Source organism: Nocardia implantans, from assembly GCF_035544775.1.
Taxonomy (GTDB): Bacteria; Actinomycetota; Actinomycetes; order Mycobacteriales; family Mycobacteriaceae; genus Nocardia; species Nocardia implantans.
Genome location: NZ_JAYKYQ010000014.1, coordinates 57,672 through 114,366 on the forward strand (window position 1 = coordinate 57,672; position 56,695 = coordinate 114,366).

51 protein-coding genes (1 of these 51 running past the window's edge) are annotated in these 56,695 nt (G+C 69.9%); 21 read left to right on the plus strand and 30 right to left on the minus strand.

The features are described from left to right. A protein-coding gene (locus U3653_RS27985; RefSeq protein ID WP_195082902.1) for a molybdopterin oxidoreductase family protein crosses the window boundary here: on the plus strand, positions 1-1,519 show its 3' portion. The gene continues 695 nt to the left of window position 1, outside the view; 1,519 of the gene's 2,214 nt are visible here — the last part of the coding sequence; its start codon lies off the left edge, out of view; the stop codon is at positions 1,517-1,519. A 162-nt stretch (positions 1,520-1,681) separates the two neighbouring features. Here U3653_RS27985 and U3653_RS27990 read toward each other — a convergent pair whose 3' ends face one another. Continuing rightward, positions 1,682-2,293 (minus strand): TetR/AcrR family transcriptional regulator, encoded by a 612-nt coding sequence (locus tag U3653_RS27990; protein WP_323124554.1) that lies wholly within the window; start codon positions 2,291-2,293, stop codon positions 1,682-1,684. A 137-nt stretch (positions 2,294-2,430) separates the two neighbouring features. Between U3653_RS27990 and U3653_RS27995 the strand changes: the two genes are divergently transcribed. After that, positions 2,431-3,567, plus strand: a complete 1,137-nt coding sequence (locus U3653_RS27995) for an FAD-dependent oxidoreductase (RefSeq protein ID WP_195082904.1) — start codon at positions 2,431-2,433, stop codon at positions 3,565-3,567. Positions 3,568-3,600: 33 nt separating this feature from the next. Here the strand turns inward: U3653_RS27995 and U3653_RS28000 are convergent, their stop codons facing one another. Continuing rightward, positions 3,601-4,572 carry an enoyl-CoA hydratase/isomerase family protein gene (locus U3653_RS28000; protein WP_195082905.1) on the minus strand — a complete coding sequence of 324 codons (972 nt, stop codon included), beginning with the start codon at positions 4,570-4,572 and terminating at the stop codon, positions 3,601-3,603. A 157-nt stretch (positions 4,573-4,729) separates the two neighbouring features. Beyond that, positions 4,730-5,632 carry an alpha/beta fold hydrolase gene (locus tag U3653_RS28005; protein WP_195082906.1) on the minus strand — a complete coding sequence of 301 codons (903 nt, stop codon included), beginning with the start codon at positions 5,630-5,632 and terminating at the stop codon, positions 4,730-4,732. Between the two features lie 126 nt (positions 5,633-5,758). Between U3653_RS28005 and U3653_RS28010 the strand changes: the two genes are divergently transcribed. Continuing rightward, positions 5,759-7,615: a Na+/H+ antiporter gene (locus tag U3653_RS28010; protein ID WP_195082907.1), complete on the plus strand. Its 1,857-nt coding sequence runs from the start codon at positions 5,759-5,761 to the stop codon at positions 7,613-7,615. Position 7,616: 1 nt separating this feature from the next. Here the strand turns inward: U3653_RS28010 and U3653_RS28015 are convergent, their stop codons facing one another. Continuing rightward, positions 7,617-8,165, minus strand: a complete 549-nt coding sequence (locus tag U3653_RS28015) for a TetR/AcrR family transcriptional regulator (RefSeq protein WP_195082908.1) — start codon at positions 8,163-8,165, stop codon at positions 7,617-7,619. A gap of 189 nt (positions 8,166-8,354) precedes the next feature. Between U3653_RS28015 and U3653_RS28020 the strand changes: the two genes are divergently transcribed. Beyond that, a complete protein-coding gene (locus U3653_RS28020; protein ID WP_195082909.1) occupies positions 8,355-8,957 on the plus strand; it encodes a TetR family transcriptional regulator in 603 nt (200 codons plus the stop codon). Between the two features lie 34 nt (positions 8,958-8,991). After that, positions 8,992-9,645: an enoyl-CoA hydratase-related protein gene (locus U3653_RS28025; protein WP_195082910.1), complete on the plus strand. Its 654-nt coding sequence runs from the start codon at positions 8,992-8,994 to the stop codon at positions 9,643-9,645. A gap of 351 nt (positions 9,646-9,996) precedes the next feature. On the opposite strand, the gene U3653_RS28030 is transcribed toward U3653_RS28025, so the two are convergent. From U3653_RS28030 to U3653_RS28055, 6 genes are all read right to left on the minus strand, one after another. Further along, positions 9,997-11,058, minus strand: coding sequence for an MBL fold metallo-hydrolase (locus tag U3653_RS28030; protein WP_195082911.1), 1,062 nt, complete (start codon positions 11,056-11,058; stop codon positions 9,997-9,999). A gap of 43 nt (positions 11,059-11,101) precedes the next feature. After that, positions 11,102-12,340 (minus strand): cysteine--1-D-myo-inosityl 2-amino-2-deoxy-alpha-D-glucopyranoside ligase, encoded by a 1,239-nt coding sequence (gene mshC, locus U3653_RS28035; protein WP_195082912.1) that lies wholly within the window; start codon positions 12,338-12,340, stop codon positions 11,102-11,104. 174 nt (positions 12,341-12,514) lie between these two features. Then, positions 12,515-13,324, minus strand: coding sequence for an SCO1664 family protein (locus tag U3653_RS28040; RefSeq protein ID WP_195082913.1), 810 nt, complete (start codon positions 13,322-13,324; stop codon positions 12,515-12,517). A 4-nt stretch (positions 13,325-13,328) separates the two neighbouring features. After that, the gene (locus tag U3653_RS28045; protein ID WP_039798216.1) at positions 13,329-13,913 is read right to left on the minus strand and encodes a DUF3090 domain-containing protein; all 585 of its coding nucleotides are present in this window, start codon (positions 13,911-13,913) and stop codon (positions 13,329-13,331) included. Between the two features lie 70 nt (positions 13,914-13,983). Continuing rightward, positions 13,984-14,742 (minus strand): histidine phosphatase family protein, encoded by a 759-nt coding sequence (locus U3653_RS28050; RefSeq protein WP_195082914.1) that lies wholly within the window; start codon positions 14,740-14,742, stop codon positions 13,984-13,986. Between the two features lie 16 nt (positions 14,743-14,758). Next, complete coding sequence (locus U3653_RS28055; RefSeq protein ID WP_195082915.1) at positions 14,759-15,688, minus strand: undecaprenyl-diphosphate phosphatase; 930 nt, start codon at positions 15,686-15,688, stop codon at positions 14,759-14,761. A 281-nt stretch (positions 15,689-15,969) separates the two neighbouring features. On the opposite strand from U3653_RS28055, the gene U3653_RS28060 reads away from it, so the two are divergent. The 4 genes from U3653_RS28060 (at position 15,970) to U3653_RS28075 (ending at position 20,003) form a co-directional block, all read left to right on the plus strand. Then, complete coding sequence (locus U3653_RS28060) at positions 15,970-16,929, plus strand: aldo/keto reductase (RefSeq protein WP_195082916.1); 960 nt, start codon at positions 15,970-15,972, stop codon at positions 16,927-16,929. 20 nt (positions 16,930-16,949) lie between these two features. Further along, positions 16,950-18,008 carry a heme/hemin ABC transporter substrate-binding protein gene (locus U3653_RS28065; RefSeq protein WP_195082917.1) on the plus strand — a complete coding sequence of 353 codons (1,059 nt, stop codon included), beginning with the start codon at positions 16,950-16,952 and terminating at the stop codon, positions 18,006-18,008. Further along, entirely contained in the window at positions 18,005-19,090 is a 1,086-nt protein-coding gene (locus U3653_RS28070) for a FecCD family ABC transporter permease (protein ID WP_195082918.1), read from the plus strand. Before U3653_RS28065 ends, U3653_RS28070 begins: the two co-directional genes overlap by 4 nt. 94 nt (positions 19,091-19,184) lie before the next feature. Continuing rightward, the gene (locus tag U3653_RS28075) at positions 19,185-20,003 is read left to right on the plus strand and encodes a heme ABC transporter ATP-binding protein (RefSeq protein WP_195082970.1); all 819 of its coding nucleotides are present in this window, start codon (positions 19,185-19,187) and stop codon (positions 20,001-20,003) included. Here the strand turns inward: U3653_RS28075 and U3653_RS28080 are convergent. The 4 genes from U3653_RS28080 to U3653_RS28095 form a co-directional block, all read right to left on the minus strand. Then, positions 19,966-22,416 carry a serine/threonine-protein kinase gene (locus U3653_RS28080; RefSeq protein ID WP_195082919.1) on the minus strand — a complete coding sequence of 817 codons (2,451 nt, stop codon included), beginning with the start codon at positions 22,414-22,416 and terminating at the stop codon, positions 19,966-19,968. The genes U3653_RS28075 and U3653_RS28080 overlap by 38 nt on opposite strands. 268 nt (positions 22,417-22,684) lie before the next feature. Then, positions 22,685-24,778 (minus strand): MMPL family transporter, encoded by a 2,094-nt coding sequence (locus U3653_RS28085; protein ID WP_195082971.1) that lies wholly within the window; start codon positions 24,776-24,778, stop codon positions 22,685-22,687. A gap of 11 nt (positions 24,779-24,789) precedes the next feature. After that, positions 24,790-25,323 carry a WKL family lipoprotein gene (locus U3653_RS28090; RefSeq protein WP_195082920.1) on the minus strand — a complete coding sequence of 178 codons (534 nt, stop codon included), beginning with the start codon at positions 25,321-25,323 and terminating at the stop codon, positions 24,790-24,792. Between the two features lie 6 nt (positions 25,324-25,329). Next, entirely contained in the window at positions 25,330-25,686 is a 357-nt protein-coding gene (locus U3653_RS28095) for a hypothetical protein (protein WP_195082921.1), read from the minus strand. 154 nt (positions 25,687-25,840) lie between these two features. On the opposite strand from U3653_RS28095, the gene U3653_RS28100 reads away from it, so the two are divergent. From U3653_RS28100 to U3653_RS28110, 3 genes are read left to right on the plus strand one after another with little or no spacing between them, the layout of a single operon-like run. Beyond that, the gene (locus U3653_RS28100; protein WP_195082922.1) at positions 25,841-26,854 is read left to right on the plus strand and encodes a YncE family protein; all 1,014 of its coding nucleotides are present in this window, start codon (positions 25,841-25,843) and stop codon (positions 26,852-26,854) included. Next, on the plus strand, positions 26,854-27,153 hold the full coding sequence (locus tag U3653_RS28105) for a DUF5703 family protein (protein ID WP_323124556.1): 300 nt from the start codon (positions 26,854-26,856) through the stop codon (positions 27,151-27,153). The genes U3653_RS28100 and U3653_RS28105 overlap by 1 nt, the downstream gene beginning before the upstream one ends. Positions 27,154-27,157: 4 nt before the next feature. Then, the gene (locus U3653_RS28110) at positions 27,158-28,234 is read left to right on the plus strand and encodes a quinone-dependent dihydroorotate dehydrogenase (protein WP_195082923.1); all 1,077 of its coding nucleotides are present in this window, start codon (positions 27,158-27,160) and stop codon (positions 28,232-28,234) included. Positions 28,235-28,244: 10 nt separating this feature from the next. Here U3653_RS28110 and U3653_RS28115 read toward each other — a convergent pair whose 3' ends face one another. Beyond that, a complete protein-coding gene (locus U3653_RS28115; protein WP_195082924.1) occupies positions 28,245-28,628 on the minus strand; it encodes a hypothetical protein in 384 nt (127 codons plus the stop codon). Positions 28,629-29,313: 685 nt separating this feature from the next. Here U3653_RS28115 and U3653_RS28120 point away from each other — a divergent pair. The 4 genes from U3653_RS28120 to U3653_RS28135 all read left to right on the plus strand — a co-directional run bounded on the left by U3653_RS28120 (position 29,314) and on the right by U3653_RS28135 (position 35,102). Further along, entirely contained in the window at positions 29,314-30,858 is a 1,545-nt protein-coding gene (locus U3653_RS28120; protein WP_323124557.1) for a carbohydrate kinase family protein, read from the plus strand. Then, complete coding sequence (locus U3653_RS28125; protein WP_195082925.1) at positions 30,855-31,586, plus strand: GTP cyclohydrolase II; 732 nt, start codon at positions 30,855-30,857, stop codon at positions 31,584-31,586. The genes U3653_RS28120 and U3653_RS28125 overlap by 4 nt, the downstream gene beginning before the upstream one ends. A 191-nt stretch (positions 31,587-31,777) precedes the next feature. Further along, a complete protein-coding gene (locus U3653_RS28130) occupies positions 31,778-33,610 on the plus strand; it encodes an AMP-dependent synthetase/ligase (RefSeq protein WP_195082926.1) in 1,833 nt (610 codons plus the stop codon). Between the two features lie 364 nt (positions 33,611-33,974). Continuing rightward, positions 33,975-35,102: an FAD-dependent oxidoreductase gene (locus U3653_RS28135; protein ID WP_195082928.1), complete on the plus strand. Its 1,128-nt coding sequence runs from the start codon at positions 33,975-33,977 to the stop codon at positions 35,100-35,102. Between the two features lie 390 nt (positions 35,103-35,492). Here the strand turns inward: U3653_RS28135 and U3653_RS28140 are convergent, their stop codons facing one another. The 5 genes from U3653_RS28140 to U3653_RS28160 all read right to left on the minus strand — a co-directional run bounded on the left by U3653_RS28140 (position 35,493) and on the right by U3653_RS28160 (position 39,110). Further along, positions 35,493-35,912 carry a hypothetical protein gene (locus U3653_RS28140; protein WP_323124567.1) on the minus strand — a complete coding sequence of 140 codons (420 nt, stop codon included), beginning with the start codon at positions 35,910-35,912 and terminating at the stop codon, positions 35,493-35,495. A gap of 124 nt (positions 35,913-36,036) precedes the next feature. Next, complete coding sequence (locus U3653_RS28145) at positions 36,037-36,441, minus strand: hypothetical protein (RefSeq protein ID WP_195082929.1); 405 nt, start codon at positions 36,439-36,441, stop codon at positions 36,037-36,039. Positions 36,442-36,565: 124 nt separating this feature from the next. Continuing rightward, positions 36,566-37,099: a YbhB/YbcL family Raf kinase inhibitor-like protein gene (locus U3653_RS28150; protein WP_195082930.1), complete on the minus strand. Its 534-nt coding sequence runs from the start codon at positions 37,097-37,099 to the stop codon at positions 36,566-36,568. Positions 37,100-37,121: 22 nt separating this feature from the next. After that, on the minus strand, positions 37,122-38,483 hold the full coding sequence (locus U3653_RS28155) for a M20/M25/M40 family metallo-hydrolase (protein WP_195082931.1): 1,362 nt from the start codon (positions 38,481-38,483) through the stop codon (positions 37,122-37,124). A 123-nt stretch (positions 38,484-38,606) separates the two neighbouring features. Continuing rightward, positions 38,607-39,110 carry a GtrA family protein gene (locus tag U3653_RS28160; RefSeq protein ID WP_323124558.1) on the minus strand — a complete coding sequence of 168 codons (504 nt, stop codon included), beginning with the start codon at positions 39,108-39,110 and terminating at the stop codon, positions 38,607-38,609. A 107-nt stretch (positions 39,111-39,217) separates the two neighbouring features. Here U3653_RS28160 and U3653_RS28165 point away from each other — a divergent pair, with 107 nt between their 5' ends. Both U3653_RS28165 and U3653_RS28170 read left to right on the plus strand, forming a co-directional pair. Continuing rightward, positions 39,218-41,596, plus strand: coding sequence for a beta-ketoacyl synthase N-terminal-like domain-containing protein (locus tag U3653_RS28165; RefSeq protein ID WP_195082932.1), 2,379 nt, complete (start codon positions 39,218-39,220; stop codon positions 41,594-41,596). Between the two features lie 210 nt (positions 41,597-41,806). Then, the gene (locus tag U3653_RS28170) at positions 41,807-43,261 is read left to right on the plus strand and encodes a serine/threonine-protein kinase (RefSeq protein WP_195082933.1); all 1,455 of its coding nucleotides are present in this window, start codon (positions 41,807-41,809) and stop codon (positions 43,259-43,261) included. 13 nt (positions 43,262-43,274) lie between these two features. Here U3653_RS28170 and U3653_RS28175 read toward each other — a convergent pair whose 3' ends face one another. Then, entirely contained in the window at positions 43,275-43,643 is a 369-nt protein-coding gene (locus U3653_RS28175) for a zinc-binding dehydrogenase (protein WP_323124559.1), read from the minus strand. A gap of 14 nt (positions 43,644-43,657) precedes the next feature. On the opposite strand from U3653_RS28175, the gene U3653_RS28180 reads away from it, so the two are divergent. Further along, complete coding sequence (locus U3653_RS28180) at positions 43,658-44,002, plus strand: helix-turn-helix transcriptional regulator (RefSeq protein ID WP_435406591.1); 345 nt, start codon at positions 43,658-43,660, stop codon at positions 44,000-44,002. A gap of 60 nt (positions 44,003-44,062) precedes the next feature. Here the strand turns inward: U3653_RS28180 and U3653_RS28185 are convergent, their stop codons facing one another. Then, on the minus strand, positions 44,063-44,689 hold the full coding sequence (locus U3653_RS28185; protein WP_195082935.1) for a TetR/AcrR family transcriptional regulator: 627 nt from the start codon (positions 44,687-44,689) through the stop codon (positions 44,063-44,065). Between the two features lie 100 nt (positions 44,690-44,789). Here U3653_RS28185 and U3653_RS28190 point away from each other — a divergent pair, with 100 nt between their 5' ends. Together U3653_RS28190 and U3653_RS28195 are read left to right on the plus strand one after the other, a co-directional pair. After that, a complete protein-coding gene (locus U3653_RS28190; protein WP_195082936.1) occupies positions 44,790-45,443 on the plus strand; it encodes a CatB-related O-acetyltransferase in 654 nt (217 codons plus the stop codon). 41 nt (positions 45,444-45,484) lie between these two features. Continuing rightward, positions 45,485-46,681 carry a macrolide family glycosyltransferase gene (locus U3653_RS28195; protein WP_323124560.1) on the plus strand — a complete coding sequence of 399 codons (1,197 nt, stop codon included), beginning with the start codon at positions 45,485-45,487 and terminating at the stop codon, positions 46,679-46,681. Positions 46,682-46,771: 90 nt separating this feature from the next. Here U3653_RS28195 and U3653_RS28200 read toward each other — a convergent pair whose 3' ends face one another. The 8 genes from U3653_RS28200 to gmd are packed head-to-tail and all read right to left on the minus strand — an operon-like array spanning position 46,772 to position 56,618. Further along, positions 46,772-48,121, minus strand: coding sequence for a cytochrome P450 (locus U3653_RS28200; protein WP_195082937.1), 1,350 nt, complete (start codon positions 48,119-48,121; stop codon positions 46,772-46,774). 11 nt (positions 48,122-48,132) lie between these two features. Continuing rightward, the gene (locus tag U3653_RS28205; protein WP_195082938.1) at positions 48,133-49,410 is read right to left on the minus strand and encodes a flavin-containing monooxygenase; all 1,278 of its coding nucleotides are present in this window, start codon (positions 49,408-49,410) and stop codon (positions 48,133-48,135) included. Continuing rightward, the gene (locus U3653_RS28210) at positions 49,407-50,975 is read right to left on the minus strand and encodes a glycosyltransferase family 87 protein (protein ID WP_195082939.1); all 1,569 of its coding nucleotides are present in this window, start codon (positions 50,973-50,975) and stop codon (positions 49,407-49,409) included. The genes U3653_RS28205 and U3653_RS28210 overlap by 4 nt, the downstream gene beginning before the upstream one ends. Positions 50,976-51,030: 55 nt before the next feature. Further along, a complete protein-coding gene (locus U3653_RS28215; RefSeq protein ID WP_195082940.1) occupies positions 51,031-52,209 on the minus strand; it encodes a nucleotide disphospho-sugar-binding domain-containing protein in 1,179 nt (392 codons plus the stop codon). Between the two features lie 4 nt (positions 52,210-52,213). Further along, the gene (locus U3653_RS28220) at positions 52,214-53,392 is read right to left on the minus strand and encodes a class I SAM-dependent methyltransferase (protein WP_323124568.1); all 1,179 of its coding nucleotides are present in this window, start codon (positions 53,390-53,392) and stop codon (positions 52,214-52,216) included. Between the two features lie 7 nt (positions 53,393-53,399). Then, entirely contained in the window at positions 53,400-54,344 is a 945-nt protein-coding gene (locus U3653_RS28225; protein ID WP_195082942.1) for a GDP-mannose 4,6-dehydratase, read from the minus strand. Position 54,345: 1 nt separating this feature from the next. After that, the gene (locus U3653_RS28230; protein WP_323124561.1) at positions 54,346-55,599 is read right to left on the minus strand and encodes a class I SAM-dependent methyltransferase; all 1,254 of its coding nucleotides are present in this window, start codon (positions 55,597-55,599) and stop codon (positions 54,346-54,348) included. Next, on the minus strand, positions 55,596-56,618 hold the full coding sequence (gene gmd / locus U3653_RS28235) for a GDP-mannose 4,6-dehydratase (protein ID WP_195082943.1): 1,023 nt from the start codon (positions 56,616-56,618) through the stop codon (positions 55,596-55,598). Before gmd ends, U3653_RS28230 begins: the two co-directional genes overlap by 4 nt. Positions 56,619-56,695: the final 77 nt, after the last annotated feature.

Consider the following 56,695-nt stretch of genomic DNA (forward strand, 5'->3'; position numbering starts at 1 on the left):
GCACGTGCTGGTGGCCGAGGATTTGTGTGACGAGAAGGCGATTCGGGCGTCCAGCACGGGCTGGGAGCTGTTGCGGTCGCTGGTGGCCGAGGCGTCTCCGGAGGCGATGGCGCAGTACGCGGGTGTGGACGCGGAGACGATTCGCGGGCTGGCTCGCGAGCACGCGGCGGCGTCCTCTGCGGTGGTGTACGCGCGGATCGGGGTGTGTCAGCAGGTGACGGGCACGTTGACGCATTGGCTGGTGAACACGATCAACGCGGTGACCGGCAATGTGGATCGGGCGGGTGGTCAGATGTTCGCGACGCCGCCGATCGATGCGGTGCGGTACGGGAAGTATCTGCCGGTGGGGTACGGGGCGTGGACCGACAGCTCCGGGACCTACAAGTCGTTCCGTTCGGAGTTGCCGGTGGCGGCGCTGGCGGAGGAGATGCTGACCGAGGGGCCGGGCCGGATTCGCGCGATGATCACGTATGCGGGCAATCCGGTGTTGTCGACGCCGCAGCGGGGCCGGTTGGGGGCGGCGCTGGATTCGCTGGATTTCTATGTGGCGGTGGACATGTACGTCACGGAGACCACGCGGCATGCCGACATCATCTTGCCGCCGATTTCGCCGTTGGAGCGGGAGGATGTCAACATCCTGTTCCCGGTGTTCAGTGTGCGCAACAATCTGCGTTTCGACGCGCGGGTGTTCGAGCCGCCCGCCGATGGGTTGGAGGATTGGCAGATCATGGCGCGGTTGGTGACCGAGGTGCTGCCGTTGCCCGCGCGCCGGTTCACCGCGCGGGCGTTGAACGCGTTGTTCGATCGGGTGAGCCCGCTGCGGATCGCGTCGCTGGGTGTGGCGGCTGGTCCGTACGGGGTGTTGCGGCGTGGCCGTAAGGGTTTGACGGTGGGTAAGGTGCGTGCGGCTGCGGGTGGTGTCGATCTGGGGCCGTTGCGGCCGCGGTTGCGGTCGTTGCTGGGGACGAAGGATCGGAAGGTGCATTTGGCGCCGGAGGATTTCGTGGCGGCTGCGCGGCAGGTGCTGGCGGACGCGCGAGCGGGTAGGGCGGTGACCGCGCCGTCGGACGGCTACGACTTGAAGTTGATCGGTCGTCGTCATCTGCGCAGCAACAACTCGTGGTTGCACAATGTGCCGTCGATGGTGAAGGGGCGGGATCGTTGCACCGCGTTGATGCATCCGGAGGATGCGGCCGCGCGGGGGTTGTGTGACGGTGAGCCGGTGACGGTGCGTTCGCGGGTCGGGTCGATCGTGGTGCCGTTGGAGGTGAGCGATGACATCCGGGCCGGGACGGTGGCGATTCCGCACGGGTGGGGGCATCAGGAGCCGGGTGTGGGGTGGACGGTGGCGGCGTCGCTGCCGGGCGCGAACGTGAATCTGCTGCACGATCCGGCGTTGACGGACACGTTCTCGGGGACGGCGGCGGTGAACAACACCTGGGTGACGGTGACGCGGGCGTCGGTCGAGGCCGGGGAACGTGCCGGTGCCGGCGAGCGTGAGCCCGCGCCGACGGCTTGACGAGGGCGAACAGTCCTGTCGCGAGGCGAAGGCGGTCCGGGTGCCGCAGTGTTGCCGAGTGACCGCACGGGCGCTGAGGTAGTGCGCGTCGGTGCGGATGTCATCGGGCTGCGGGGCCGGATCGTGTCGACCGGGCCGCGGGCGGCCGGTGTCGGTGGTGCGTCAGCTCGGGATGCGGGCTTCGATGCCGTCGAGGAGGAACTCGAGGCCGGTGTGGAAGGTTTGGTCGGCGTCGAGGTGGGCGGCGTCGCGGATGACCGTGGCCAAGGCGGGGTATCGGCCGGTGGCGAAGGCGCGCTGCAGATAGGGTCCGTAGGCGGCTTGCCACTGCTTTTCGTCCATTCCGGTGGCCCGCTCGGCGCGTCGTTCGGCGATCTCGCGGCGCACCGCGCCGATGACGTAGGCGTCCACCGCGGTGACCACCGGCATGACGAGGTCCACGTCGACGCCGTCGAGTGCGGCGATGACCGCTTCTCCCCTGGCGAGCGCGTGCGGTCCTAGCTGGGGCCGTCCACCGAGCAGGTCGGCGAGCCATTCGTGCTGGTGGACGGCGTGCCGGGTGGTTTCGGCGACGGAGCGCAGCACCTCGCGGCGACTGTTTCCGGTGGGGCGGATCTCGGCGTAGACGGCGTCGACCATCAGGTCGAGCAGCTCGTCTTTGGTGGCGATGTAGCCGTAGAGGCGCATCGGCCCGACATCCAGGGCGGCGGCGACCTTGCGCAGCGACACTGCTTCCAGGCCGTCGGCGTCGGCCAGCCGGATCGCCGCTCGCACGATCCGTTCCCGGCTCAGGGGAGCCGGTACGGGTCGATTCGGTGGTTCGGGTCTTTCCCACACCAACATGCGCTGACAATACAACGCCCGTCCCGATACACTGTATCGGAACAGTACGGTGTATCAGAGAGGCAATCATGTCCATCGCCATCATCGGAGCCGGCCTCGGCGGCCTGGCGCTGGCCCGCGTGCTGCACGTCAACGGCATCGACGCCGTGGTGTACGAACGCGAGCCCTCGCGCGAGGCCCGCGGCCAGGGCGGCATGCTCGACATCCATTCCGGGACCGGGCAGCGAGCGCTGCGCGAGGCGGGCCTGATCGAGCGGTTCCACGCGATCGCCCGCGGCGAAGGTCAGGACATGCGCCTTCTGGAGCCGGACGGCACCTTGCTGCTGCAGGAGGACACCCCCGACGACGCCCCGCTCGAGCGACCCGAGGTCGATCGCGCCGATCTGCGCGGCCTGCTGCTGGATTCCCTTCCCGAGGGCGTGGTGCGCTGGGGGCGGGCGTTCGAATCCGCCGACAACGGTGTGCTGCGCTTCGCCGATGGCAGCACTGCGACCTGTGAGCTGCTGGTCGGCGCGGACGGCGCGCAGTCGCGGGTTCGCGCGCTGCTCACCGACGCCCGCCCGGCGCATATCGGCCAGAACGTCGTCGAACTCGGCATTCCCGACATCGACCGCAGCCACCCCGATCTCGCGGCGATGGTCGGGCGCGGCAACTACTGGGTGCTGGGCGACGGACTGTCGCTGGCGGCGCAGCGCAACGGTGACGGCCGCGTCCGCATCGGCCTCAGTTTCTACAACACCGGCGAGGACTGGTGGTCCACCAGCGGGATCCCGTTCGACGACCCCGCCGCCGCGCGGGCGCGGCTGATGGATCTGCTCTCCGGTTGGGACGAACGTTTCCTCGCGCTGATCGCGGCCTGCGACGACGCGGTCGTGCCGCGGTCGATCACCACTTTGCCGGTCGGGCTGACCTGGCCGTCGACGCCGGGGGTCACGCTGCTCGGCGATGCCGCGCACCTGATGCCGCCGGTGGGCGAGGGCGCCAACATGGCGCTGCTGGACGGCGCGCTGCTCGGCCTGGCGCTGGCCGCGCGCCCGGAGGACTTCCCTTCTGCCGTCGCGGAATACGAGCGGGAGATGTTCGAACGCACCAGCGCTGTCGCCCGGGAGTGCGCGTCCATCCAGGAGATGCTGATGGCGCCGGACGCCAGCCGCAGGATTTTGGCGTTCTTCCAACCCGGTTCGCAGGAGGTCGCCAGCGGCTGACTTCTGAACGCTGTGCTGCGGGCTCGGGCCGTGCTATCCGCTGACTTGGTCGACGCGGGTGCCGTCGAGCCAGGGCTGGGGATCGGCGAGGAACGGGGTGTCGTCGAGACGGGCGAGGTCTTCGAAGAACGCTTTCGTGGTGCGTGCGGCGGCGGCCGTGGTGCCGACGGAGACGAATGCGGCTTGTTCGGCGTCCAGGGCTCGGGAGAGGGATTTGTCGGAGCCGAAGTAGACGGCGCGTTTGAGTTCGGCGACGACGAGCGGGTTGCGTGCGGCCAGTCGTGCGGCGGTGGCCTGGGTTTCGGCGAGCAGGTCTTGGGTGGGGATCACCCGGTGCAGCAGGCCCAGGCGCAGGGCTTCCTGGGCGGTGAAGGGTGTGCCTTCGAGGGTGATCTCGATCGCTTTGGCGGCGCCGAGCAGGCGGGTGAGGCGTTGGGTGGCGCCGCCGCCGGGGATGAGGTTGGCCAGTGTCTCGATCTGGCCCAGGCGCACGTGCTCGGCGTCGGCGGCGTAGCGCAGGTCGCAGGCGAGGGCGATTTCGTGGCCGCCGCCGAGTGCGGGTCCGTTGATGGCGGCGAGGTAGGCGACGCCGGAGCGGTTCATCCGCAGAGTGGTGCGTTTCCAGCGGTAGCCCCAGACCAGGCCAGCGCCGAGTCCTCCGCCGTGGCGTTCGACCAGGTCGGTCGCGCCGGGCACGTGCAGGGCGGCCGCGGCGGCGCGCAGGAAGGGTGCCGCGGCGCGGGCGGGGACGAAGGGGCGCGGTTTGTCGATCATGCCGCCGAGGGCGGCGGGGTCGGCGTGGGTGAGGAAGCGGCCGGGTAGTCCCCCGGTGAGCACGACCGCGCCGACGCTGTCGTCGGCGTCGGCCGCGGCGGTGAGGGTGTCGAGGTCGCGGACGACCGCGGTGGTGACGAAGTTCCACGGGGGTGCGACGACCCGCGCGGTGAGTACGCGCCCGGTCTGGTTCAGGTCGATGGTCTCGAGGGAGAGGTCTGCGGCGGGCATCGGCGGCTCCTGGGGTGCGCGTTGTCGGGCTGTGAGAGTGGCTCCGCGCGACGGTGTTTCGGCGGTGCGGCCCGCTGGCGTGGCGTGGTCTCCACCCTGGTGCCGCGGGAGCGTCCCGATGTTCCGGACCGGCTGCCCCGCCGGTCCGGAACGCGGGTCAGGCGGTGGGCTTGTGGACGCGGGTGTCGTGGAATTCCAGCAGTGCCGCGAGGGTCTGCTCGGGTGCTTCCAGTTGCGGGTAGTGGCCGATGCGCGGCAGTTCGACGACGTCGGGGTCGGTGATCAGTTCGCGGTAGCGGCGCACCATGTGGCCGCCGGAGACCGGGTCGGTGAGGCCGTCGAGCAGCCGGATCGGGACGCGGGCCTGCCGCAGCGCGCCCACCCAGCGCTGCCGTTGCCTGCGTCGTTCGGCCATGTAGCGGATCAGCTTGTGGCCGTTGCGTTTTCCGTGTTTGCTGCACCACAGCAGCCAGAACTGGTGCAGTTCGACGTCGGTGGGTTTGGTGTCGGGTCCGAACACCGCGGCCAGGCTGCGGTGGAAGGTGCGTTCGCTGCCGAGCACGCCCACGAGCGGGCCCAGCGGACCGGCCAGCAGCCGCTGCACCGGGCGGGGGCGGTGGGCTTCGGGGAACAGGCCGCCGTTGAGCAGGAACACCGATTCGATCGTGAGGGATTCGTCGCCGGCGGCGCGGCGTTCGACGTCACGGGCCAGCAGTTCTTGGGCGACGCTGTCGCCGTAGTCGTGGGCGAGGATGTGGAATCGGCTGATGCCTTGTTCGCGCAGCAGGTTTTCGTGGATGTCGGCTTGGTCGGTGATGCGGTAGTCGTAGTGGCGGGGTTTGGCCGACCAGCCGAAGCCGATCATGTCGGGAGCGATGACGCGGGCGAAGCGTTCGCACAGGCCGGGCCAGATGCGGTGCCAGTCCCAGGACGCGGTGGGGAATCCGTGGATGCACACCAGCGTCCCGTCGGGGCCTGCGCCTGCGTCGCGCCAGAAGATCTGGTGGCCGCGATGTGTGTGGCGTCGTCCGTTCGCCCGCCAGGACGCGAACTCCTCCATGTCTACCTCCTTGTCGTCGACAAGCATGGCGCGTGTGCGCGCCGGGCACAGTAGTTCGGTCGGCCGTGCACGTGTCATCTACTGTGCGGGCCGTTAGCCGATCGTGCGCTCTGGAAGAATTCCACCGTGCATGTCGCGATCGGCCTGGTTGTTCTCGTCGCGTCGGCGGCCGCGTTGGCGGCGCTGGCGCGTCGGTTCGGGATCTCCGAACCGCTGGTGTTGACGGTGGGCGGGGTGGCGGCGTCGTATCTGCCGTTCCTGCCGGAGATCCATTTGGAGCCGGAGATCATTCTGCTCGGTTTTCTGCCTCCTTTGCTGTATACCGCCGCGATCCGCACGTCGTTGGTGGATTTCCGGGCGAATGTGCGCACGATCGGGTTGTTGTCGGTCGGTTTGGTGTTGTTCACGACGTTCGCGGTGGCGGTGGTGGTGTGGTGGCTGCTGCCGGTGCCGTTCGCGGTCGCGGTGGCGTTGGGTGCGGTGGTGGCTCCGCCGGACGCGGTGGCCGCGACGGCGGTGGCGCGGCGGATCGGGATGCCGCGGCGGATCGTGACGATCCTGGAGGACGAGTCGCTGTTCAACGACGCGACCGCGCTGGTGGCGTTGCGGACGGCGCTGGCGGCGATGGCGGGCACGGTGTCGGTGTGGGCGGCCGGGGCCGATTTCGCGCTGGCGGCCGGTGGCGGCGCCGCGGTGGGGGTGGTGGTGGCCTATCTGCTGGCGATGCTGCGGCGGCGGATCACCGATCCGGTGATGGACACGACGTTGTCGTTCCTGGCGCCGTTCGCGGCGTATCTTCCCGCCGAGAGCATTCACGCCTCGGGGGTGATCGCGGTGGTCGTGTGCGGGATGATCCTCGGGCACAACGCGCCGGTGTGGCAGAGCGCCGCGTCGCGGATCGCCGAGCGCATCAATTGGCGCACGATCCAGTTCATTCTGGAGAGCGCGGTGTTCGTGCTGATCGGGCTGCAGGTGCGCGGCATCGTGGAAGGTGCCTGGCACAGCGAGCTCGACCACGCGACGCTGCTGTGGTCGGCGGTGGCGGTACTGGCGGCGACGATGCTGGCGCGTCCGGTGTGGGTGTTCGGGTCGGCGTTGCTGTCGCGCAGTCTCGGTGGCGGCGAGGCGGTGCCGGTGCGTCATCTGGTGGTGGTGTCGTGGGCGGGGATGCGCGGGGTGGTGACGTTGGCGGCGGTGTTGCTGCTGCCGCAGGACACGCCGTTGCTCGCGGTGCTGCGCCTGCTGGCGCTGGTGGTGGTGGCGGGGACGTTGCTGGTGCAGGGCACGTCGTTACCGTGGCTGGTGCGGTGGCTGCGGTTGCGTGCGCCCAGCCGCGCGGAGGACGCGTTGCAGAAGGCCAATGTGTTGCAGCAGGCCACCGCGGCCGGTCTGGCCGCGCTGGATCGGGAGGTCACGCCGGACACGCCGCAGGGAGTGGTGCAGACGTTGCGTGATCGGGTGCTGTGGAAGAGCAACGCCGCTTGGGAGCGGTTGGGGCGGGCGGAGTCGGAGTTGGTGACTCCCACCGCGGAGTACCGGCGGCTGCGGTTGGCGATGCTGCAGGCCGAACGCGCGACCGTGTTGGAGGTGCGGGATTCCGGCACGGTCGACTACGAGATCCTGCAGCATGTGCTGGCGCAGTTGGATCTGGAGGAGTCGATCATCGATCGCTTCGACGAGACCGAGGAGGAGCGGGTCGAGCCGCTGGCCGCGGCGGGGACCGACGACGCGTGCGCGCATCTGCGCGACGCGCCGCTGGTGCGCGCGCACGGCGGGCCGGACGAATGCGCCGAATGCCTCGCCGAGGGGCTGGCGTGGGTGCATCTGCGGATGTGTCTGGCCTGTGGGCACGTGGCCTGCTGCGATTCTTCTCCGGGCAATCACGCGAGCAAGCACTACGCCGGCAGCGGGCATCCGGTGATGCGCAGTGTGGAGCCGGGTGAGGCGTGGCGCTGGTGCTATGTGGACGAGCTGCTGGGGTAGCTCAGCGTTGGGCGTGGGAGTAGATCAGGCGCGCGTATTCGGCCAGCAGCTGGTCCAGGGAGAGGTTTTCCCCGCCCGCGGCGATCTGCTGGTAGCCGACGAGCATCGCCATGCCCAGTGAGGTGACCACGGCGGCGGTGGCGTCGTCGCCGACGACTCCTTTGACCGCTTTGTGCACGGTGCGCCTGCGGGATTCGTCGACGCGCTTGAGTGCGAGGTTGACCGATTCGTCGTTGGCCGCCCAGGCGCGGATGGCGGCTTCGGCGGCGTGGTGCAGTCCGGCGGCGAGGTCGGACATCGCGCGGATGTCGTCGTCGGGGTTGCCCTGGTTGAACGGCATGGTGCCCAGGATGCGCACCTGGCGGTTCTCCCAGTGCTCGAGCAGGGCGTCGACGAATCCTTGCCAGCTGCCGAAGTGGTGGTAGAACGAGCCGCTGGTGACGCCGAGGCGGCGGCACAGGACGCCGATGTTGAGGCCTTTGAAGCCGAGTTCGGCGAGCACTTCCAGGCCGGTGTCGAAGTACTGCTCCTTGGTGACCACTCGTGACATGCGGGCGCCGTTCTGTTCGTTCGGTCAGGGGGAGGGACCGAACAGTACCCCATCGTAGGGTCGCCTGGAGGGAGCACGGGAAGTACCGCTGCGTACGCCGAGAAGACGCTCCGGTACCTGTTACCTGCGGAAATACCTAGCCCCGGCCGGGGCGACGTAACAGAGCAATTGCTCTGTTATAGTGGCGGCATGCCACGCCCCCGCACGCACGACCCCGGCACCGTGCTCGACGCCGCGGAATCGCTGGCCGTTCGCCACGGCCCCGCCGCGGTCACGACGCGCGCGGTCGCCGCCGCCACCGGCGTGTCCAACGGCGCGATCTACCACACCTTCGGATCGCGCGCGGAGCTGCTGGGCCGCACCTGGTTGCGCGCCGCGCGCCGGTTCCTGGACCTGCAGACCGCGCTGGTCGAGACGGCGCTCGACGGCCGCAGCGCGGTCGAGGCGGTGGTCGCGGCCGCGGAGGCGCCCGCGATCTTCGCCGAGCGCCATCCCGACTCCTCACGGCTGCTGCTGGCCGTGCGGCGCGAGGAACTGCTGGGCGAGATGCCCGAAGCCCTCGCCGCCGAACTGGCGGCCACCGACGCGGTGCTGGTCGAGTTGCTGGTGCGGCTGTCGCGGCAGCTGTGGCGACGCGGCGACCGTCACGCCGTCGACGTCATGACGCTGTGCCTGGTCGATCTGCCCACCGCCGTGCTGCTGCGCCGCGACCGGCTGGCCGACCCCCGTGCGCGCGACTACCTGCGCAGCGCCGTGCGCGCCGTGCTGGCCGTCGGCCCGCCACCGCGCTGATCCGTGCACTGCTCCCCTACCGGAAGGACCCGCCATGCCCACCCTCGACTACCACGACAAGATCGCCGTCCTGGATCTCGGTGACGGTGAGAATCGTTTCTCCCCCGACTTTCTCGACCGGATCGGCGCCCACCTCGACACCGCTCTCGCCGACGGCGCCCAGGGCCTGGTCACCATCGCCGGCGGCAAGTTCTACTCCAACGGACTCGACCTGGACTGGCTGGCCGCCAACGCCGATCGCGCCGAGTGGTATGTCGCGCGGGTGCAGGCGCTGCTGGCGCGGATGCTCACCTTTCCCGTGCCCACCGCCGCCGCGCTGCCCGGCCACGCCTTCGGCGCGGGCGCGATGCTGGCCATCGCGCACGACTACCGGGTGATGCGCGCCGACCGCGGCTACTTCTGCTTCCCCGAAGTCGACATCCGCATCCCCTTCACCCCCGGCATGGCCGCGTTGATCCAGGCCAAGCTCACGCCGAAAAGCGCCGTCGCCTCGATGACCACCGGCCGCCGCTTCGGCGGTCCGGACGCCGAGGCCTACGACATCGTCGACGCCACCGCCGCCGAAGGCGCCGTCACCGACTCCGCCGTGGCGCTGCTGACCCCGCTCGCCGGCAAGGACCCCGCCACCCTCGGCGCCATCAAGAACACGATGTACGCCACCGCCGTCGCGGCACTGACCGCCGGGTGATCGGCATCGTCACGTCCGGTGGATGCTCGGAAATTGCGGTATCGCAAGGGTTTCCGCGACCGGTCGTGACGGAATCCGGGGAGGCTTGCGGTGGCGGACCTCGTCGCGACTGCACGATACGGTCGACCGGCGAGACGAGGCAGGGTGAGCGCGGAAGTATCGACCCCGACCCCGACGCGGACGCGGAGGCTCGGCCCGGACGGGTAGCCGGCAATCGTGCGGGTTGCTGTCGAGCTGTTCACCGCGCTGCCGGGCTTCCGGGGCACTGGCGGACGATGATCCGCTCGCGGCCGAGTAGATCACGTGCTGCGCCGCGAGCGTGCACGAACCCAGCGCCCGACAGACGCTGTCTCACAACCGGAAGGTGAGCCGCTGCGGGTGCACGTAGTCGGCCGGGTCGTGCATGACACGCAGTTGCGGTCGCCGTGGCGCGGGGATGCGTTCGAGTTCCGCGCGCAGCGGTGCGTCGTAGGTCGCCGCGCTGGCGGTGAGGCCGGGCAGCCAGTTGTCGTGATGGCTCGGCACGAACAGCCCGGGGCGCAGAGCCTGGATGTAGGTGCGCGGATCGCGCAGGCCGTTGCTGATCTGGTTGTAGCCCTGCACCGCGCCGATCTGCACATCGGTGGCCGGTAGCGCGGCGAGGGTGTCGAACACCTGCGGGGCGCGTTCGGTGAGCGGTCCGGACGAGTCGTGCCACACCAGGGAGAAGCCGGGCACCCGGAACTGGTACAGCAGCACCCCGCCTTCGGGGTCGCGCAGCCGCGGCAGGCCGTCCAGCAGGCCGCGGGGTGTCGGCGGGTGGCTGAGCACGATGCCCGGTTCGGGGCGGGGAAAGAATCGGGGTGATCCCTCGACGGGGTCGGGCGGGGTGCGTGCGGAGTGCAGGTGGCGCACCACGCTCACCTGCACCGTGCCCACGGTGCAGTCCTCGCGGGTGCCGATCGCGGTGTCCGCGTCACCGTGCGTGGCGGTGGGAAATGCCGGGTCGCCGACTTGTGCGGCGACGGTCGCGCAGTGCTCGGCGGTGCCGTGCACGACCGCGCCGCCGGCTCGGGCGATGCGGCCCGCGTCGGCGGCGTGGTCGAAGTGACCGTGGCCGATGAAGATCGCCGCCGGGGCCAGGTCCACCAGATCCTGCGGAGTGGCCGGAACGTAGCCGGTGCTGGTCAGCCGCGGCACCCACGCGTCGAGCAGCAACACCGAACCGCCCATGGCCAGGGCGTAGGTGCTGCAGCCGACCCAGGACAGCACCACCCGGTCCGTGCGCAAGGCGCCCGTGCGCGGGTCGACGGTGTCGGCGCCGAAGAAGCGGGCGCGCGCGGCGATCGTCCGCGGATCGGCGGGTCCGGTCGCCGGCCGCAACCGGCCGGCGCGCAGGGAGGTCAGCAGGCCGAGGCCGGGAAGGTTGCACACCCCCGTACCCCATCACGGGCGGGGAATGCGGGCAAGGGATCGGCTAGAGGCGGATGCCGAGCAGTGCGTCGACGGCGGTGGCGATCAGCGCGGGCGCTTCGGCGTCCTTGCCGCCGTAGTCCAACGCCTGACGTGCCCAGTTGTCGATCGCGTCGAGTGCCTTGGGGGTGTCCAGGTCGTCGGCCAGATGCTGGCGCAGCCGGGCGACGGTGTCGGTGGCCGCGGGGCCCGCGGGCAACGCCGCGGCCTCGCGCCACAGTCGCAGGCGCCGCTGCGCCTGCTCGAGCAGGGCGTCGGTCCACATCCGGTCCTGGCGGTAGTGGCCGGCCAGCAGGCCGAGACGGATGGCGGCCGGATCGACGCCGCCGCGGCGCAGCGTGGACACCAGCACGAGGTTGCCGCGCGACTTCGACATCTTCTCCCCGTCCAGCCCGATCAGGCCGGCGTGCACGTAGTGGCGGGCGAAGCGGCGCCCGGCGATGAGCGACTCGGCGTGCGCGGCGGAGTACTCGTGATGGGGGTAGATCAGGTCACTGCCGCCGCCCTGGATGTCGAATTCCGGGCCGATGCGGTTCAACGCGATCGCCGAACACTCGATGTGCCAGCCGGGCCGTCCAGGGCCGAACGGGGCGGGCCAGGACGGCTCGCCCGGACGCGCCGAGCGCCACAGCAGAGCGTCGATGGTGTCGCGTTTGCCGGGACGGCCGGGGTCGCCGCCGCGTTCGGCGAACAGCCGCTCCATGGTGGCGCGGTCGTAGCCGGATTCGTAGCCGAACTGCTCGGTGGCGTCGGCGCGGAAGTAGATGTCGGGAAATTCGGCGTCGTCGACGATGTAGGCGGCGCCGGAGGCCAGCAGTTTCTGCACGAATTCGACGACCTCGTCGACGGATTCGACGGCGCCGATGTAGTCGCGGGGCGGCACGATCCGCAGCGCGGCCATGTCCTCGCGGAACAGGTCGGTCTCCGCGGCGCCGAGCTCGCGCCAGTCCACGCCGTCGCGGGCGGCGCGTTCGAACAGCGGGTCGTCGACGTCGGTGACGTTCTGCACGTAGTGCACGTCGTGGCCTGCGTCGCGCCACAGCCGGTTGACCAGGTCGAAGGTCAGGTAGGTCGCGGCGTGCCCGAGGTGGGTGGCGTCGTAGGGGGTGATGCCGCAGACGTACATGGTGGCGGTGGGGCCGGCCGCGACCGGGCGCACCAGACGGTCGGCGGTGTCGTACAACCGCAACGGCGGTCCTGCTCCGGGGACGGTGGGGAGGGCGGTATCGGACCAGGACTGCATGCTTACGAGGGTAAAGGTGTGGTGGAGCTCATCGTTCCCCGGGCCGGTGGCCCATGCCGCCCGCCCGCCGCGCTCGCCCGCCGCGACCTGCGTCTTTCAGCGAATCGTCGGATGTCAATAATTTCGGTTTCGCTGAATCAGCCGCGGGCGGGGCCGGGACGGTGTCGCGCACGGTCAGAAGGCGGGCCACGGAATGGGGCGGGAGGTGCGCGGCAGCGGCATCACCGGGTCGTCGAGCAGCCGGTGGGTGCGTTCGATCAACGCGTCGATCTCGGCGTCGGTGATGTGCTCGCCGATGGTGTCGGCGAACGCGCCCGGCAGTTGCTTGGCGAACGCGGTGATGTCGGCGACCAACCCGTCGTCGATGGGCTGCCCGGCCCAGCCCCACAGCACGGTGCGCAGTTTGTGGTCGGTGTGCAGGCAGATGCCGTGATCGACGCCGTAGACCTGCCCGTCCACCCCTTCCAGCGCGTGCCCGCCTTTGCGGTCGGCGTTGTTGAGCAGGACGTCCAGCACCGCCACCCGGTGCAGCCGTGGGTCGTCGGCGTGGATCAGCGACACTTCGTTGCCCAGGTCGTCCTGCGCGCGCAGCACCTCGCGGAAGCCGTCGGGCACCGCGCCGGCCGGGCACAGATCGATCAGGTCGAGGCGGTCGCCGCGGTCGGTGTGGTTGTCGGCGCCTTCCACCCAGCGCTGCACCATGCCGGGGCCGAAAGGGCCGTCGCGCAGAATGGTTTCGGGGATCACGCCCCAGCCGATCGCCTCGGAGATCAGGTAGGAGGCCACCTCGCGTCCGGCGAGGGTGCCGTCGGGGAAGTCCCACAGCGGTCGTTCGCCGCGGATGGGTTTGTAGACCACCCGCAACGGTGTGGCGCCGGTGGCGGTGTCGTTCACCTCGCAGACCAGGGTGACGTTGCTGGCGGTGTTCACCCGCCCGATCACGGTCAGTTCGCCGCTGTGGAATCCGTCCCCGGCCTCGGCCACCGAATCACTCCTCTAGTTCGGCCGCGCCGAAGATGTCACCGCGTTTGTAGCCGTTGGTGCGCACGCACATGTGCCCGCGCGCCGACAGCGGCTCACCGCACAGCGGGCACGGCGGGCGGCCCGCGGCGATCACCCGGGTGGAGCGCAGCGCGAATTCGCGGGCCTGGATCGGGGTGAGGAACACCCGCACCGCGTCGGGGCCCTCCTCGGTGTCGTCGAGCACCACCGATTCGTCGACCTCGGTCTCGGTGATCGCCAGCAGCTCGACCACGACCGCGCCCGCGTCGGCGTCCCAGCCCAGGCCCATGGTGCCGACCCGGAATTCGGCGTCGATCGGGGTGACCAGCGGCGCGTTGTCGCTGACGTCCTCGGCCTGCGGGGGCACTTCGGCGCCGAAGCGGCGCGCGACCTCGTCCAGCAGCAGACCCATCCGGTCGGCGAGTACTTTGACCTGCTGCTTTTCCAGCAGCACGCTGACCACGCGGGGTTCCTGCACGGCCTGCAGGTAGAACGCGCGATCGCCCGGCTCACCGACGGTCCCGGCGACGAAACGATCGGGGGTGCGGAATACATGGATTGCGCGTGACACATGCACCTCCTGATATGACCCTGATCGACTACCCGCGGCGCGGGGATCCATACGACGACCGCTGGGTTGTCTACAAGGAATCTCGACGCTCCGCATTCCCATTATCCGCACTCGCGTTGTTGCCGAGTTCGCCACCGGGGACTGGTCCGGAGACCTCGCCTCCCGGCGTGGGCCCGGCCGCTGCCTGCCGTTGCCCGCCGGCGCCCGCGAGGGCCGACAGGTCGGCGCCGGTGTCGTTGAGCCGCCACACGTAGGGGGCGGTCGCGGTGTAGCGCACGACGCTGAGCGAGGCCGGTTCGACGACGATGCGCTGGAAGCCGTCGAGGTGGATACCGAGGGCGTCGGCGAGCACGGACTTGATCACGTCACCGTGGGTGCACGCCACCCATAGCGCGTCGCGGCCGTGGTGCTCGGCCAGGGCGCGGTCGTGTTCGCGGATGGCGGCGACCGCGCGCGCCTGCACCTGCGCCAGCCCTTCCCCGCCGGGGAACACCGCGCCGGAGGCGTGCCGCTGCACGACCTTCCACAGCGGTTCCTCCAGCAGTTCGGCGATGGGGCGGCCGGTCCACTCGCCGTAGTCGACCTCGAGCAGCCGGTCGTCGAATACCGGTTCCAGCCCGAACTTTTCCGCCAGCGGCGCGACCGTGCGCTGACAGCGCAGCAGCGGGGAGTGCACGATGCGTTCGATCGGCAGCCCGGCCAGTCGTTCGGCCACGGCCCTCGCCTGCTCCTCGCCGCGCTCGGTGAGCTCGACGCCGGTGCTGCGACCGGCCAGAGTGCGGGCGGTGTTCGACGTCGACACACCGTGCCGCAACAGGATCACCGTCATGCGGTCAGCCTAGCGATCATGTCGCCGAGATCACCCCGCCCGCCAGCAGACCCAGCAGGATCACCCCGAGCGCGATGCGGTAGCCGACGAACCAGTACAGCGAATGCCGTGCCACGAAACGCAGCAGCCACGCCACCGACGCGTAGCCGACCGCGAACGCCAGCACGGTGGCCACCAGCAGTTGCGGCCCACTGGCGTTGAGGCCCTCACCGGCGGGTTCGAACGCGTCCGGCAGGCTGAACAGGCCCGATGCGGTCACGGCGGGGATGGCCAGCAGGAACGAAAACCGCACGGCCGCTTCGCGCTCCAAGCCCAGGAACAGGCCCGCGGTGGAGGTGGCTCCGGAGCGGGAGACGCCGGGGATCAGCGCCAGGCACTGTGCGAAACCCATCGCCAGACCGTCGCGGGTGGTCAGTTGCTCGATCGGGCGTTCCTTGCGGCCGAAGTGCTCACCGGCGGCGATGACCAGGGCGAAGAAGATCAGCATGAACGACACCAGCCACAGGTTGCGCGCGCCGGTGCGGATCTCGTCTTTAAACACGAACCCCAGCACGCCGATCGGGATGGTGGCGATGATCACATACCAGCCGATGCGGTAGTCGAGTTCGCGCTGGGCCTGCTGGTCGAAAACGCGGGTGTGGTCGGCGGTGAGGACCGGGAGTCTGGTGGTGGGCTGATCGTGCAGCGGCAGCTGCTGGCGACCGCGCGCGCCGATCTGCTCGCGCAGCCCGGCGAACCAGGCCAGCACGATGCGCCAGATGTCCTTGGCGAAGTACACCAGTACCGCGGCCTCGGTGCCCAGCTGGGTGACGGCGGTGAACGAGGCGCCCGCGTCGTCGCCGAAGAAGACCGACGACACGATGCGCAGGTGCGCCGAGGAGGAGATCGGCAGGAATTCCGTCAGTCCCTGCACCAGTCCCAGCACCAAGGCCTGCACCCAGGTCATCGACTCGCCTACCACGAACCATCCTCCACTTCCGCGTGAAATACGCGTCCTCACCTGGGCATTGGCGCGGTGGCCGGTGGCATCCGGCCCGAAACCGGCCCCAATTACGCAGCGACAGTACAGTGTCGAGGCCGCGGCGGCGTGCCCGGCTGCCGGGCCGCTGCCGCCGCGCGGGTCGCGGGTCTGCCCGCGCACCCGAGCGCGACCCACTGCGCTGGTGGCCGCCCAGTCGCGTATCCACACTCTAGGCTTGGCGCCGTGACGAATGCGCGGACACGGTGATGGAACAGCGGACGGTGGGCCGCAGCGGCCTGCGGGTGTCGCGGATGGGCCTGGCGACCCATACCTGGGGTGCGCACACCGACGCCGAGGACGCGGCGGGGCAGCTGGTGGCGTTCGTCGAGGCGGGCGGCACGCTGGTGGACACCTCCCCCGCCTACGCGGGCGGGGCGGCGCAGCGGATCCTGGCCGAGTTGCTCGGTGATCTGGTCTCCCGCGACGAACTGGTGCTCAGTGGGTGCGCGGGGGTCGCGCCGTGGGGGTTCGCCGCGGCGGGTGTGCCGGAGGCGGCGCAGGTCACGGTGGACACCTCGCGGCGGGCGCTGCTGCGGCAGCTGGATCGCACGCTGCTGGAGTTGGGCACCGATCATCTCGACATCTGGAATGTCGCGGTGTGGGATCCGCGGACGCCGCTGGAGGAGGTGGCCTCGACGGTGGAGCAGGTGGTGCGGTCGGGGCGGGTCCGGTACGCGGGGGTGCGCGGGTTCGGGGCCTGGCAGCTGGCCAGCTTGGCCGCGGTGGCGCCGGTGACCGCGGCGCAGACACCGTATTCGCTGCTGGCGCGGGGTGCGGAGAGCGATGTCGTGCCCGCGGCGCGGTTCCACGGGGTCGGGGTGATCGCCTCGGCGCCGTTGGCCGGCGGCATCCTGACCGGCAAGTATCGCGACGGCGTTCCGGCCGATTCGCGCGGCGCCGACGAGGCGACCGCGGCGGAGATCCGCAATGGTCTCGACGACCGCGCGACGCGGGTGGTGGATGCGCTGGTGACCGCGGCGGACGGGCTGGGCACCTCGCCGCTGGCGGTGGCGCTGGCCTGGATCCGGGACCGGCCCGGCGTGGCGAGCATGATCGTCGGCGCCCGCGACATCGGGCAGCTCACCGGCGTGCTGGCCGCCGAGACCCTGGAGTTGCCGCGGGCGATCGCCGCGGCCCTGGACGACGTCAGTGCACGCGCGGAGTGACACAGATTAGCCTTGCCCGCATGAGCACTGCAGCGACCGGGGGTGGGCGTGGGAACCGAGTCCGAGCCCGATGGCGGCGTGTCCTGCCGGTGTTGTTCGCGGTGAGCTTGCTGGCGGGGGTCGCCGGATGTGGTGGCGATGCCGGGTCCTCACACGGCGGGCACGGGCCCGCGACGGCGACGCTGAGCGATTCGGATCCGGTGCCCATCGGGCCGGAGCCGGCGCCCGCGCTGCCGGTGACGGTGCGGTCGTTCGACGGCGCGCAGGTCACCGTCACCGACGCTTCCCGCATCATCGCCGTCGACCGCTACGGGACCCTCGCCCAGATCGTGTACGCGCTGGGGCTGGGGCCCAAGCTGGTGGGCCGCAGCACCTCGGCGTCGTTTCCGGCGGTGCGGGACGTGCCGAACGTGGCGGGAGGCAACGGGTCGCTGAACGTGGAGTCGGTGCTGGCGATGCGGCCGTCGGTGTTCTTGACCGACACCACCAGCGCCGCGCCCGCGGTGCGTGAGCAGTTGCGCGCGGCCGGGGTCACGGTCGTCTACTTCGATCCGGAACGCACGATGGACGGGGTGGTGCCGCAGATCGAGGCGGTCGCGGCCGCGCTGGGTGTGCCGCAGCAGGGGCAGGCGCTGGCGCAGCGCACCCGCGACGAGATCGCCGCCGCGAGCGCCGCGGTGCCCGCCGCCGATCCGCCGCTGACCATCGCGTTCCTGTATCTGCGTTCCACCGCGATCACGATGCTCGCCGGGCCCGGGTCGGGTGCGGACGCGTTGATCGCGGCGCTGCACGCGCGCGACGCGGGCGCGGTGGCCGGGGTGAAGGAGCCGTTCACCGCGATCACCAGTGAGGCCATGATCGGTGCGGCGCCGGATGTGCTGCTGGTGATGTCGGACGGGTTGAAGTCCGTCGGCGGTGTGGAGGGGCTGCAGAAGGTGCCGGGGATCGCGCAGACCCCCGCGGGGCGTGACCGGCGGGTGGTGGACATGTCGGATGCGGTGCTGTTGAGTTTCGGGCCCAACACCGGGCGGGTGATCGCGGCGTTGAGCGCGGCGGTGTACGGCGCCGGGCACGCATGAGCGTTTCGGAGACGGAAACGGCGGTGCCGCCGTTGCCGAAGTCGCGCGCACGGTCGCGGGTGCTGGTGGTGTTCGTGGTCGCGGTGGCGGGGCTGGTGGCGCTGGCGGTGGCGTCGGCGGCGATCGGTCAGGTGCCCACGACGGCCGCCGAGGTCGCCGGCAGTGTGCTGCACCGCATCGGGCTGACGGTCGGGCCGATGCCGGCGCATCCCTCCGGTGAGGTGACGCTGTGGCAGGTGCGGTTCCCTCGGGTGGTGCTGGCGATGCTGGTCGGTGCGGCGCTGGCGACAGCGGGTGCGTTGTTGCAGGGTGTGTTCGCCAACCCGCTGGCCGAGCCCGGCGTGATCGGGGTGTCGGCGGGCGCGGCGGTCGGTGCGGGCACGGTGATCGTGGTGGGTGGGGCGTTCGTGGCGGCGTGGTCGGTGGCCGCGGCGGCGTTCGTGGCGGGATTGGCGACGACGTTGCTGGTGTATCTGCTGGCGCGCTCGGGTGGCCGCACGGAGGTCGTCACGCTGGTGCTGACCGGTGTCGCGATCAACGCGTTCGCGGGCGGGTTGATCGCGCTGCTGCTGTTCGTGGCCTCCCCCGCGGCGCGGGATCAGATCGTGTTCTGGCAGTTGGGGTCGCTCAACGGCGCCACCTGGGAGTCGGTGGGGGTGGTGGCGCCGCTGACCGCGGTGGGTGTCGCGGCGGCGGTGCTGCTGGCGCCGCGGCTGGATCTGCTGGCGCTCGGGGAGTCGGCGGCCCGTCATCTGGGCGTCGACGTGGAGCGGCTGCGGCGCAACGTGATCGTCGTGGTGGCGATCCTGGCCACCGCCGGTGTCGCTTTCACCGGCATCATCCTGTTCGTCGGGCTGATCGTCCCGCATCTGGTGCGGATGCTGGTCGGCCCCGCCCACCGGATCCTGATCCCGCTCAGCGCCGTCGTCGGTGCGGTGGTGCTGCTGGCCGCCGACGTCACCGCCCGCTCCCTGGTCGACAACGCCGACCTGCCCCTCGGCATGCTCACCTCTTTGCTCGGCGGGCCCGTCTTCTTCTACCTGCTGCGCCGCACCCGCGCCCGCGCCGGAGGCTGGGCATGAGCGGGTGTGCACCAGTGGTGCATGGCTGCGGGAAACGCCGAGAACAGTTCTCGATGGTGTGCCACTCGACGCGAGGTGTGAGGTGAAGGTGCGGATGGCGCACGAGGTGCCGGGGTGGCCGCGGCAGGGGGATGTGACGGTGCGCGCGTCGGGGTTGAGTGTGGCGCGGCGCGGGGGTGGGCAGGCGCGGCTTGTGCTCGACGAGGTGGATTTCCAGGCGGTGGCCGGGCAGGTCGTCGCTCTGGTCGGGCCCAACGGGGCCGGTAAGTCGACGCTGCTGGCGGCACTGGCCGGGGAGTTGGCGCCGAGCGCGGGGACGGTGGAACTGGACGGGCGACCGTTGGCGCAGTGGACGACGTTGGACATGGCCCGGCGGCGGGCCGTGCTGCCGCAGACCCACACCGTCGGCTTCCCGTTCACCGCGCGGGAGGTGGTGGCGATGGGCCGCGCGCCGTGGGTGCGCACCGAACGCCGCGAACACGACGAGGAACAGATCGCCGCCGCGATGGCCGCCACCGACGTCGCGCATCTGGCCACCCGCTCGTTCCCGACCCTGTCCGGCGGTGAACGCGCCCGCGTCGCGTTGGCGCGGGTGCTGGCACAGGACACCGCCACCCTGCTGCTGGACGAGCCGACCGCCGCCTTGGACCTCGGCCACCAGGAGGCGGTGCTGCGCCTGGCCGCCGAGCGTGCCGCCGACGGCGCGGCGGTGGTCGTCGTGCTGCACGACCTCGGTGTCGCGGCCGCCTACGCCGACCGCGTCGCGGTACTGGACGCCGGTCGCATCGCCGCGGACGGCCCACCCCGCGAGGTGCTCACCACCGAACTGCTCACGCGTGTCTACCAGCACCCGGTCGAAGTGCTCGACCACCCGGTCACCGGCGCCCAGCTGGTCCTGCCGGTGCGCCGCTGAGCCCGAGCCACCCCGACCGACCGGCGGCATTCGGCTGTCCCGGTCTGCCCACAGGGGCCACCACACGTTCCAGCGCCCGTAGATCGGCCTCGAGCGCCCGGAAGAGCACATAGACGACGATGAAGGCGATGATCGCGCCCACGCACAACACACGCATGGCCGCGAGCAGCAACGGAATGTCGGCTGGCGGCAGCAACGTCACCCCGACGATCGCCAGTAGGGGTACCGACGCTGCCACCGTGAGGTACACGGTGCATCGGCGAGCCAGGCCGCGCAGGCGCAGCGCTTCGTCCGAGCCGATGTCGCCGTGGCGCAGGAACATCGGATAGATGCAGCGCACCAGGTAGAACGTCACCAAGAAGAACGGGTAGGCCACCGCCATCGCGCCGAAGACCAGCACTCCGCCCAGGAAATGCAGGAACAACTCCCCGGTGAATTCCGCGGTGGTGAAGTGGATCGCGATCGGAAAGGTGATCGCCGCCAGGCTCCAGAGCGAAAACGCCACCAGCACAGTACGTTCACCGAACCGAAGAGCATCCGATCGAGCCAGCGCCAGCATCCGTGGGTCGTAGATCCGGCCCCGGCGCAGGCCGCGCGAGACGATGAGCACACACCGCGACAGATACAACACCAATCCGAGCCCCAGCGGGAAGGACACTCCGTTCACCACGGTTACGGCGATCCACCACACGTGCTGCGAGGACACGCTCAGACGTTCGATGATCAGGGTTCGCCCGTGCTGGATGTTGTACGCCGATGCGACCGCGTTCGGGATGACCACGGCCAAGGCCAACAGCGGCACCAGCCACGGCCGCAGCCGCAGCCGCCAACTGGACGGCGGCGGATCGACCAGGTCGCGGGCCCGCTCGTCCAGGCACACCTCCAGCTGCTGGGCCAGTTCCGCGCCACCGGCCCACCGCTGCTCGCGCTCTGCTCGCAGACAGGTCAGCAAGACCCGGCGCAGTGCGGCCGGGCAGTCGGCGGGAATCCGCTCGAGCGCGCGCGGGTCCACCCCGGCGCGGCGGCGCCGCACCATCGCCGTGAGCGTGCCAGCGAGAGATTCGTCCGCGGCGGTGTCGTCGAAGGGCTTGGCGCCGGTGAGCAGCTCCCACAGCAGAACGCCGAGCGAATAGATGTCTGCGCGGGTGTCGAGCTCCTCGGCGCGGCCCTCACCGCGAGGCAGGCAGGCCTCGAGCTGTTCGGGCGACATGTACGACAGCGAACCGCCGAAATAGGCGAGCGGGTCGGCGTCGGCGAGATCACGGTTGAAACTGATGTTGAAATCGGCGAGCTTCGGCACGGCCTCGGCGGTGAGCAGCACATTGGCCGGTTTGACGTCGCGGTGCAGCACGCCGTGCGCGTCCGCGTAGGCCAGCGCCTCGGCGAGCCTGCGCCCGAGCCACGCGACGGTCTCCGGCCACGACAGTGCCGCGATCTGCGCGCGCACGCTGGAATCGGTCGGCCGGATCTCACCCTTATCCGCCATCGCGGTGTCGACCGCCTCCAGCAGCAGAGCTCCGCCGCGCTGCCCCGGTGGGGTGGCCCGCACCCAGCGCAACACGTTCATCAGGGTGCCGCCAGGCAGGAACTGCATGTACAGCAGCCGTAGCCGGTGTTCGCCCGGCTCGCTGCCGGGACCCGGCCCGTCCAGCACGCACTGATCGAAGATGCGCACGATGTAGTCGTGGTCGAGCTGGGCCAGTGTCTGCGGTTCGTCGCCGCGGTCGGCGGAGATCTTCACCGCCACCAGCCGTTGCAGCGATCGTTGCCGGGCCAGGAACACCCGCGCGAACGCTCCGCTGCCCAGCTCGGTGAGCAAGTCGAAATCATCGATTCGATCGCCGACCGCGATGCGGTCCAGACCGGTGGCCCCCGTGGTGGGGGTGCCCGGCGATGTCAGCAGGCCGGTGGCAGGTCGGGTCGTAGTCCACGAGGAGGTCATCGAGGAGGGCGTGACCTTAGGTTCCGGACCGGGTCCTGTGGTGTGGTCACCGTTGTCGTCCGCGGCGAGCAGCACGCGCAGTTGTGCCGCCTGTTCGGGATATTCCCGCAGGCATGCGCGCGGATCGACCGGTTCGCCGCTGTGGCGGCGGATCAGGAACTCCTCGTACACCAGAGCGGCGGGAATCTTCTCCGGTGTGAGTTCGGGGAACTCGACGAAGTATTCGCGCAGTCGCTTGGGGCGGGGCGCGATGGTGGGTTCGCCGGTACCGGCCGGTCGGCGTAGCCACCGGTGCCGCAGATCGATCCGGATCAGTTCCAGCAGCGCGCCCAGCTGTGCGGCGGGCAGGTAATCGGCAATGGCAGGTGGTTGAGCGTCGGCTTCCCACGCCGCGGCGAAAGCGGCCACGGCGTTGGGGGCGGTTCCTGTCGGTCGCCGGAATCCGTTCCCGAAGTCGGAGCTGTCGCTCATATCCGCACCTGTCGAGCCGCCGCACACTGGCTCGTCGTGGTAAGGCACTGACAATCTGTCGGCCCGTTCACCGGTTCAGTTCTGGTCGGCAAACCCCATTATCCGGCGGTGGAGGATCCGGTGTCACATCCGCGGACGCTTCAGGGCGAGTCCCGCCCGTACCTGCTGGAACACTCATGGCGAGGTGGTGGCCTGCGGCCCGGTGCCCCGGCCCCGCCGCAACCGAGGCGTCGGGGCGTCCGTTGTTGTTGCGGCGCGCCGGACCGGCTCACCGCCAGATGAGTTTGAGCACCGCGGGTGTCAGCAGCATGCGGATGACCGTCGCGTCCAGGATCAAGGCCGCGATCATGCCGTAGGCGATGTATTTCATCAGCACCAGATCCGAGAAGCCGAACGCGCCGGTGACCACGATGAGGATCGCGGCGGCGGAGGTGATCACCCCGCCGGTGTGGGCGATGCCGTAGCGGATGGCCTCGGGCGCGTCCGCGCCCGCGGCGCGCGCTTCGGAGACCCGCGACAGCAGGAACACCTCGTAGTCGGTGGACAGTCCGAACACCACCGTCACGATCAGCGCCAGCACCGCGAACATCAGCGGTCCCGGTGTGAAGTGGAAGACTCCCGCGCCGTGCCCCTCGACGAACATCCAGGTCAGCATGCCCAGGGTGGATACGAGGCTCAGTGCGCTCATCACCACGGCTTTCAGCGCGAGCACCACCGAGCGGAACGCCGCGTACATCAGCGCCAGCGCGGCGGCGACCAGGATGGCCAGCAGCATCGGCAGGCCGTCGAGCAGGCCGTTGATGCTGTCGCGCTCCAGGGCGGGCACGCCGGCGACCATCACCCGAACGCCGGGTGGTTCTGGGATGGCGCGCAGCGCGGCGATCACCGCGTCGGCGTCGCGTTTGTCGGTCAGCCCGGCCGCGAGCACGTTGACGCCGTCCTTGGTGGGTGCGGCGGGTTCGAAGCGGCCGGTGAGGCCGGGGATCTGATTCGCGGCGTAGCGGATGTCGCTCAGTTGCCTCGGGTCGGCGCCGACCACCACCAGTTTCAGCGGTTCGGTGCGGAAGCTGGGAAACAGGGCGTCGAAACGTTCCTGCGCGACCCGGGCCGGGTTGTCGTCGGACAGATAGCGTTCGCTCAGGCCGCCGAATTCGATATGGCGCATGGGGATGCTCAACGCGAGCAGGGCCAGCACGATCGGCACGGCCACCGCAACGGGGCGGCGCATCGCCCACAGCGCCAGCCGCGAAAAGAAACCCGCGTCGATCTGGGCTTCGGTTTTGCTGCGGGAGAAGCGTTTCCATCCCAGGAAGTCGATGCGGCGTCCGGCGATGCTCAACGCCGCGGGCAGGGCGGTCACCGACAGCAGCGCCGCCAGCAGCACCGAGCTGATGCCGCCCAGCGGAACCGAGCGCAGCACCCCGTTGGGGAAGATGAACAGTGCGCCGAGGCTGACGGCGATGATCGCCGCGGAGAACAGCACGGTGCGTCCCGCGGTGGCCACGGTGCGGGCGGTGGCCTCTTCGACGGTGCGGCCCGCGGCGAGTTCCTCGCGGAAGCGGGTGACGGTGAACAGGCCGTAGTCGATCGCCAAGCCCAGGCTGACCAGGGTCATCACGGCGCTGGCGAAGACGTTGACGTCGAGCAGGCCGGTCAGCGCCCGCAGCGCGCCCTGGGTGCCGAGGATGGTCATGCCGCCGATGAGCACCGGCAGCAGCGCGCCGATCACGCCGCCGAACACGAAATACAGCAGGATCGCCACCAGCGGCAGGGCGATCATCTCCGCGCGCCTGATGTCGCGTTGCATGCCGGTGTTGATGCCTTCGACGATCGGCTGCAACCCGGCCAGCTGCACGGTGGTGCCGCCGGGGCCGCCGCCTGGGCGTCCGGCGCCGAGATGGTCTTTGATCGCGGCGTAGTTCTCGACCGTCGCGGTGCCCGAACCGCGCAGGCCGACGCTGGCGAAGGCGTGGGTGTGGGTGGCGTCGGTGGCCTGGGCGGAGAACGGGCTGTCCCAGTAGCTGTCGATCTTCTGGATGCGGTCGGGGTAGGCGGCCAGCAGTCCGGCCAGCTGCTGGGTGACCGGGCCGCGGACGGCCGGGTCGTCGACGGTGGCGCCCTCGGGTGCGGTGTAGAGCAGGATCAGATCGCTGTCGGTGTCGCGGCCGAAGGTGCGGTCGGCCAGTTCGGCGGCGGCGACCGATTCGCTGCTCTCGTCGAACCAGCCCTCCTGGGTCAGCCGCCCGGCCAGGTCGCGGCCGTACCAGCCGGACAGCAGCACGAACAGCACGAAGAAGGCGAGGACGAGGTAGCGGTTGCGGTGCACCCACCGCCCCCACCGCAGTGATCCGCAACGGCGCATCGCGTCGCGGGTCAGCCGCAGGCCGGGGTGCGGTAGTCGGCCGAGCGCAGGATGCCGCACAGGTCGGTGCGCGAGATCTTCCACTTGCCGTCGATGAGCACGAAGTGCACGACGGTGGTGCGGACCGCGGCGCCGGTGCCGTCCTTGTCCAGCCGCATGGTGGCGGTGAGGGTGCCGTCGTGGTTGTCGAACACCGGGTCGGTGACGCCGTAGACGGCGCGCGGGTTGTCCTGCAGCGCCTTGTACATGTCGGGGATGGCCTGGCGGAAGGAGTCTCCGTCCTCGATGAGGGCCGTGCGTTCGCTGTCGGGCAGCGCCGGGTCGAGGGCCCGCTTGATCTGGGCGTCGAGGTCGGCGGCTGTGGGCAGCGGCGGGTGGGCGGCGCTGGAGGACGCGGCGATCGAGGACGACAGCGAGGCGTTCGCCGAGGAGCGGGCGGCGTCGACGGCGGCCTCGTCGGTCGCGGTGTCGCACGCGGCGGCGGCCGCGGCCAGCAGCAGGCCGGCCGCGGTGAGCGCGGCGCGGGTGAATCGTGTGTGGGTCATCACTTCCTACATACCTTCGATGACGGAGCTGATCCGTCCCAGCAGGGCACGCACGGTCGTGACGTCCCGTTCCGCGGCGGCCTCGATCGTCGCGGTGTCGGGGATCATATCCCGCACGAAGGCGGCGACACTGCGTTCGTCGTCGAGGTCGATGTCGGTGACCGTGGCTTGGGCGCTGGCGAGCACGTCCTCCGGGCCGGGGACGGCGTCGCCGAGATCGCGGCGGTAGATCTCGAGTGTCAGGGTGGCGCGGACGGTGCGGAACGCGAAGGGGTGGCCGTCGGCGGTGGTCCCGAAGCCGTGCGCGTACGGGCCGACGGTGAGGTCATCGATGACGAATCCCGACGTATGGTCGGCTTTCAACCCGGATCTCCCTGTATCGGACTGTGTGGTCTCCACCGTAGCGCCCGCCGCCGACATTCTGCTCGAGCCGCCACCCCGGTCGGCCGGCCGGGTGTCGCATCATGGTCAGATGGTGAGGTTGCGGAAGATTCGTCGGTAGTAAGGAGTTCGGTGGATGCGCCCTCGCGGCTCGCTCGTCTCGGTGTTCGCGGGTGTGGCGGTGCTGGTGCTGCTGGCCGGATGCTCCTCCGGCTCCGGCGGTTCCGAGCTGCCCACCAGGGAGCCTGCCACCCCCGCGGTCGCGCCCGCGCCTGCGGTGCCGCCGGCGGGGCGGGTGCTGGCGGCCGGTCCGCTGGCGGAGCTGCAAGCCGATGCCGGCGGCAGGTTGCTGGCCGGTCTGGACGGTTCGGTGCTGACGGTGTTCGATCCGGACGCCGCCGAGCCGGTGGTGCGCACCGTGACGTTGCCGCAGCGTGCCGGCGGTCTGGCGCCGGGCAGGCCGGGTGAGATGCTGGCGGCCGCGCCGGGCCGGGTGCTGCGGGTGGACCTCGCCTCCGGGGCGGTGGCCGTGGTGGCCGTGGACGGTGACGTGCGGGCGGTGCGCGCACGCTCCGACGGCGGGTTGCTGGTCGGTACCGCCGACGGCAGGGTGCTGGAGCTGGCGGGCGACGGTGCGGTGACCCGCACGGTGTCCGGCCTGGTGTCGGCCGACGTGCTGGCCGAAGCCGACGGGAAGCTGACCGTCCTGGACCGGCGGCAGACGGCGATCTTCGAGCTGGAGGCGGGCAGGCAGCGGCCGGGATTGGCGTTGCGCGCCGGGGACGGGGCCACGCAGCTGATCGGTGACACCCGCGGCCGGTTCGTGGTGACCGACACCGCGGGCGGTGAACTGCTGGTCTACACCGCGGGACCGCTCGTGCTGCGGCAGCGTTTCCCGGTAGGATCTTCGCCTTACGCACTTGCCTACGACCAGCGGTCGGACACCGTGTGGGTGACGTGCACGCAGCGCAACGAGGTCGTCGGATTCGACCTGTCGACTGGTATACCGAAGGAAGTGGGCCGCTACGCCACCGTCCGGCAACCGAACTCGGTGGCTGTCGAGCAACGCACCGGTGATCTGTTCGTGGGGTCCGCGACCGGCGACGGTCTGCAACGGATCGGTGCGGACGATCGGAAGAGAGGGCACTGATGGCTCGGACACCACGCGCGGACGAGGATTCCGCGGCAGCTACCGAACCGGCAGCACATCGCGGGCGCGGGCGCGCGCTGCCCGCGGGCTGGGAGACCACCAGCGACGACTACGAGTACGTGCCGTTGCGGCTGCCGCCGGATGTGACGCGGGTGACCGCGTCCATGCGGCTGGCGATCCAGGCGGAGTTCGGCGGCTGGGAGCTGTCGCGGGTGCGCGCCTACACCGACGGCAGCAGGCGGGTGCTGCTGCGGCGGCGAAAATCCGCACTACTACCCCAGCCCGAACCCGGAATGTGAGCCGATGTACGCCCTGCTACTCCGACTGATGTTCCTGGTCGCGCCGGAACGCATCCATCACCTCGTCTTCGCCGCGATGCGGTTCGCGGCCTGGTGCGCGCCGCTGCGCTGGGCGATGGGCAAGATCCTCGTCACCCGCGATCCGATCCTGCGCACCGAGGCGTTCGGGGTCGAGTTCACCGCGCCGCTGGGGCTGGCCGCCGGTTTCGACAAGAACGCCGACGGTGTCGATGCCTGGGCGCCGCTGGGGTTCGGTTTCGCCGAGATCGGCACCGTGACCGCGCAGCCGCAGCCGGGCAATCCCGCGCCGCGGCTGTTCCGGTTGCCCGCCGACCGCGCTCTGATCAACCGGATGGGTTTCAACAACCACGGCGCCGCCGCGGCCGCCGAACGGCTGCGGGCGCGCCGCGGCGGGGTGCCGATCGGGGCGAACATCGGCAAGACCAAGATCGTGGCGCCCGAGGCGGCGGCGGCGGACTACGCCGCCAGCGCCGCGCTGCTGGGGCCGCTGGCCGATTTCGTCGTGGTCAACGTCAGCTCCCCCAACACCCCGGGGCTGCGGGATCTGCAGGCGGTGGAGTCGCTGCGGCCGCTGCTGCGGGCGGTGCTGGACAGTGTGCGGGTGCCGGTGCTGGTGAAGATCGCGCCGGATCTGTCCGACGAGGACATCGACGCGGTCGCCGATCTGGCCGTGGAGCTCGGCTTGGCCGGCATCGTGGCCACCAACACCACCATCCGCCGTGACGGTCTGCGCACCGATGCCGCGCAGGTGGAGGCCATGGGGGCGGGTGGGTTGTCCGGTCCGCCGGTCGCCGACCGTTCGCTCGAGGTGTTGCGGCGGCTGTACCGGCGGGTGGGTGATCGGCTGGTGCTGATCTCGGTCGGTGGCATCGAAACCGTCGACCAGGCGTGGGAACGTGTCCTGGCGGGGGCGACGCTGTTGCAGGGCTACACCGGTTTCATCTACGGCGGCCCGTTCTGGATGCGCAGAATCCATCGCGGGTTGGCGCAGCGGTTGCGCGCCGGGGGCTACCGCAGTCTCGGTGAGGCCGTCGGGGCCGAGCACAAAGCGCACGCCTGAAGCAGACGGGTCAGCCGTGCACGAACGGCGGTTCAGGGATGCGGGGGCGCCGGGGCCGTGGAGTGTGCCCCGGCGGCGCCGGATCTCCTTTCGGCGGCAGTTCCTGCTCGAGGCGGGCGGCCATGCGCTTGGCGAGCAGGATCACCGCGTGGTCGCGCAAGATGCCCAGTTCGTCGGCGTAGGCCTCGGCCCGGGCTTGGGTCGCGCGGTCGTGCACGGCGTGTGGGTCGCTGAGCAGTTCGTCCAGGGACATCCCGGCCATGGCCTGGCCGCGGGTCAGCCGCCGGTCCGGTAGCCAGCTCAGCCGCCAGCTGTCGGTCGCGTCGGTGTCGCGGTAGGCCGATTCGGGGGTTATGTCACTGGTCATCGTCCATTCGGTGGTGTGGATGGTCATCGCGGTCTCCGGTGCGACGGGTGGAGTGAGGCCGGCTCCAGGGTGCTGAGGTCGATGAGCACGAATGCCTCCTGTCGTGCATCCGCTGGTGCGCCGCGGTGGCCGCGCCGCATGGTGGGTGATCCGCCGCTGCGGCGGGCGTGGTGGGTGCCCTGGGCCGGAGGCGTCCGCTGCCGGGCCGGGTGGTCCAGGGGGCGGCTCGCTGGTGTACGGCCGGGGTGACCGCGGCTTCGGGCGAGCCGGTCGGCGTCGCGCGCCGATCGCGGCATGCGGGGCATCGGCGCGGTGGTGGGTGCCACGGCTGTGGGGGCCGGGCGACGGAGTCGGTAGCGGCCGGGGCGCCGAGAGGCCGGGTCCGCTACGGCCTGTGGCGGGTCTACCGGTGTGCCGCCGCGAGGCGGATGCCCGCCGGTGTGGTGCCGCGGGAAGTGTTCGGCGGCTCGTTCAGTCCCTCACCGGCTCGGGCACCATGTCGGTGTCGGATCCGGCGGGGCGGTGTCGCCGCCGCCGTCGCGGCTGCCGTATCTGCAGAATCACTTTCATCACCAGCCCTCCCGATGTGCCTGGTGGTGCGATGGGGATCGCCACATCCAGTGTGGCATTTGCCGTTCCCCGGGCGCAATTGCCGTTGTAATTTGGTAATTGACAATTCGCCCGCTGGCTAAACCCGATTCGCGTGGCCAACATGCGCACGACCACCGGTGTCGCGCCGATAGAGGAGGGTGGCATCGCCATGGTCCCGCAGGATTCGGGAATGGTTGCCGTTCGCAATATCCTCACCCGCTTGTGCAAACGTTCCGGCCTGAGCCCGGATCGCTTGCGCAGCACCGAAATCGACGTACTGCCGCTGTTGGATCTGCTGGCGGTGCGTCAGTACGCGCGGCGAGCGGGCATCGACCGGGAGGAGGCGGTGCTGCCGCTGGTGCGCGATCTGGCGCTGCGCTTGGAGCCCACCCACCGGCTGGTCGTCGACGCGGAACTTTCGTTGGGGCTGCTGCGCGAAAACCCGCCCGCCGGAGTGGATCCCGCTCGGCTCTACGCCCAGGATCTGGGTGAGCGGCGCGAATACCTCGCCGAGCGGTGGGCGCGGCTGCACGAAGCCCTTGGCGCGCAACCGGTTTCCGGCGCGCTGACGGTGCGCTCGCTGCGCGGGGCTCCCGAGCGGCGGGCGTTCACCGAGCTGGCCGCGCAGCTGACCACGGCGTCGGTGTTCGACGGCGCGCATGTCGTCGACTTCGGCAACACCTCCGAACATGCTGCGGCGGAACCGGTTCCGGTGGACGACCGCGGTGTGGTCACGGTGATCGGAGACGCGGTCGTCGACCACATGTATGTGGTCGACGGCATCCCCGGCTCCGGGGCCACCGCGCGCGGCAGCTATCGGGAGCATCCCGGCGGCAAGGGCCTCACCCGCGCCGTCGCGGCGGCCAGGCTGGGGCTGCGGGCGCGGCTGATTTCGGCGGTCGGCGACGACGACGCGGGCGATCACATCCTGGACTACCTGCGCAGCGAACGCGTCGACACCGAACTGGTCAAAGTGGTGCCCTACGCCCCGACGCCGGTGACCGCGGTGATCGTGGCCCGCACCGGCGCGGCCGCCACGATCGGCTGCAAGGACGAGCGAATCCGGCTGAGCGCGCAGGAATTGCGCAGCGAGGCCATCCGTGCGGCGATCGCGGCCTCGGATGCGGTGCTGCTGACCTTCGAGCAACCCACCGGCGTCATCGAGCAGATCATGGGACAGTTGCGCGCGCTGCCGCGGCGACCGCTGGTGGTGCTGCATCCCGCGCCGCGGCTGGACCGTCCGCAGTACCTGTATCAGCATCTGGGGGCGGTGGACTACCTCGTCGGCGGCGACAGCGACCTGCGAGCGCTGGCGATGGCGGGCGAGGGCGCGGATGGGCACCAGACCGCGACGCGGCTGCGCGCCCTGGGGGCGGGGGCGGTGTGCGCGATCCAGGATTTCCGGTGCGAAGTGTGGTCCGACCAGGTCAGCGCGAGATTCCAGCCGTTCCCGACGGCGTTGCAGGACTCGGTGGGCGCTCACGCTGCCTTCTCCGCCGCCCTGGTATATCGTCTCGTTTCGACGCGCCGCCCCGCCGAACGCACCGACTACGTCTGGGCGACCGCCGCGATGGTGGCGACGCAATCGATCGGGGATGTCCCCGCGGCGATGCCACTGGTGAGTGAGGTCGAGCGAATCTACAAACTCGCTACGGAGGAGCATTGACCAACGTTGTGGATCCTGCCGACACCGAGCATCGGTTCCGTCGCAACGGGCAAGATCTGCGAGTTCGGGTAGCGGAGTTGGACGCCGACGGCGAGCGGGGCCATCTGCTGCTGTTCGGTGCGGTGGCCGACGGCTGCCTGGTGCGGGTGCACTCGCGCTGCCTGTACGGGGAGGCGCTGCGGTCGCAGGACTGCGACTGCGGACCGGAACTGGACAAGGCGCTGGATCTGATCCAGGCCGCCGGTTCCGGGGTGCTGGTCTATCTGGAACAGGAGGGCCGCGGCGCGGGCCTGATCGCCAAAGCGCTGGGCTACCGGGAAAGCGAGCGCTCCGGCGCGGACACCTTCACCAGCTACGAAGCCCTCGGCTATCCCGCCGACGGACGCACCTACGTGGCCACCGCCCGTGCGCTGGCCGGCCTCGGACTGCGTTCGGTGCAGCTGTTGACCAACAATCCCGCCAAGGTCGAGGCCCTGCGGCAGGCAGGTCTGCTGGTCACCCCCGTGCCGTTGCGTACGCGGGCGCTGAGCGAACGCGCCCGCGAGTACCTCGAGGCCAAGCGCACCCGGCGCAAGCACTGGATCCCGACCGACTCCCCACCGTGGGCGTCCGACGAGCACAACGAAGATCACGGGGGCCGGCCGTACGCGGTGGACGCGGTCGGGCTCGCCCCCGGTGACAACGTCCGTCCCCGTCCCGGCCACGCGCCGGATCTGATCGGTGCCTGAAGGATTGTTGAAGTTTGCCCCACCCGGCTTCCCACATGTGGCTACCATGAGTGAGCCGCGCCACATGTGGCGCGCCAGCTCGTGAGAGACTGACAGCGCGCTCGTCGCGTCATGTCAGGGGACGCGAGTCCCGGATCGGGCGTCGGCGCAGGTCGCGCCCGGTTCACGCCAGCGCTATCGGGAACAGGGATATGACGACAACAGAAATCGGATACGCGCATCAGTCGGGCAAAACGGTGTACACCGTTCCCGCCGCATTCCAGGAGACCGCGCGGCTGCGCCCCGACCAGATCGCCTTGCGCAAGGTGGGCGGCACCCAGCAGTACACCTGGCGCGAGTACGCCGAACGGGTGCGCTCGATCGCCGCGGGCCTGGCCGGGCTCGGCGTCGGCCACGGCGACACCGTCGGCATCATGCTGACCAACCGTCCCGAGTTCAATCTCGTCGACACCGCCGCCCTGCACCTGGGCGCCACCCCGTTCTCCATCTACAACACCAGCTCCCCCGAGCAGATCGCCCATCTGTTCACCAACGCGGGCAACAAAGTCGTCGTCACCGAGCAGGTCTTCCTCGACCGGATCACCTCGGCCGGGGTGTCGGTCGAGCACATCATCCTGGTCGACGGCCCCGCCGAGGGCACCGTCACCGTCGAACAGGTCGAGGCCGCGCCCGCCGCCGATTTCGATTTCGACGCCGCCTGGCAGGCCGTCGGCCCCGACGACCTGGCCACCCTGATCTACACCTCCGGCACCACCGGGCCGTCCAAGGGCGTGGAGATCACCCACCGCAACGTGCTCGCCCAGATCATCGCCCTGGTCAACGGCCCGCTGCGGGTCGGGCTGGACGACCGCGCGGTGTCCTACCTGCCCGCCGCGCACGTCGCCGACCGTATCTCCGGGCACGCGATCAACCTGCTCACCGGCATCCAGATCACCACCGTCCCCGACCCGCGCGAAGTCGCCGCCGCCCTGCCCGACGCGCGCCCGACCATCTTCTTCGGCGTCCCGCGCGTGTGGCAGAAGATCAAGGCCGGTGTCGAGGGCAAACTCGCCGAAGAACCGAGCCCGGTGAAGAAGGCGCTGGCCAACTGGGCCATCAGCACCGGGATCGCCGCCGCGCGCGCCGATCTGTCCGGCAAAGGCCGCGGCCCCCTGCTCGGCGCGCAGCACAAGATCGCCGAGACGCTGGTGCTGTCGAAGTTGCGCCACGCTTTGGGCCTGGATCAACTGAAAGTCGCCTCCTCCGGCGCCGCCCCCATCCCGCCGGAGACCCTGGAATACTTCCTCGGCCTCGGCTTCACCGTCAGCGAGGTGTGGGGCATGTCGGAGACCACCGGCGTGGGCACCTACACCGAACTGGACAAGCCGCGGCCCGGTTCGGTCGGGCGTCCGGTCGACGGGGTCGAGCTGCGATTGGACGCCGACGGCGAGGTGCTGATCCGCGGCGCGATCGTCACCCGCGGCTACCGCAACATGCCCGACAAGACCGCCGAGGCCATCGACTCCGACGGCTGGCTGCACACCGGTGACATCGGCACCCTGGACGCCGACGGCTACCTGCGGATCGTGGACCGCAAGAAGGAACTGATCATCAACGAAGCGGGCAAGAACATCGCCCCCAGCAACATCGAGAACTCGGTGAAGGCGGCTTCCTCGCTGATCGGCCAAGTCGTCGCCCTCGGTGACGCCAAGCCCTACATCGCCGCCCTGATCGTGCTCGACCCCGACGTCGCGGCGCTGCGCGCCAAGGAACTCGACGCCACCGGCGAGGACATCGCCACCCTGGCCACCCGCGCGCAGATCGTGGAGGAGGTACTCGCCGCGGTCCAGGCGGGCAACGCCAAACTCTCCCGCGTGGAGCAGATCAAACGCTTCACCATCCTCGGCGCGGTCTGGGAGCCCGGCGGCGACGAACTGACTCCGAAGATGTCGCTCAAACGCGCCCCCATCGCGGCCAAGTACCAGGCCGAGATCGAGGCGCTGTATGCCAAGGAACCTTCCGACCGGGTGATCAGCGTCAAGTAAGCCCTCGCGAAAAGCGCTGTGGCCCAGGTGATCGGCCTGGGTTCACGGCGCTTTTGCGCTCGCACGGCGTGGTCTACGGGTCTTCGTCCATGAGGGTGCGCAGCGCCGAGGCGCCGATCCGCCGAAGCTCCTCGCGGCTGCGCCCGGCCGCGGCCTGGACGGCGATGCCGTCGGAGATCGTGTGCACGAGTGCGGCCAGGGTGGCCGGGTCGTGGCGAGAGGGCAGGTCGACCGGCCCGGTTCCGTCGACTGCTCGACTCCGCCGTGGGCGGCGGCATGCAGGCCTGGCGCCTCGCCGCAATCACAAGAGGGGCGCAAGCCGGGCGCAAGGGCGGTGCAACCCCTGCCCGGCACGCTCGTCACCATGACTCCAGTAACGATCATCGGCGCCGGACTCGGCGGACTCGCTCTGGCCCGCGTCCTGCACGTCCACGGCATCCCGGCCACGGTGTACGAGGCCGAACCGGCCCCGACGGCGCGCTCGCAGGGCGGCATGCTCGACATCCACGACTACAACGGCCAACTCGCCCTCGCGGCGGCCGGACTGATGGAGGAATTCCGCGGCCTCGTCCTGGAAGGCCGCCAGGCGATGCGGATCCTCGACCCGAACGGAACCGTTCTGCTCGACGAACCCGACGACGGCACCGGTGGACGCCCCGAGGTGCAGCGCGGCGAGCTGCGACAACTGCTGCTCGACTCGCTCCCGGCCGGCACCGTCCAGTGGGGCCGCAAGCTCGATTCGGTTCGCGCACTCGGTTCCGGCCGCCACGAGCTGACCTTCGCCGATGGCGGCACGGTCGTCACGAGCCTGCTGGTCGGGGCAGACGGAGCGTGGTCGCGGGTCCGGCCGCTGCTGTCCACCGCGACACCCGACTACACCGGCGAGTCGTTCGTCGAGACCTACCTCTACGACGCCGACACCCACCACCCCGCCGCCGCGGCAGCGGTCGGCGGCGGGTCGATGTCGGCGCCCTCGCCGGGCCGCGAGATCCACGCACACCGCGAAAAGGGCGACACCCTGCACGCCTACGTCGTGCTCGCCAGGCCACACGACTGGTTCGCCGCCATCGACTTCACCGACGCCGCCGCGGCCACCGCACGGGTCGCGCAAGAATTCCGCGGCTGGGCACCGGAACTCACCGCGCTGATCACCGAGACCGACACCCCGCCGGTCTGGCGCCCGCATTACACCCTGCCGGTCGGGCACCGGTGGGATCGGGTACCGGGGGTGACCCTGCTCGGCGACGCCGCCCACCTCATGCCCACGAACGGCGAAGGCGCCAACCTCGCCCTGCTCGACGGCGCCGAACTCGGCAACGCCCTCGCCGCGCACCCCGGCGATATCGAAACCGCCCTCAGCGAATACGAGCAGGACATGTTCGCCCGCAGCACCAAGGTAGCCACCGAGACCGCCGAGTTGTTCGGCGACCGGTACGACGGCACGGCCGAGAGCCTGGTCGCCGCGTTCACCGCACCCCAGCGCATCCGCTGATCCCTAGCCACTGCGCCGGGTGTCCGCGCCTGTCGCGGGGCGCGCGTGGGGGGCCTTGCGGATGTGCCCCGGATCGGTAGGACGGCCGAGCCTGTCGACGCGCGCCCCCGCCGACGGCAGGAATCCACCGAGCGACGGCAACAACAACGCGACCTCGAAGCCGCCCACGCCGCGGGCGTACGGACGCTCGAGCTCGCTCGCAAGGTCAAGTCGTCCCGTTCCGTGGAGGCCGTGCGCGACGTACACCGGCGGATGGTCGCCTTCGGCCCGCATCCTCTGGTCGCGGACTTCGGTGAACGGACCCGGACGTTGCTCGCGGCATGACCGCACCGCTGGTCCCAGGTGCTGCGAACGATCGCCCAGCGCCACCGGAACGCGTGGTGGGACCGCCTACCCCAGCCGCTCGACGGCGAATCCGGCCAACAGCACGGCGAATCCGCCGATCTCGCCGATGATCAAAGCCGCGAGGACGAAACGCATCGACGGCGGCGGGTTGCGCATCTGGTTGTCGGTCTCGCGTTGCAGTCCGAGCCGGATGTAGTTGGCGATCGTCACCACGAACAGCAGGATGATCGCCCCCGCCGCGATGGCGTCGACCGCGGTCGGCCAGCCGGACAGTTCGACGAACCAGGCGATCAACCCGGTCGCGAAGGAATACAGCAGTGCGGCTCGGTGGGCGATGTCGACATAGGGGTGGGCCAGACCGTTCGGCGAGGTGGTCATCGCCTGCCACTTCCATACGCCGAGCACCAGCGCCCACAGGAAGATGAGCCCGGCGAAGAACAGTACCCAGGCCGTTTCCGTGCGAATGATCACGTTCTTACCCTCATCGGTCGCGCGCCCTACTTGGGCGGTTGTTCAGCGCGAGCGTAGCGCCCGTGACCGGCCGGGGCGCGCCGAGAACAAGTCAGCGCTGGGAATCCGACTGGTCGGATCAAGTCGCGGGTCCGAGTTCGCCGTACGGAACCAGACGGGCGCGATCAACCGTGCTCTGCCAGCCCCGCTCGGTCGCCGCCAGGGCGCGGCCGCGCGCGGCGGGATCCTTCGGCCACGACTCGCGCAGGTGAATCTGGATGTCGTCCTGCAAGACCTGCACCAGCTCCATCGCGAACCCTTCCGCGGTCTCGCTGCCCGGCTCACTCGGATCGAGGGCGATGGTCGTGCCGACCTCCGGCACCGAAATGCTCACCCACGCCTTCGGGGCCGGACGCCCCGACAGCTCGTGGAAGCGGCGCCACCCTTCGGGGTATTCGGTGCCGACATCCGCCGGGAAGCCGAGGGACCTTTCTATGTCGGCGGCGAGCAGACGCGCGCCTCGCACCGCTTCGGAGAAATCCATGAGGTGATTGTGGACGCCGCGCGGCGATCAGCGCCTGTGAATTCTCGCCCCACGAAGGTGCGCGTTGCGCGGAAAGCACCGTGGCCCCGAGCATTTCGCCCGGGGCCACGATGTGCGGCGATTCCTACTTCTGTTCGTAGGTGGCGACCAGGGTCGCGCGAGCCAGCGTGTGGGAGAACAGGTTGAAGCCCAGGTAGGCGGGGCTGGCGTTCTCGTCGATGCCCAGGCTTTCGACGTCGACGGCGTGCACCACGATGAAGTAGCGGTGCGGGCCGTGACCGGGCGGCGGGGCGGCGCCGACGAAGCCGTGGAAGCCGCCGTCGTTGCGCAGGGTGATCGAACCGGTCGGCATCGCGCCGCCCTCTTCGCCGCTTCCCGCGCCCGCGGGCAGGGAGGTCGCGCTGACGGGGATGTCGGCGACGACCCAGTGCCAGAAGCCGGAGGCGGTGGGCGCGTCGGGGTCGTACACCGTCACCGCGAAGCTCTTGGTCTCCGCAGGGAAACCCGACCACGACAGCTGCGGGGAGATGTCCTGGCCTCCCGCCCCGAAAAAGCCGCTGACCTGCTCGTTCTTGAACGGCTGCCCGTCGGTGACGTCATCGGAGGTGAGTGTGAACGACGGCACCTGCGGAAGCGCGTCGTAGGGGTTGTAGGTCATGAAACCTCTCTTCCGGATCGGATCAGCTGTGCAACAGGAAGTGTTCCAGCACGCGGGTGCCGAATTCGAGGGCCTCCACCGGAACCCGCTCGTCGACGCCGTGGAACAGGGCGGTGAAGTCCAGCTCCGGCGGCAACTGCAACGGCGCGAAACCGAAGCAGCGGATACCCAAGCGGGCGAACGCTTTCGCGTCGGTGCCACCGGAGAGCATGTAGGGCACGGTACGGCCGCGCGGATCATGGGCCAGCACGGCGTTGTTCATCGCGTCGACCAGATCGCCGTCGAAAGTCGTCTCGTAGGAGTCGAGCTTGGTGATCCACTCGCGTTCGACCTCGGGGCCGATCAGCTCGTCCACCTCCCGCTCGAAGGCTGCCTGCCGTCCGGGCACCACACGGCAGTCCACCACCGCTTCGGCGGTCTGCGGGATCACGTTGGCCTTGTAACCGGCCTGCAGCATGGTGGGATTGGCGGTGTCGCGCAGGGTGGCCCCGATGATGCGGGAGATGGTGCCCAGCTTCGCCAGCTGGCCCTCGATGTCGGGGCCGGCCGGATCGAACTGCAGACCCGTCTCCTCGGCGACGGCGGCGAGGAACGCCGCCACCGAATCCGACAGCACCAGCGGGAAGGTGTGTTTGCCCAGACGGGCCACCGCGTCGGCGAGGATGGTGACCGCGTTGTCCTCGTGCAGGAACGAGCCGTGGCCCGCGCGCGCCTTGGCGCGCAGACGCATCCATCCCAGGCCCTTCTCGGCGGTCTCCACCAGATACAGCCTGCGTTCGGTGCCGTCGGGCCGCGGCACGGTCAGCGAGAACCCGCCGACCTCCCCCACCGCCTCGGTGACGCCGTCGAACAGGTCGGGGCGGTTGTCCACCAGCCACTGCGAGCCCCACTTGCCGCCGTTCTCCTCGTCGGCGAGGAAGGCGAACACCAGGTCGCGCGGCGGCACCGTGCCCTCGAGCTTGAACTGGCGGGCCACCGCCAGCGTCATCCCGACCATGTCCTTCATGTCGATCGCGCCGCGACCCCACACGTAGCCGTCGCGCACTGCGCCGGAGAACGGGTGCACGCTCCAGTCGGCGGCCTCGGCGGGCACCACGTCCAGATGGCCGTGGATCATCAGCGCGCCGCGGCTGGGGTCGGCGCCCTCCAGCCGCGCGAAGACGTTGCCGCGCCCGTCCGCGCCGGACTCGACGTACTCGGTGACATATCCCGCTTGATGCAGTTGGTCGGCCACCCACTGCGCACACTCGCGCTCGCCTTTGGTGGTGGCCAGGTCGCCGGTGTTGGAGGTGTCGAAGCGGATCAGCGTGCTGACCAGCTCCACCACTTCCGACACCGCGCGGGAGTTTCTGTTCGGGTCGAATCCTTCGCCAGTTGCGGACACGCTCCCTTTCCTACCACCCGCGCGGCGAGGCAAACGTCCCGACAGGGTGCCGCGGCGAGGCGATGCGGCCCGCACGGTGCGCGATCACCCGCGACAGGGTTGTCATCAAGGTGAGCGGAACTCTCACGCCGGGCCGGGCGGCCGGACCTGGTCGGGGAACACCACCCGCACGAAGGCCCAGAACCGGAACACCATGCCCAGCGCGGTGCCGATCAGCTGGGCGGCCACGAAGTCGGCCACGTTCTGGGTGAAGCGGGAGACCTCGGGCACCTCGAGATGCAGCACATACCGCGACACCCACAGCGGCGCGGTGTTGATCGCGACGGCCAGGAAACTGACCAGGTAGAACAGAGCGGCCTCGTGATGGCCGCGCCGACCGCCGCGCCCGTCGAAGGACCACTGCTTGTTGAGCACATACGACAGCGTGATCGCCGCCAGCACCGCGACCACTTTCGCGGTGACCGGGTGCGGCTCGAGCACCGTGCTTTTCAAGGTCAGGAATATGGCGGTGTCCAGCGTGAACGCCGCGATACCGACAGAAGCGAAACGGAAGAGTTCTCGACGCCGTGCCTCGCCCCCCAGCGCGGACGTCACCCGAGCGAAAACGGGGCGTTCGGAAAACAGCACAGGTAAAGTCTCCGGCACATGTCCCGACCCCACAACAAGATCGGCAGATTCACCGCACCGCCTGTTGCGCGAGTGCACGGTCGGTGGATCGCGGGCAGGTGAGTAGCGTGAAGAAGACCAAGCGGCACGCCCGCGCTCAGCCGGACCGCGACGGCGCGGAACCGATCGCCGTGATCGGCATGAGCTGTCGTTTCGCCGGCGGTGCCGATTCCCCGGACGCGTTGTGGCGGTTGCTGATCGAGGAGATCGACGCCGTCGCCGACGAGCCGCCGCCCGGCCGCTGGTCCGGCGACCACCGCGCCCGCGATCGCTCCGCGGCGGGCAAGACGGTGTCGGTCGCGGGCGGGTATGTGGCCGACGTCGCCGGTTTCGACGCCGAATTCTTCGGGATCACGCCGCGTGAGGCCGCCGACATGGATCCGCAGCAACGCCTGGCGCTGGAATTGGCCTGGGAGGCGTTCGAAGACGCGGCGATTCGGCCCGAGCGGGTTCCGCACACCGGCGTGTATTTCGCCAACAAATTCAACGACTACCGGGCCGTCAAACTCGCCAGGGGCGCCGCCGCCATCACACCGTTCACCAGCACCGGGGACGTCGAGGGTGTGATCGCCAACCGGGTGTCGTACTTCCTGGGTTTCGACGGGCCCAGTATGACCGTCAACGCCTCCTGCGCCGGATCGCTGGTCGCGGTGCACCTGGCCTGTCAGGCGCTGCGCACCGGTGACGCCGCACTGGCCGTCGCCGGTGGCGTGCAACTGAACCTGATCCCGGAGACCACGATCGGATTGTCCGCGCTGGGTGTGCTGTCCGCCCGCGGCCGCTCGCACACCTTCGACGCTTCCGCCGACGGCTACGTGCGCGGCGAAGGCGGGGCGGTCGTGGTGCTCAAGCCGCTGCGGCAAGCGCTGCGCGACGGCGACCGCGTCTACTGCACCCTGCTGGGGAGCGCCACCAACAACAACGGCAGGCACCGCTCCATGCCCGCCAGCAGCGCCGACGGTCAGCGGCAGCTGCTGCGGAGGGCTTGCGCGCGAGCGGGGGTGGATCCGTCGACGATCGACTATGTCGAGGCGCACGGTACCGGTACCGCCGTCGGCGACCGCGCCGAATTGTCCGCCCTGGCCGACGTTTACGGCGCCGGAAGAGCTCCCGGCGCACCGCTGATCGTCGGCTCGGTCAAGACCAACATCGGGCACACCGAAGCGGCCGCGGGCATGGCCGGATTGGTGAAAGTCGCGCTCGCTCTGTCGCAGCGCCGCATCCCGCGCAGCCTCCACTTCGATCATGCGCCCCCGGAATTCGATCCCGCCGCGACGGGTGTGCGGGTGGCCGACACGGATATGGCGTGGCCGCGACGCGACGGCCCCGCGCGCGCCGCGGTGAGCGCGTTCGGTTTCGGCGGGTCCAACGCCCACGTCATCGCCGAAGCGGCACCCGAGTCCGATCCGGTCGGCGACAGCGACGACTCGGCGCGACTGGTGGTGCTGTCGGCCCGCACCGAGGCCGCGCTGCGGGAACACGCGCGTCGGCTGCGCGCGCGTCTCGTACGCGATCCGCATATTCGCCTGGCCGACCTCGCGCACACTCTCGCCACGAGGACGGTTTTCCAGCAGAGGATTTCGATCGTCGCCGACGACGTGAACCAAGTCGTGGAATTCCTCGACACCTATCTCGAGGGGACTGCGAAGGACACCGGCGAAGACGAGAACGAGGTATTGGGTGCGGTGCTGTCCGCGGCGCTGCGTCCGGGCGCCGTGGCCAAGCGCGACCTACTGCGCGCGGCGGGAGCGCTGTTCGAGCGCGGCGTCGAACCCGACTGGGCGGCGCTGAACCCGCCCGCCCGACCGATATCCCTACCCACCTACCCGTTCCAACGCGAACGGCACTGGGCGGACGCGCAGCCCCGGGACGGTATCGGCGTCGACCGACCCGCGACGCTCGCATGGGATACCTCGCTCGTCGAGATCGTTTCGCAGGACGTATCGGGTCCAGGGTCCCGGGCGGAGCCGGTCGCGGCGTCGGTGACCGTGGCGGAAGACGGCGACCACGGCGCGACGGTCGCGGCCTCGCGACAGTGGCCGGCAGTGGTCGCGTCGCCTTCCGGGTCCGGTGAGCACCGAAGCAGCTCTGCGCCCGGTGTCGCCGAGCTCGCCGCGCTGGTCACCGCCGAACTCGCCGAAGTCGTCGGCATCGCGCCGGATCGGGTGGCCGTGCGGCAGAACTTCGAACAGCTCGGGATCGGCTCGGTGCACGCCGTGGAACTGTCGGCCCGCCTCGGCGCACGGCTCGGCATCGACGTCCCGGCCGCCATCATCTGGGGCTGCCCCACCGTCGAGCTGCTGGCGGCCGAACTCGACGTCCGCCTCACTCCCGCGAGCCCGGCGACGGAGTCCCCGGCGCCAGTGGAGGCCCCGCGACCGCCGGTGGAGGAGGAAGTTCTGTCGACCGCTGAATTGCTGGCGTTGAGCCGGGAATTGCTCGGCTGAGCCGCAACCGCGCGGGCGCTGGAAGCGGTTGATCGGCTCTGTCGTCCAGGCTCGTCGCGCCAGGAACGCCGACCGGGTCGGCGTGCCGAGAAGTTCGACGCAGGACGAACCGGTCGCACGAGAGACAGGGTCAGCGCCGTGGTTCTTCGGGCCGGGAACGGGGTTATGCTGCCTGCGGTCCGGGTGGCCGGGTTCAGAAGGGGGCCAGAGGTGTTGAGGCAGCACGAGTCGTTCGCCGGCTACGTGATCGAAGGCGTGCTCGGGCAGGGCGGCATGGGCACCGTCTATCTGGCCCGGCACCCGCGTCTGCCGCGGCTGGTAGCGCTCAAACTGCTCAACCGCGAGGTGTCCGAGGACGAGGAGCTGCGCAGACGATTCGAGCAGGAAGCCAATGTCGTTGCGCGACTGGAGCATCCGGGCATCGTCGGTGTCTATGATCGCGGCACCCAGGACGGGCACCTGTGGATCTCCATGCAGTACGTCCGCGGCAGCGACGCCGCCCGCCTGGATCCCCGCGCCACCCGCCCGGAACAGGTCGTGCAGATCGTCGCCGACACGGCGAAGGCGCTGGACTACGCCCACAGCCGAGGCGTGCTGCACCGCGACATCAAACCGGCCAACATCCTGATCGCCGAGCCGGAAGCCGGTCGCGAAACACGCGCTGTACTCACCGATTTCGGTATCGCGCGACTGCTGGACGCCGACACCAAACTGACGGCCACCGGAACGTTCACCGCCACCCTCGCCTACGCCTCACCGGAGCAACTGTCCGGTGAGCCGGTCGATCACCGCGCCGATCAATACTCCCTCGGCTGCACCCTCTACACGATGCTGGCGGGGCAACCGCCGTTCCCCTCGACCAATCCCGGTCAAATCGTCGCCGGACACATCGCCAAGCCGGTGCCGCGACTCAGCGACATCCGGCCGGAGCTGCCACGACGGCTCGACGAGGTGATCGCCCGCTCGATGGCCAAACACCGCGACGAACGCTTCGCCGGCTGCGGCGATTTCGCGGCGGCCGCGGCGGCGGCCCTGCGCGGTGAGGTTGCCGCCCCGGCACCCGCGCCGACTTTCGTCAACCAGCGCTCGGCCCACCCGGCCACGGCGATCGACCCGTGGCCGCGTTCGGCCCCGACCGTGCTGAACCAGCCTTCGGAGCCCCGGTGGCGCGCCGAGCAGCTCCCGCCGCTGCAACCGCTCACGCCCATCCGAGATCCCGTCCGGCCCTCCGGCGTGGTGCCCCGGATCGGCGCCGTCATCGCGTTCGCGTTCGGGTTGGTCTTCTGCCTGATCCTCGCCAACGGAGTGCATGAGCTGATGACCCCGCGCATCGAATACGGTCACCGCCAGACGCTACGGGAGACCGCGCTCGAACTTCTGCCCCCCATCGCCCTCGCCACCACGATGGCGCTGTTGCTGATGGGCGGCTCGATCGGACTGTTCCGGCGTAGGCGAGCGGGCCGCGTCGCCGTGGCGCTCGGCACCGGCATCATCACGCTCGTCTGCCTTGTCGGCTTGGGCGCGAGCCTGACCGGCGACAACCGCGCCAGCGACTTGATCTTCGTCGGCACAGTCCTGCTGTTCTCCTGCACGGGGTTGCTGTGCACCATGTCCCCCGCGACCAGGCGCTGGCTCGCCGACAGACCTGCCGGAAACCGGCCATGAGCCCGGCGAGTGCTCAGGGCGCCACGACGACCTTTCCGGTGGCTCGGTTGTCTTCCATGTACCGGTGGGCGGCGACGATGTCGTCCAAAGCGAAAACGCGGTCGAGGTTGGGTCGATAGACACCGGCCTCGACCGCGTGGATCACCCGCTGCAGCACGGTGGCGCCCGCGCTGCCCTTGATGGTGTCGCTGTGGAAGGCCGTGAGCTTCGTCCCGGACGGGATCATCGCTATCGGTTCGAAGTCCGAGATCAGCCACCCACTCAGCGAACCGGCCACGCAGACCGTCCCGCCGCGGCGGACCAGGCGCAACGAGTCCGTCGCCGTGCGAGCTCCGAGGAGATCCAGCACGTAGTCCGGCCCCTCGAGCCAGACCGTGTGCACGCTCGCCGCCACTCGTGCTGCCGCAACCCCGCGACGACCGACTGCGAGCCGTCGCGCGGATGCTCTACGACAACCCCGCCGACAACACGCCGCTGGCCGACATCGGGCGCGCGATCGGAGCCAGCGCCCGCACCCTCAGCCGCCTGTTCCACCACGAGCTCGGCATGACCTTCTACGAGTGGCGCACCCAGCTACGCATCTACCACGCACTGGTATTGCTCGCCGACGGCCACGACACGACCCATGTCGCGCACGCCTGCGGCTGGGCCAACCCCAGCAGCTTCATCGCAGCGTTCACCCAGCTCATCGGCACCACCCCGGGCCGCTACCGCACCGGTCACCGCCGCGCCGCCCCGTGAGCGGCCGGCGCATCTGGGCCCTGTTCTCGTAGAGCGACGGCGAACGAACATGGCGCGCCGTCACACACTCCCTTCCCGGCGGACGCAGAAGGCACCTGCGGCAGCCGCCAGGACCGCCGCCTGCGCGGCCCGTTCCGGGAGTTGCGGGTCCGGATCGGTACGCAGAAGCACGATCTCGTGGTACAGCGGCGCCGTGGCGGCGATCAGCAGGCTCCGCGCGTCCGTGTGCTGTGCGGGGAGTTCACCGCGCTCGATGGCGCGCTCGACGAGGATCTCGCACTGGGCGTACCGGTCGGTCCACAACCGCGTCTGGGCCCGCGCGGCCTGTTCGGAATGGAACGAGGCGGCCATCAAGGCGAGGGCCAGCGACGGCTGTACGACGAGGGAATCCAGGATCTCCTGGTTGAGGGCCGTCAGATCGCCACGCAGCGAGCCGGTGTCCGGCGGCTGCCAGTCGATTTCGCCGGCGGCGTCGATGACGTCCACGAGCAGTCCGCCGACATCGCGCCAACGCCGGTAGACCGTGGCGCGGTGCACTCCGGCCCGCGTCGCGACACCCTCCATCGTGAGTCGTTCGTGACCGCCTTCGGCGAGTTCGGCGCGCACCGCATCGAGAACCTGGGCGCGGACGCGGGCGGTGCGACCGCCCGGACGGCGGTCGGTCGTCGTGTCCCATGAGTCTGTCATCGGCAATCAGTATCCGGTTGATCAAGGCGGCATGGCTGTGCCAGCATCTTAATGCGACAGATGTCGCTCTAGGATCCAGTGGAGAGGAACCGCCTTCGCGATGCCGCCCGTTCCCGCCGACCCCACCGTGCTGCACCCGATGCCCGAGCACCCGCGCGTGGTCCTGCTCCGGCCGTTGGTGAAGTCGCCGCTGATCGAGGTCGGCGACTTCTCCTACTACGATGATCCCGACGACCCGACCGCGTTCGAGACGCGCAACGTCCTGTACCACTACGGTCCCGAGCGGCTCGTCATCGGCAGATACTGCGCGCTGGGGACGGGCACCCGGTTCATCATGAACGGCGCCAACCACCGCATGGACGGCCCTTCCACCTTTCCGTTCCCCACCATGGGTGGCTCCTGGGCAGAGCACTTCGATCTGATCACCGACCTGCCCGGCCGGGGGGACACGGTCGTCGGCAACGACGTGTGGTTCGGCCACGGCGTCACGGTCATGCCCGGTGTGCGCATCGGGCACGGCGCGATCGTCGCCGCCGGCGCCGTGGTCACCGGCGACGTCCCCGACTACGGCATCGTCGCGGGCAACCCCGCCCGGCTCATCCGCACCCGCTACGACGCCGCGGACATCGCCCGGCTCGTCGCCGTGGCGTGGTGGGACTGGCCTGTGCAGCACATCACCAAGCACATACGGACGATCATGTCGGGAACCGTCGCCGACATGGAGGCCGCCGCCGCTGAGATCGACCGGCCCTGACAACGAGCCCGCACCCGTCCCGCCAGAAACGAGTGTCACCCATGTCCCCTCGCCGCGCCCATATCGCGATGGTCGGCATCCCCATCGTCAGCCATGTCCTGCCCAGCCTCCCGCTCATCCGCGAGCTGGTCGCGCGCGGGCACCGGGTCACCTACGCCAACGACCCGTTCGTGGCCGACCGGATCGAGTCCACCGGCGCGGAACTGGTCGCCTGCACCTGCACGCTGCCCGTCGCGGACAACGACTGGCCCACCGATCCCATCGCGGCGGCGGCCCTCTTCCTCGACGACGCCGTCCAGGCGCTGCCGCAACTGCGCGCCGTCTACGACGACGATCCGGCCGACCTGTACCTCTACGACATCGGCGCCTACGCCGCGCGCGCCCTCGCTGAAGCGCAGGGCCGTCCCCTCGTGCAGCTGTCCCCGACGTTCGTCGGCTGGGACGGCTACCAGGAGGAAGTCGCGGCGCATCTGTGGAAGCTGCCGGGCGCCGACACATACCGGGACAGGTTCGCGCGGTGGCTCGCCGACTGCGGGGCGGCCACCACGGACGTGGACACGTTCTCCGGCCTGCCCGCCCGCGCCCTCGCCCTCATCCCGCGCGCGATGCAGCCGCACGCCGATCGAGTCGACACCGGCACGGTGACCTTCGTCGGCCCCTGCTTCGACAGCCGAGCCGACACCGGCGGCTGGACCCGTCCGGCGGCCGCGGACCATGTGCTGCTGATCTCGCTCGGTTCGGCGTACACACGCCGGCCGGCGTTGTACCGCCAGTGCATCGCCGCCTTCGGGGACCTGCCCGGCTGGCATGTCGTACTCCAGATCGGCAAGTACACCGACCCTGAGGAACTCGGCGCCATTCCGCCCAACGTCGAGGTGCACTCCTGGGTCCCGCAGCGGGCGATCCTGGAACAGGCCGACGCCTTCGTCACCCATGCCGGTATGGGCGGCTGCGGCGAAGGGCTGCACGCCGGCGTCCCCATGATCGCCGTGCCGCAGGGTGCCGAGCAGTTCATGAACGCCGACCGGCTCGTGGAACTCGGCGTCGCCCGCCGCGTCGACACCGCCGACGCCACCGCCGATACCCTCCGCGCGGCGCTGAACGACCTGGTCACGGATCCCGAACGGATCGGCCGATCCAAGCAGTTGCAGGCCGCGGTCCGCGCCGAGGGCGGCACGCCGCGCGCCGCTGACCTCATCGAGGACATCCTGTCCGCCGCCGACCGTCGCGCGCTGTGAGCGCTGCGGCTTCCCTCCCCGGCTGGCGCCGACCTCCTTCGAGGATCGGTAGCTGCGGGACAAGCGCGGGAACCCCGTCCAGCGGCACCGTCAGGTCGTCACGGGTTCGGTGACGCGGCGGACCGGGCGGATGCGGATGCCGAACTCCGGGCGCAGGTTCACCGACGCCAGCGGCACCACCGGATGGGTATCGTCGAGCTCGAGGCGGAAACGCTGCACCGTCATGGCCAGGATCAGCACCATCTCCGTCATCGACATGTCCTTGCCCAGGCAGATGCGCGGGCCGCCGGAGAACGGGAAGAACGCGAACTTGTGCCGTTCGGCCACCGCGGCGTCGGCGAAACGCTCCGGACGGAACTGCTCCGGGTCCTCCCACAGCCGCTTGTCGCGGTGAATGTAGTACATGCACAACGTGACCCGCGCGCCGGCGGGCACGTGGTAGCCGCCGATCTCGTCATCGGCGATCGGCGTGCGTTCGACGATCCAGGCGGGCGGATACAGCCGCATCGTCTCCTCGATCACCATGCGGCAGTAGCCGAGCTGTCCCAGGTCGGCGAAGCTGGGCGTGCGGTCGCCGATGACGGCGCGCACCTCCTCGGCCAGTCGCTCTTGGATCTCGGGATGGGTGGCCAGCAGGTAGCACGCCCACGACAGGGCGTTGGCCGGGGACTCGTGCCCGGCCACCAGCAGCGTCTTGATCTCGTTGAGCAGGTCCTCCTCCCGCATGCCCTGCCCGCCCTCGTCACGGGCGCGCACCAGCGCGGTGAGCACGTCGCTGGTGTCGCCGCCGCGGCGGCGTTCGTCGATGAGATGGCGCACCACGTCGTCGAGCTCGCCGACCTTGCGCGCGACCCGGCGGGCCTCCGGCGTCGGGAACGACTGCGGCAGCTTCACCGGCGCGTTCACCCGCTTCATGATGAGCGCGAACGCCGCGCGCATCGCGTCGGTCACCTGGGAGGTGTCGGTGGACAGGTCGATGCTGAACAGGATGCGGCCGGTCACCGCGAGCAGCAGTTTCACGTAGTCGTCGTAGATGTCGCGGAACTGCCCGGCCGCGCTGTCCCATTGGTCGAGCATCGCGGCCGCGCTGTCGGTGATGTCGTCGGCGAAACCCTTGACGTGCGAGTGGGAGAACGCCGGGGAGATGAGTTTGCGCTGTTTACGCCAGTACTCCAGGTTGTTGGTTGTCAGCTGGCCGTCGCCGAGCAGGATGCTGAACTCGTCGTAGATCGGGCTCTTGCGATAGTTGGTGTAGTTGTCCTTGAGCACGTACTCGGTCATCGCCGGATCCGCGACGAGGTAGACCAGCATCGGGCCCGCCTTGACCCGCACGACGTCGCCGTAGCCCTCCAGCAGCGCGCCTACCGTCGTCAGCGGGTTCTTCGCCAGTTTCGGCAGCATGCGTCCGGTTTCCACCAGACCGGGCCCGGGTGCTTTCATGGTCCGACCTTTCACTTCAACAGCTTGGCGTGCTTGCGCAGCTGGTTCACGTAGTCCTGTTTCTCCACGACCAGCGGGTACTGGTCGGCGTGGTAGAGCCGCAGCCCGGCGTACAGGTCGGGCTGGCGGCCCTGGGTGGCGCGCTCGAAACGCTCCACCCGCCGAGGATCGGCCGCCTTGGCGCGCAGGTATTCGGCGATCAGCTCGGCCTGCTTCTCGTAGACGTCCCAGTGCGAGCCGATCGGCCGCACCATCCCGACCACGAACAGAGCGCGGGTGTGTGGCGGAAAGATGTTGAGATACAAGCCCGGTCGCAGATGCCCTTCCGACCAGTTCAGAAGAGATCGGTCGACGACGGGGTAGTTCGGCACGAACCCGGTGGCCAGCACCACCAGGTCGACCTTCTCCTCGGTGCCGTCGGCGAAGGTCACCCGGTCGTCGTCGATCGAGCTGACGTCCGGCTTGGGCGTGATGTCGCCGTGGGTGTAGTAGTGGTGCAGCTGATCACCGAGCATCGGGATGACGATGCCCTCGGCGAAATCCGGCACCGGCAGCCCGAACGAGCGGGAGCGGCCACGCAGATACGAGAACAACCGCTCGAAGGCGCGCTTGCGCAGCGGCCGCCACATCCGGCCCTGCAACATGCTGTCGGTCGGGCGGCCCAGCATGTATTTGGGCATGCAATAGAACCCGCGCCTGCTGCTGTGCAGGGTCAGCGCGGCGTTGACCGCGCAATCGGACAGGATGTCGGCCGCCGACTGCCCGGCCCCGATCACCAGCACCCGCTTGCCGAGCACCTGCTGTGGGTCGCGGTACTCGCTCGAATGCAGCACGGGCACCGTGCCCGAGCCGGGGATATCGATGCGGCGGGGGGTGCGGTCGTGGCCGGTGGCGATGACGACCCCCGCGTAGCGTCGCTGCGACCCGTCGGCCAGCGTCACCGACCAGCCGTCATCGCGGGGGTCGACGCGCTGCACGGCGGTGTTCAACCGGATGCGCGGCCACAGGTCGAAGGCGTCGGCGTAGGAATGCAAATATCGCAGCACGAGCTCGTGGCCGGGATAGTCGGGGTAGTCCTCGGGCATCGGGAAACCCGAAAACGCCTGCACCCCTTTGGAAGCGATCACGTGGGTGTTGCGGCTGACCGGTGAGTCCGGGCGGCGGGCATCCCAGATCCCGCCGATACCGTCGGCCGCTTCGAGCACCTCGAAATCGATACCGTGCGCCGCGAACTCCCGCGCGGTCGCCAGACCGGCCGCGCCCGCGCCGATCACACAATAGGTGCTCATGCCGCGCCGACCCGTTCGGTCTGCGGGGAGTCCTCCTGCGGCGGCGTCGGTTCCGCCTCGGTGCCCGCGCTCGCCCGCCAGGCCACGACGAAGCAGGCGACATAAATGACCGTCTGCGCCACCAGCGTGAAGTAGACGTTCTCGTTGTAAACGGCGATGACCAGCCAGGCCACGGTCAGCAGGGCGACGGTGCGTTTGCCGCCGCGCATCAGCCCGGCGTACACCGCCAGCATCCACACCGCGCCGACGGCGATGTAGACCCACGGCCCGAACGGCGCGCGGAAGGACGCCAGCGTCAGCACCGCCAGCCAGATGGCCAGCTGCTCGGCACGCACCCGCGGCCCTTCGGCGCCCGCGGACAACCGCCGGTGGATACGCACCGCGGTGACCGCGACCAGGATCAGCAGCAGCAGGGTGTAGATGTTGGTGATCACGCGGGCGGGCCCGACCGGATCGCCGATGTCCCAGCCCATGATGTTCGCCTTGTACGGCAGCCCGAACGGCGAATAGTTGACCAGCTGATTGGCCCGTTCGACGAGCACGAACTGGTGGAACTCCCCGCTGGCCAGCCGCTGCCAGGTGCCGTCGGACAGGAACTGCCGCCACGGCTCCCAGCCGAAGATCGCCAGCGTCGCCAGTGAATACAGGCCACCGAACACCGCGGTCCACACCGCGGGCCGCCAGCGCCGCTGGACCAGCAGATAGACCAGCAGGATCGCCGGGGACACCTTGGCGATGATCGCGAACGCCAGCGCCGCGCCGCCAAGGATGTTGCGCCGCAGATGGAACAAGACCATGGCGCCCGCGCCACCGACATACAGCACCAGCACGTGGATGTTGCCGATCTGCAAGGTGGCCAGCGTGGGCAGGCTGATCCACACCACCGGGGTCAGCGCCGCCAGCACCCCGCCCTGCCTGCCGCCGATCCAGCGGGCGATGGCGAACATCGCCACCAGCACGATCGCCACGTACAGCGAGTAGTACAACGCGCGCAGCGTGGCGAAATCATGGCTGAACAGCAGCAGCAAACGCGGCAGCAGCAGGAACGGCGGCGGGTAGAGGTAGGCGTCGCGATCCTGCGGAGTCACCGCGGGCAGGATCGAATCCGCTTGCGGCGACTCGTAGCGGTGGCGGTCGTAGAGGCTGGCCGGGTCGTGTTCGGCCATGAGCGCCCCGCTGATGTAGCCCGACAGGTGCGTTTTCTTCACCAGGAAGTCGTCGTCGGCCGACAGCGAGGCGTCGACGTTGTCGGCGTCGAGGATGAACTGCGTCAACCGGGCCAGGACCGCGACCACGAGCACGATGACCAGGCTCCACAGCACCCGCACCACGATCGGCTTGCCGCGCACCACCTCCCGCCACTCGTCGGGCACCCTCGGCACGAACAGCACGAACAACACCGCCGCGCACACGACGCCGAGCACGGCGGTCACCGGACCCGGCAGGCCGGTGAGCGCGAGCGCGATCATGACGACGGGGACGAGAATGCCGACGACGAACACCGCGTACATCGCGGCGTAGTAGTCGAACGAACCACGGAACCTGGTCCATGTCCTGGATATCATCTGCAACCTACGGCTTTCGGTTCCCGCGTCGCCCGGTTCGGGCCGCGCGGACGGTCTATCTGGTCGCTGCTGCGGCGTGCTCGGTCAGCAGCGGAACAACCTGGGACACCACGTCGCCCGGTGCGGGCGCGGCGCGCAGGTCGGCGCCGATCTGTTCGGCGGCGGCGCGGAAACGCGGTTCGCGCAGCAGCGTGCGGACCGAGGTGGTCAGCGCGTCGACGTCGCCTTGCTCGGCAGGGGTCTGCGCGGCCAGCCCGGCCCCGCTGCGCACCAGTCCCCTGGCGTAGTCGAACTGGTCGAACATCTGCGGCAGCACCAGTTGCGGCAGCCCGAACCAGCCCGCGGTGAGCCCGGTGGTCGAGCCGCCGTGGTGCACCAGCAGATCGCAGCCGGGCAGGAACAGGTTCAACGGAACCTCCTCCACCACCCGGACATGCTCGGGCAGCTCGCCGACGGTCGCCCGGTCGTGCGCCGACAGCGCGACGACGACCTCGGCGTCGTCGATGGCGGCCAGCGCCGTGAGCACCGACGCCAACGGCCGCGGACCGGTCAGGCCGAGCGTGCTGCCGCCCATGCAGACCGCGATCCGCTTACGGCCGTCTTCGTTGCGGTGCCACGGCGGCAGCATGCCGGTGCCGTTGAACGGGACGTAGCCCAGCCGGGTGCCGGGCGGGGCGTCGGGCGCTTGCAACCGCGGCGGGCAGATGTCGAGCACCGCGACCGGATCGGCCAGCCGGGTGCCGTCCTCGTCGGCGAGTGCCGCGGTGCGTTCGGTGAAGGGGCCGCCGGTGGGGTCGATTCCCCAGCGGTGCACCAGCACCGGCAGACCCAGTTCCGCGCCGAGCGCACGGCCGATGGTGGCCAGCGGATCGGTGAGGATCACTTCCGCGCCCCAGTCGGTCGCCACCCGCGCGAACGGCTCGAGATATTGGCGGGCGTGGTTGTGCCAGTTCTGCGCGGCGATCTGCCACAGGCCCTGGCCGCTGGACTGATCGCGGTCGGCGAACAGCGGCAGCGGGAACATGCCCGGGTTCACCTGCGTGCGCAGCTGGTCCATCGGCACGTTCAGCGCGGTCATCTCGACGGCGTTGAGCCCCGCGCGCAGCGCCGTCGCCGTCACGTCGTCGCGCGAGGCGACCAGCACTTCGTGGCCGGCCAGCCGCAGCGCCCAGCAGAACGGCACCATCGCCAGCAGGTGTCCCGACGAGGGCACCGGCACGACAAGAAACTTCATCCGATCACTCCTTCGGCTTCATCCACTCCATCGGATTGGTGTGCCGAGGCACCCATGATGGAGCCGATTGCTCGGCATTGCGGCGTTTTTCGATCACCACGATGTTGTGGTAGAAGTGCAGCGCCCCGATCCAGTCGTCGAAATCGCCTGCCGCGCGGCCGGAATCCTTCTCGAATTCCTGGTGATGCAGGGCGTCCACCAGGGTTTTCAGGTAGCCGATGGTGGTGGCCGGATCGTCGGTGGCTGTGCTGCTTCCGCCCCAGCCCGACCAGTAGGAGGTCTGGGTGTCCTCCACCACGTACAGCCCGCCGGGCCGTAGGTGGGCGAACAGCGCGCGGAACGAGGCGATCACGTCGCCGCTGATGTGGCTGCCGTCGTCGATGATGATGTCGAACGGGCCCAGCGAGCCGCCGAGCTCGTCGAGGAACGCCGGATCGCCCTGATCGCCGCGCAACGGTTGCAGGCGCGGCTCGGCGATGCCGGACTTGTCGAAGTAGTCCAGCCCGAACACCAGCCCGCGGCGGAAGTACTGCTTCCACATCCGCAGCGACGCGCCGCCGACGTCCGGGGCGGTGTATCCGCCGATGCCAAGTTCGAGGACGCGGACCCGGCTGTCGCGCAGCGGCGCGAAATGCCGCTCGTAGTGCTGGGTGTACCAGTGCCCGCCCCACTTGTCCGAACCGAAATGCAGCGACAGCGCGTTGAGGTCGTAGTGGTGCGGGCGGCAGGCGGTGACGATGCGGTCGGCGGCCACGGCGGCGGCGTCGCGGGCCAGCCGCCACGGGTCGTCGGGTGCGAAACTGCCCGGCCCCGGCTCGTCCTTGATCGTGATGGCGCGGGTGCCGAGGGCGGCGTCGGGCGGGCCGTAGACCGCGCGCAGCAGTTCCACCAGATCCTGGCGCACCACCAGCCACGGGTCCTCGAGGGTGCCCGGCGCGATCACGGGGTCGTCGGCGCCGAAGGTGACCAGGTAGTCCAGCTGTTTGCCGTCATGGGTCAGCTCGAACACCGCGGTCACCGGCTGTCCGGGCCTGGCACCGTAGCCCGCGCGCCAGGCGATCTCCTTCAGCACCGCGTCGGCGACGGTCTCGGTGCCGATCTCGCCGATCCTGGCGGCGGTCTCCTCGGCGACGCCGTCGGCGACGGAGATCAAGTGGGCGGCGAGGACATTCTCGTCGTTCATGGTCACGTCATCCATCCGTTCCGCCGGTGCGCACCGGCTTCGATTGCTCCGCAAGGCGCACGCCCTCGGCCACGAGCATGGCCCGCACCATGCCGTGGAAATCCACCGAAGGGCGCCACCCGGTCCGCTCCCGCAACTTCCTCGCGTCACCGGCCTGCGGTCGCCCGCCGCGGGTGAGTACCGAGGACCGTTCGCGAACGTGGTCGTTCCAGTCCAGTCCGGCCATGCCGAACGCCGCCGCGCACAACTGCGCGACCGTGTGGTGTTCGCCGGTGGCGACGACGAACTCGTCCGGTTCGTCGAGAGCCAGGATCCGCGTCATCGCCTCGACGTAGTCCGGCGCGTATCCCCAGTCGGCGCCCGCCTCCAGCCTGCCCACCTCGACCGTGCCGATTTCGCCGCGCTGGATGCGGGCGACCGCGCGCACGATCTTGCGGGTGACGAACTTCTCGGCGCGCAGCGGGGATTCGTGGTTGAACAGGATTCCCGCCGCCGCGAAGACGCCGCGAGCCCGGTAGGCGCGGCAGGCCAGCAGGCCCGCCGCTTTGGTCACCGCGTAGATCGAGTCCGGTCGCAGCCCGCTGTGCTCGTCGCACAGCGCGGCGCCGGAGCCGAAGACATGCGACGAGGCCGCGTAGAACAGGCGGGTGCCGGTGCGGTGGCGGTCGATCGCCTCCGCGAAATGCTGCACCGGCAGCGTGTTCACCCGGTGCGAGGCGCGCGCGAGCTCGTGCGGGTCGCCGTGGTCGTCTTGGGAGGAATGCTGCACCGCCGCCAGCAGGTAGACCTGCTCGGGGCGTTCGGCGGCGACGAGTTCCTCGACCGCGGCGGCGTCGGTGATGTCGACCGGGCCGTCACGGCCGACGCGCAGCACACGCTCACCGCGCGCGGCCAGCAGGTCCGACAGCAGCGTGCCGTCCTGCCCGGCCGCGCCCGTGACGACGACGGTCATCTCACACCACGTCCAGTTCCGGCAGCGGGAACACCAGCCGCCCGCCCGCCGCGCGGAAGGCGCTCTCCCGTTCCAGCATCATGGTGCGGAAATGCCAGGGCAGCACGAAGAACTGGTCGGGCGCCAGCGCGCGCGCCTGCTCCTCGGACACGATCGGGATCGCGCTGCCGGGAGTGAACTTGCCGAACTTGTCGTCGTTGACCTCCGCGATGCAGGGCAGATCCTCCGGCCCGATCCCGCAGTGCTGCAACACCACGTTGCCCTTGGTGGAGGCCCCGTACCCGAGCGTGTGCAAACCGGACTTGCGGGAGCGGTCGAAGAACTCCCGCACCTGCTCGCGGTGCTGATCGACGCGTTTGGCGAAATCCGCGTACGGCTGCGGGGTGTGCAGCCCGAGTGCGGACTCCTCCTGACGCATCCGATCCAGGGCGGCGGCATCGGCAGGCGAGGCCGCCCCTTGCTTGCCCAGCGTGAGCGCGAAGCTACCGCCGTTGACGGCGTTGCGTTCCACCTCGAGCACCACGAACCCGCACCGCCGCGCCATCCATTCGATCTGGTCGAGGGTGTAGTACTCGAGGTGCTCGTGACAGATCGTGTCGTAGGAGGTGGTGGCCAGCATCGCGGGCAGATAGCTCTGTTCGAGCACCCAGATGCCGTCGTCGGTGAGGCTGTCGTACACCGCGCGCATGAACTCCAGTGGCCGTGGGACGTCGTAGAACATGGCGATCGAGGTGATCACCTTCGCTCGCCGCCCTTCGAGCACCGTTTCGGCCAGTTCGGGGTCGAAGTAGCCGGTGACCAGCCGCACGTGCGGCGGGTAGAACCGGCGGAACTTCTCGCCCAGCGGGTCGATGCCCACGATCGTCGCCGACCCTTCGGGATAGGCGCGCAGCAACGTCGCGTCGTTGCTGCCGATGTCGATCACCACGTCATCCGGCGACAGCGCCACCCGTTGCCGGATCCTCGCCACCCGGTGGGCGAGGTGCTCGATCATCGATCGGTTGAGCCCGGAGCGGTATCCGTAGCCGGGCGAATACATTTCGCCGAAGTCCGCGGTGTGGCGCAACTGCACCAGCCCGCACTCCTCGCTGCTTTCGGGTACGCAGCGCACCAACTCCAAGGGGTAGCGGGGCACCTCGGTCGGGTCGGTGGCCGGGAACACTCCCGTCAGCGCCATCGTGCCGAGGTCGACGACCGTTTCCAGCCGGCTGTTCCCGCACACCCGGCAGCCTTGCACCGCAAGTGCTCGTGTCACGCGTTCTCCATATCGTGGGCGACCATCAACTCGACGAGTTCTGTGAAACTCGTGCGCGGCTGCCACCCGAGCTTCTCGCGCGCCTTGCTCGGGTCACCGGTGAGATGATGCACCTCGGCGGGCCGGAAGTAGGTCGGATCGACCTCGACCAGGACCCGCGAGGTCCGCCGGTCGATGCCCTTCTCGTCCAACCCGCTTCCTTCCCAGACCAACTCCACGCCCGTGGCCGAGAAGGCCTTCTCGCACAACTCGCGCACGCTGTGGGTCTCGCCGGTGGCGATCACGTAGTCGTCGGGTTCGGGCTGTTGCAGCATGAGCCACATCGCCTCGACGTACTCCTTGGCGTATCCCCAGTCGCGGCGGGCGTCCAGATTGCCGATGAACAGCTTGTCCTGTTTGCCCTGCGCGATGCGCACCGCGGCGCGGGTCACCTTCCTGGTGACGAAAACCTCCCCTCGCCTGGGTGATTCGTGGTTGAACAGGGTGCCGTTGACGGTGTACATCCCGTAGGCCTCGCGGTGGTTCACCGTGATCCAGTACGCGTAGAGCTTCGCCACCGCGTACGGCGAGCGCGGATGGAACGGTGTGCGCTCGCTGAGCGCCACATCGTGCAGGCCGCCGTAGAGCTCCGAGGACGACGCCTGGTAGAACCGGGTCGCGATGCCGGTCTTGCGGATGGCGTCCAGGATGCGCAGCGTGCCGATGGCGTTGGTCTCCGCGGTGAACTCCGGGATCTGGAACGAGATATGCACGTGCGACTGCGCGCCCAGGTTGTAGATCTCCGCGGGGCGCACGTCCTCCAGGATCCGGTTGAGACTGCTGGAATCCATCAGATCCCCGTAGTGCAGGAACAGCCGGCGTTGGGAATGGGTATCGGAATACAGGTGGTCTATGCGGTCGGTATTGAAATTCGACGCACGCCTGACAATCCCGTGCACCTCATATCCTTGCTGCAACAGGAATTCTGTCAGATAAGACCCGTCCTGGCCGGTGATGCCGGTTATCAGCGCCTTTCTCATCAAACCTCCAACCCCGAGACTAACGGGTCACCAAATGGCGGGCAATACCTATCTTTCGGTCGCCGCCGGTATTAGAA

Coding starts and splice junctions, on each gene's coding strand:
- U3653_RS28050 (WP_195082914.1), bottom strand. CDS start 14,742: ATGACGGTGATCCTGTTGCGGCACGGTGTGTCGACGTCGAACACCGCC.
- U3653_RS28105 (WP_323124556.1), top strand. CDS start 26,854: ATGGCTCGGACACCACGCGCGGACGAGGATTCCGCGGCAGCTACCGAA.
- U3653_RS28060 (WP_195082916.1), top strand. CDS start 15,970: ATGGAACAGCGGACGGTGGGCCGCAGCGGCCTGCGGGTGTCGCGGATG.
- U3653_RS28120 (WP_323124557.1), top strand. CDS start 29,314: ATGCGCACGACCACCGGTGTCGCGCCGATAGAGGAGGGTGGCATCGCC.
- U3653_RS28145 (WP_195082929.1), bottom strand. CDS start 36,441: ATGGATTTCTCCGAAGCGGTGCGAGGCGCGCGTCTGCTCGCCGCCGAC.
- U3653_RS28070 (WP_195082918.1), top strand. CDS start 18,005: ATGAGCGTTTCGGAGACGGAAACGGCGGTGCCGCCGTTGCCGAAGTCG.
- U3653_RS28115 (WP_195082924.1), bottom strand. CDS start 28,628: ATGACCATCCACACCACCGAATGGACGATGACCAGTGACATAACCCCC.
- U3653_RS28025 (WP_195082910.1), top strand. CDS start 8,992: ATGCCCACCCTCGACTACCACGACAAGATCGCCGTCCTGGATCTCGGT.
- U3653_RS28020 (WP_195082909.1), top strand. CDS start 8,355: ATGCCACGCCCCCGCACGCACGACCCCGGCACCGTGCTCGACGCCGCG.
- U3653_RS28215 (WP_195082940.1), bottom strand. CDS start 52,209: ATGAAGTTTCTTGTCGTGCCGGTGCCCTCGTCGGGACACCTGCTGGCG.
- U3653_RS28090 (WP_195082920.1), bottom strand. CDS start 25,323: ATGACCCACACACGATTCACCCGCGCCGCGCTCACCGCGGCCGGCCTG.
- U3653_RS28065 (WP_195082917.1), top strand. CDS start 16,950: ATGAGCACTGCAGCGACCGGGGGTGGGCGTGGGAACCGAGTCCGAGCC.
- U3653_RS28195 (WP_323124560.1), top strand. CDS start 45,485: ATGTCCCCTCGCCGCGCCCATATCGCGATGGTCGGCATCCCCATCGTC.
- U3653_RS27995 (WP_195082904.1), top strand. CDS start 2,431: ATGTCCATCGCCATCATCGGAGCCGGCCTCGGCGGCCTGGCGCTGGCC.
- U3653_RS28225 (WP_195082942.1), bottom strand. CDS start 54,344: ATGACCGTCGTCGTCACGGGCGCGGCCGGGCAGGACGGCACGCTGCTG.
- mshC (WP_195082912.1), bottom strand. CDS start 12,340: ATGCAGTCCTGGTCCGATACCGCCCTCCCCACCGTCCCCGGAGCAGGA.
- U3653_RS28190 (WP_195082936.1), top strand. CDS start 44,790: ATGCCGCCCGTTCCCGCCGACCCCACCGTGCTGCACCCGATGCCCGAG.
- U3653_RS28085 (WP_195082971.1), bottom strand. CDS start 24,778: ATGCGCCGTTGCGGATCACTGCGGTGGGGGCGGTGGGTGCACCGCAAC.
- U3653_RS28000 (WP_195082905.1), bottom strand. CDS start 4,572: ATGCCCGCCGCAGACCTCTCCCTCGAGACCATCGACCTGAACCAGACC.
- U3653_RS28005 (WP_195082906.1), bottom strand. CDS start 5,632: ATGGAGGAGTTCGCGTCCTGGCGGGCGAACGGACGACGCCACACACAT.
- U3653_RS28100 (WP_195082922.1), top strand. CDS start 25,841: ATGCGCCCTCGCGGCTCGCTCGTCTCGGTGTTCGCGGGTGTGGCGGTG.
- U3653_RS28110 (WP_195082923.1), top strand. CDS start 27,158: ATGTACGCCCTGCTACTCCGACTGATGTTCCTGGTCGCGCCGGAACGC.
- U3653_RS28130 (WP_195082926.1), top strand. CDS start 31,778: ATGACGACAACAGAAATCGGATACGCGCATCAGTCGGGCAAAACGGTG.
- gmd (WP_195082943.1), bottom strand. CDS start 56,618: ATGAGAAAGGCGCTGATAACCGGCATCACCGGCCAGGACGGGTCTTAT.
- U3653_RS28075 (WP_195082970.1), top strand. CDS start 19,185: ATGGCGCACGAGGTGCCGGGGTGGCCGCGGCAGGGGGATGTGACGGTG.
- U3653_RS28220 (WP_323124568.1), bottom strand. CDS start 53,392: ATGAACGACGAGAATGTCCTCGCCGCCCACTTGATCTCCGTCGCCGAC.
- U3653_RS28185 (WP_195082935.1), bottom strand. CDS start 44,689: ATGACAGACTCATGGGACACGACGACCGACCGCCGTCCGGGCGGTCGC.
- U3653_RS28015 (WP_195082908.1), bottom strand. CDS start 8,165: ATGTCACGAGTGGTCACCAAGGAGCAGTACTTCGACACCGGCCTGGAA.
- U3653_RS28205 (WP_195082938.1), bottom strand. CDS start 49,410: ATGAGCACCTATTGTGTGATCGGCGCGGGCGCGGCCGGTCTGGCGACC.
- U3653_RS28200 (WP_195082937.1), bottom strand. CDS start 48,121: ATGAAAGCACCCGGGCCCGGTCTGGTGGAAACCGGACGCATGCTGCCG.
- U3653_RS28135 (WP_195082928.1), top strand. CDS start 33,975: ATGACTCCAGTAACGATCATCGGCGCCGGACTCGGCGGACTCGCTCTG.
- U3653_RS28055 (WP_195082915.1), bottom strand. CDS start 15,688: ATGACCTGGGTGCAGGCCTTGGTGCTGGGACTGGTGCAGGGACTGACG.
- U3653_RS28210 (WP_195082939.1), bottom strand. CDS start 50,975: ATGATATCCAGGACATGGACCAGGTTCCGTGGTTCGTTCGACTACTAC.
- U3653_RS28150 (WP_195082930.1), bottom strand. CDS start 37,099: ATGACCTACAACCCCTACGACGCGCTTCCGCAGGTGCCGTCGTTCACA.
- U3653_RS28080 (WP_195082919.1), bottom strand. CDS start 22,416: ATGAGCGACAGCTCCGACTTCGGGAACGGATTCCGGCGACCGACAGGA.